Raw genomic sequence first — 57,671 nt, 5'->3', positions numbered from 1 at the left:
CCTGGCTGAAGACGGCGTCGGGGACCTCCGACAGCGGGACGATCTCGCCCTCCAGCGGGGACAGGACCTCGACGGTGCGGGGAGCCGACTCGCCCTCGCGGGCGGCGGAGGCGGCGATCACGTCCTCCGTGCTCTCTCCCTTCTTCGCCGTCTCCAGGTCGGCGACCGGAACCCGGGCCGCCTCGAATGCTGCCTGCTGCTCGGGGCTGCGGTAGCCGGAGAAGATGACGAGGAACATCGAGACGAGGAACGCCGCACCGACCGCGCCTGCGTAGAGCGGGATGTTGTCGAACGCCGGGATGGTGAGCAGTGACGTGAAGACGAACGCGCTCGTCTTCACGCCGCCGCCGATGCCGATGATGACCCCGCCGACGAGACAGCCCACGAGCATCCGCCCGTAGATGCGCTTGAAGCGCAGGTGGATGCCGTACAGCGACGGCTCTGAGATACCGCCGAGCAGGCCGGCCGCGAGGGCGCCCGTCGAGGTCTGGCGCATCTGCGTGTCCTTCTCGCGGATGGAGAGGTACAGCACGCCGGCGGTCGCACCGAAGCACGCGAAGTTCCATGCGCCCATCGGCCCCTGGATGTAGTCGTAGCCGAGCGTCTGGATGTTGAGCAGCATGATCGCGTTGATCGGCCAGTGCAGGCCGAGCGGCACCATGAAGGGGTAGGCGAGCGGGATCACGATGGCGAAGATGAGCGGCGAGAAGTCGTTGATGCCGCGGAGCAGGTTGGCGAGGCCGGCGCCCGTGTAGACGCCGATGGGGCCGATGAGGAACGCCGTGAGCGGGATCATGATCAGCATGCTCAGGAAGGGCACGAAGATGAGGTGCAGGTCTTCGGGGATGAGCTTCTTGAGGCCCTTGTACAGGGGGCCGAGCAGCGCGGCCATCAGCAGCGGCGGGAACACCTGCGAGCTGTAGTCGAAGACCGTGAGCGGGAGGCCGAAGATCGGCACGACGGAGACCTCGGAGCCGAAGACCTCGATGGGGTCGATGCCGTCGGCGAGCTTCGTGAAGCCGGGCAGCATGACGACGCCCATGATGGCGAAGCCGATCCACGGGTCGGCCCCCACGCGCTTGGACGCGTTGTACGCGATGTACAGGGGCAGGAAGACGAAGACCGCCTGCCAGCAGAGGTTGAGGAAGCGCCACGACGGCGGGAGGTCGGTGCGCGGGTCGGCCCAGTTGGGGATGACGCCGAGCGTGCTCATGAGCGCCATGAACGTGATGAAGAGGGACGCACCCAGCAAGGCGCCGAGGATCGGCCGGAACGAGTCGGACAGGAACTCGAAGACGCTGTCGAGCCATGCGAACTTGCCGCGCGGCCCCTTCGCGCGGGCCGCGGCCTTGATCGAGGCCGCGTCTTCCGGGTCGGCGGGGGAGCCACCGCCCGCCATCGAGGGGAGCGCCTGGATGTCGTTGTAGACGTTCTGCACGCCACCGCCGATGACAACCTGGTAGCGCTCGCCCGATTGCGGGACGACCCCCATGACGCCGGGGATCGCCTCGACGGCGGCCTGGTCGATACCGGATGCGTCGTGCAGCTGGAAGCGCAGCCGTGTCGCGCAGTGGGTGAGGTTCTCGATGTTCCCCGCGCCGCCGAGCTGGCTGACGATCTGGGCTGCTGGCCCCGAGTCTCCTGACGAATGTGCGGGCATGGTCGGACCTCCCTCGCGAGGCGTCCTCGTTGACGCCTGGATCGCGACGTTACGCCCGACCGTCGGCATTCACCAGATGCGAGCTGGCACCGTGTTCAATTCGTAGCCGGGCGCCGCTTCTGGCCTGCTGCTGAGGCCGCAGAGGGGCGCATCAGGCGCGGTTCCACAGCTCGGGCCACCCCACTCCGAAGCCGCGCACGAGTCGGCGCAGGGCGGGAAGCGAGAGTCCCACGACCGTCGACGGGTCGCCTTCGATGCGGTCGATGAAGGGAGCCCCGAGCGAGTCGATCGTGAACGCGCCGGCGACGTGCAGGGGCTCACCCGAGGCGACGTAGGCGTCGATCTCGACGTCGTCGAGATCGTCGGCGAAGGTCACGCTGGCGCTCGCGGTGCTGCCGACGCCGTCTCCGGAAGCATCCGAGCCATCACGGCGGTCGACGAGCCAGTGCCCAGACCACAGCGTGCCCGTCTGGCCCCGCTGCGCGAGCCAGCGCTCGCGCGCGACGTGCGGCTCGTGGGGCTTGCCGAGCATCCGGCCGCCGATCTCGAACATCGAGTCGCCCCCGAGGACGAGGCCGTCGAGCGGCTCCCCGGTTCGCGGGTCAGGCGCATCCGCGACCGCGAGTGCCTTGGCCCGAGCGAGCAGCTGCACGTACTCGCTCGGTTCGAGAGGACCCTCGGCGAGACGCGCCTCGATCACGGCGTCCTCGTCGACGCTCGACGGGATGACGACGGGCTCGATGCCCGCCTGGCGCAGCAGCATGAGGCGGGCGGGCGACGTCGAGGCGAGGTACAGGCGCATGAGGCGAGGGTACCGGGACGGTGCCCTCGCTGCGCGGAGCAGGCCTTCCGGGGCGGTGGGGCCGCTACGGTCAGGGCGCGGTCAGCCAACGCGCGACCTCCTGCCAGAGTGCGCCAAGGCCGTTTGCATACGATCTCTCGCATGCTCATCAGGCTCCACAGTTCGGCCCAGCGCCCAGATTCCGAAGGGGAGGGCGTCGGGTGACCCGCATCGAGTCGAGGTACCGCGCGCCGAAGCAGACCAGGTTCTCCCGCTCGTCTGTGGTGTGGGATGCGCCGGGCGTCGAAGCCGCCTCGGCCCCCTCCGCACTCGCGTGGGTCGCCGAGGCGAGCGGTGACGTCGAGGCGGCGAGCGTCGTCGAGGACGCGGTCGGCGCGATCACCGCGAACTCGCGCATCTCCGCGCCGGTCTCGGCCGAGCAGGGCGAGGGCGGGGGCCCACACCTCGAGTACCTGCTCGAGACCGACCCGGTCCTGCGGACGCGGCTCGTCTCGCTGCGCCGCCCGAAGACCGGTGAGCACCTCACCGTCACCTCCAACGGCCGCGGCGACTGGCGCGTCGGCGACCGCCCAGCCCCCGAGCTCAGCGGTGCGCTCGACGTGGACATCCGGGCGACTCCCCTCACCAACACGCTGCCCATGCGCAGGCTGGGACTCGAGGTCGGCGAAGAACGCGAGATCGAGGTCGCCTACATCGACACGGAGACGTTCGCCGTGTTCCTGGACCGTCAGCGGTACCGCCGCCTGAGCCGCACCCGCTACCTCTTCCAGGCGGCCGACGGCTCGTTCGAACGCGAGATCGCGACCGACGAGCAGAGCTTCGTGCTCAGCTACCCCGGCCTCTTCACGCGGCTCTGAGCCGAGGCCGCCAGGCTCGGTGGGCGCGCACGGCTAGGCTCGAGCGCATGACCCACGACGGCACGACCCCAGACCTTTCAGCGGAGATCACTCCAGGAGACGTGATCGAGCTCGAGGTCGGCGACATCGCGCACGGCGGCATCTTCGTCGCCCGTCACCAGGGCAGAGTCGTGTTCGTCGCGGATGCCGTGCCCGGCGAGCTCGTACAGGCTCGGGTGACCGAGGTGCGGAAGTCCTTCGCGCGTGCCGTCGCCACCGACGTGCTCCGCGCATCCGACGACCGCCAGGCGCACGTGTGGCAGGAAGCCGGGATCGAGCGGACGCCGGAGGAACGCGCCGGGGGAGCCGAGCTCGGACACATCCGCCTGGCCCGACAGCGTGAGCTGAAGGCCCAGGTCCTGCGAGAATCCATGGCGCGCTTCGCTGGCCACGACTGGCAGGGTGTCGTCGAGCCCCTTCTCGGCGACGACGAGAACGGCGGAACGCGCTGGCGCACCCGCGTCACGCTCCACGTCGACAAGGAAGGGCGCGTCGGCCCGTACGCCGCACGCTCGCACCGCGTCATCGAGACCGAGACCCTGCCGCTCGCGCACGGCGACATCGAGGAGCTCGCTCCGCTCGGTCAACGCCTCGCCGGTTCCGGCCGCATCGAGCTCGTGGCACCCGCGGAGCTCGACACCCGCATGCGGACCATCCTCGACGGCGCCCACGGACGCAAGCCGGCCGTGGTCACCGAGGTCGTCAACGGGCGCGAGTACCGGGTCGACGAGGACGGGTTCTGGCAGGTGCACAGGCTCGCCGCCGAGACGCTCTCGAACGCCGTCGCCGACGCCCTCGATCCCACCCTCGTCGACGCCGAGGCCGTCAACCTCGACCTGTACGGCGGAGTCGGCCTGCTCGCGGCGGCGTTCGCGCAGGAAGCCGGACCAGGGGCCTTCATCGAGACCGTCGAGTCGAACGCGGCTGCAACCGGCCACGCCACCGCGAACCTCGCGGAGTGGCGCGGCGCGAGCGCCGTCACGGCACGCGTCGACCAGTACCTCGCGAATCTCGAGCGCGACGCGACGCACCTTGACCGCGATGGGATCCGCCGCGGAAGCGTCATCCTCGACCCGCCGCGCTCCGGCGCCGGCAAGGACGTCATCGACCGTCTCGCGGGCTTCGGGCCGGCTCAGCTCGTCTACGTCGCCTGCGACCCGGTCGCGCTCGCCCGCGACACCGGTCTCCTCCTCGGCCACGGCTACACGCTCGACTGGATGCGCGCCTACGACCTCTTCCCGAACACGCACCACTTCGAGACGGTCGCCCGCTTCGTGCGCGCCTGACCGGAACGACCGCCTCGGACGCGACGAACGCCGGGCACTCGCAGGAGCGAGGGGCCCGGCGTTCGTCGCACGGTCTCCGTCGAGCAGAGAGACCAGGGCGTCCTAGCGAGCGGCGCCGGCGAGGCTGCCCGTCGTCTGCGCAGCATCGTCGATGATGATGCACTGGATGAGACGGTCATCGGCGCCATCCCAGCTCTGCTGGGTGGGAGTGAGGTAGCTGAAGTTCAGCGAGCTCTCCTCGTAGGAAAGCCCGACGAAGGTCGCGAACTGCGCCGTGCAGTCGGTGTCCGCCTGCGCGCTGATGGCTTCGTCTCCGGGGTACTCGCCCGCGGCCATCTCGACCTCGAAGTACACCTCGTAGTCGTGTGGGTCGGAGCACGGCACGACCGGGATCTCGCTGACCGTGGTGCTGCCGGCGTCGTTGAAGCAGTCACCCACGGCGAGCTTGAAGACGTCGAGGTCACCCGACTCGGTGACCTCCTGTGTCTCGCCGTCGCGGACCTCGCTCTCGCCGCCGGACATCTCGCCCTCGACCGATTCCGCGATCTCCTGGGCAGCGGAGCAGCCGGTGAGGCCGAACCCGAGGAGCACGAGGGCTCCGATCGCGAACGCTGATGTGACGCTGGTCTTCGCCATGATCTCTCCTGGAAGTTCGGTGGTTTTCGCTCACTGTAGCGACAAAGTGGGCGATTCAGGACCGCTTCTCGAGCAGCAGCGCGACGGCGCGCTCCTTGCGATCGACTGGGCAGTCTGCGAAATACGCTGAGCTGGCGATGAGCGCCTGCGTGTAGCACTCAGCATGCCCCTCGACCGCGCGGACCGCGTTGCCGTCCCAGCCGGAGAACTGCCCGTAGCCCTCCTCCTCCAGCACGCGGACCATCTCATCCGGGTTCGGGAAGACGTAGGCCTGCTGCGCGTGGCCCAGCTCGTGGATCAGGACCGACGCGCCCGCATCGGTGATCGTCGGGAACAGCGTCGCATCGTCCGCCCGCAGATGGATGCTGGCGGTCGGCGGCTCGGCCGGGCAACCGCCGCCCTCGCACCAGGACTGCTTCGTGCAGGCCTGCGCGTCCTCAGGGCAGGCCGTCTGGCCGTCGGCAGCCCAGGTCGCAGGAACACCGGATGCCGCGATGAAGGCGTCGATGCCAGCCTCTCCCTCTGGCCACGGGCCGATGGGGGCCGTGACGAGTGGCGGGTAGCTCAGCGAGGCGCTCTGCGCATCCTCCGGCGGGACGACGACCGGCTCGAAACGGCTCTGCGTGCCGAAGATGTTGACCTCGAACCACTCGCGGACGCCGTCAGCGCTCCACGGCTCTGCCGCAGGCGCGCCACCCTCGTCGTTCGAGGGCACACCAGCGGGGGTCGCGAACACCAGCGCCACTGCAAGCAGGGCGATGAGGGCGAACATGAACCCGCCAGAGGATCGCTCGGTTCGCATGCGGCTGCGATCAGCTCCGGTAGGAGCCGCCGAACGGATCGCTCGCGGAGCCGCCGCCGCGCATGCTGCGCTGCGAGAGCTGCCACGCCGTGCGGCGCTTGACGATGTCGCGGGGCCGGTCGAGGTCCTGTGCTGACTCGATCATCGAGGCGAGCACAAGCGTGGCCGCCGCGAGCTCGTCCTCGGTGGGGTTGCCGCTGACGGTGCGCACGATGTGCTCGAGGCCGACGTGCGAGGGGATCTGCTCCTGGCTCACAGTGGGATGTTCCCGTGCTTCTTGGGGGGCAGCGATGCGCGCTTCGTGCGCAGCGTGCGCAGCGCCTTCGCGACGATGACTCGGGTCGACGCGGGTTCGATGACCGAGTCGAGCTCGCCGCGCTCGGCAGCCAGGAAGGGAGACGCGACGTTGTACGTGTACTCGTTCGCGAGGCGCGTGCGCACCGCGGCGACGTCCTCGCCCGCCTCCTCGGCGCGCTTGATCTCGCCGCGGTACAGGATGTTCACGGCACCCTGGCCGCCCATGACGGCGATCTCGGCGGTCGGCCACGCGAAGTTCAGGTCGGCGCCGAGCTGCTTCGAGCCCATGACGATGTACGCGCCGCCGTACGCCTTGCGCAGGATGACGGTCACGAGCGGCACTGTGGCCTCCGCGTACGCGTACAGCAGCTTCGCGCCGCGGCGGATGACCCCGGACCACTCCTGGTCGGTGCCGGGCAGGTAGCCAGGCACGTCCACGAGCGTGAGGATCGGGATCGAGAACGCGTCGCAGAAGCGCACGAAGCGGGACGCCTTCTCGCCGGCCTCGATGTTCAACGTGCCCGCCATCGCGCTCGGCTGGTTCGCGACGATGCCGACGGAGGTGCCGTCGACGCGCGCGAAGCCGATGATGATGTTGGGGGCGAAGAGCGGCTGGACCTCGAGGAAGTCGCCGTCGTCGACGATGAGCTCGATGACCTGCTTCACGTCGTACGGCTGGTTCGGGGAGTCGGGGATGACCGTGTTGAGCTTCTTGTCGAGATCCGTGATCTCGAGCTCCGTCTCGATGTCGTAGCTCGGCAGCTCGGCCTGGTTGTTGTCCGGCAGGAACGAGAGGAGCTGGCGCGCGTAGTCGAGGGCATCGTCCTCATCCGCGGCCAGGTAGTGGGAGACGCCAGAGGTGCGGTTGTGCGCGAGCGCGCCGCCGAGCTCCTCGAAGCCCACCTCCTCGCCGGTGACCGTCTTGATGACGTCAGGTCCCGTCACGAACATGTGGCTCGTCTTGTCGACCATGATGACGAAGTCGGTGAGCGCAGGGGAGTACACGGCGCCGCCGGCTGCGGGGCCCATGACGATGGAGATCTGCGGGATCACACCGGAGGCCTGCGTGTTGCGCCGGAAGATCTCGCCGTACTTCCCGAGCGCGACGACACCCTCCTGGATGCGCGCGCCGCCCGAGTCGAGCATGCCGATGATCGGCACCCCCACCTTCATGGCGTGGTCCATGATCTTGATGATCTTCTCGCCCGCGACCTCGCCGAGCGAGCCGCCGAACGTCGTGAAGTCCTGCGAGTAGACGGCGACACCGCGGCCGTGGATCGTGCCCGTTCCCGTGATGACCGCGTCGCCGTACGGGCGGCGGGCATCCATGCCGAACGCCGTCGTCCGGTGCCGGACGTACTCGTCGAGCTCCACGAAGGAGCCCGGGTCGAGCAGCTCGAGGATGCGCTCCCGTGCGGTCTTCTTGCCCTTCGCGTGCTGCTTCTTCGCAGAGACCTCCTCCGCCTGCGTCACTGCTTCCGCATGGCGGGCCCTAAGGTCGGCGATCTTGTCAGCCGTGCTCGTAGGGGTCGGACCGGACGCTGAGGAGTCAAGTGGTGCGGAGTTCACCCGCGTCACTTTACCGGGCGGCGGCTCATATTCGGCCGCACGGGTTAGCCTGATTCCCCGGTGAAGTGCAAGAGAGACGCACGACGCACGACATTTGAGAGGTTGGCGGCATGACTCAGGGGACTGGCGCACCGAACGGGGCCGCGCCCAGGGCAGGCGCCGAGGTCGTACCGCTGGCACCGGATGCCCAGGCGCAGCAGTGCCTGCTGCCGTCGAGCGCGCCCATGGCGCCGTACGACGCGAGCATCCGAGGCGAGGCGAGCGCCGCGCCCGAACTCTCCCGACGGAGCCTCTGGGGCAGGTGGGCGCTCGGCGTCGCGGCGCTCTCCCTCGTCCTCGCGTTCATCCCGGTTCCCGTGCTCAACATCGCGCTCGCGCTCTCCATCGCGGCCGTCGCCTTCGTGCTCGCGATCGTCGCGCTCTGGCAGAAGCGTCGCTCGAAGGTGCTCGCGATCATCGCCCTCGTCACCCTCTTCGTCGCCGTCCTCGCCTCGGTCGTGATGACCTTCGTGTACCTGTCGTTCATCGGCTCGGCGATCGCGGGCGCCCAGTGAGCACCCCTGCCATCACCCAGCTCCTCCTCGGAGGGCGAGCCGCTGGCACCGAGCTGCGCCTCATCTCCGTCCCGGAGGCGACCTCGACCAACGACGTGCTCGCCGACATCTGGGAGCGCACCGGGGGAGAGGCCAGCCAGAACCCGGCCCTCAGCACCCTCGTCACCTACGCCCAGACCGCCGGCGTCGGCCGCCACGGCCGTGAATGGATCTCCCCGCGCGGAAAATGCCTCGCAGCCTCGACCCTCGTGCGCCTCGCCGACGACGAGGCAGCCCCCCGCATCCTGGGCTGGCTGCCCCTCATCGCGGGACTCGCACTCCGCAGTGCCATCCTCGAGCTGTCGCCACCGGCCCCCGGCTTCCGACCGGACGAGCACTCCGGTCGCGTCGAGATCAAGTGGCCGAACGATGTCCAGATCGACGGACGCAAGGTCGCCGGCATCCTGGGGCGTGTCCTCGGAACGCGCGACGGTGAGCTGTCCTGCGTCGTCGGCACCGGCGTCAACATCACCCTGCAGGCCGAAGAGCTGCCCACACCTCACGCCACCTCGCTCGCGCTGGCGGGAATGCTCCCGCCGCACCCGGCGGAGCTCCTCCCCGCGTACCTCTCCGAGTTCGTGGCGAGGCTCGAAGCGCTGCGCGAGACTCGCGGCGATGCCATCGCGAGCGGAGCCCACGGCGAGCTGAGCGACGTCTGCTCGACCCTCCGCGCCCGCGTCGCAGCCACGCTGCCGTCCGGCGAGATCCTGCACGGCTTCGCGACCGAGCTCACGCCGGAAGGGCACCTCGTGATCAGAGGCGATGACGGCGAGACCAGGTCCGTCGCGGCCGGGGACGTCGAGCGGGTCCGCCCAGAGAACGGGGCCTGATGCGCGGCCGTCCACCGCATCCGAGCGAGCAGTCCTGGGACCAGATCTTCGGCGCTCCGGACGCGCAGCAATCCGGCGCGCAGCAGTACGGCGCACCGCCGCAGGGTGCGCAGCATCCCGTCAACCACGCGCCTCGACAGCAGGCGGCACCGCCGCACCACGAGTACGCGCAGGTCCAGCAGCGAGCCGCGCCAGACCGGCACCAGTTCCACTCCGGACAGCAGTACGGTCAGCAGTTCCCCGCTCAGCAGGAGAGCCCCCAGCAGCGGCACTACGAGCCGCTCGGCATGCGGCTGCCGGAGCGGACGATCATGCGAGTGCGCAGGCACGGACGCCGTCTGCTGCTGCCCTCGATCGTCCTTATCATCGGCTTCGCGGCCGCCGGCTACAACCTCGGTGCCCTGCAGGAGACGACGATCGGGGCCCGCCACGCGTGGCTGCTCATCTCGCTCGCCGCGATCGTCCTCCTCGGCATCGTGCCCATCGTGGTCTGGCTCCAGGCACGCAACAGGATCACCACGCACCGCATCGTGCTCTCGCAGGGCACCCTGACGAGCGAGACCCGCGAGATCTACATGAACGCGATCGTCGACGTCACGGTCCGGCGCAACCTCTGGCAGGCGATGTTCCGCTCGGGGACGATCGTCATCACCTCGGTCTCCGGCCACCGCCTCAGACTCATCGACGTGCCGAGCGCCAACACCGTTGCCGCGTGCATCCGGGAGCTCAGCGGGCCGTAGCCGCCCGAGCGCCGGGACCCGTCGCTCCTCCCCGACACGGGCTCGCCGAGGGCCGCAGACGCGAAGAGCCGCGGGCAGGAGTGCCCGCGGCTCTTGGCAGCCCGCCGATCGCTCGGCAGACGAGGTTAGCTGGCCTCTACTGCGGTGCCGTCCTTCTGCTGCATCTCCGCGACGCGCTTGGGGGAGAACACCCAGAAGCGGTACAGGATGAACCGGAAGATCGCGCCGAGGCCGATTCCGACGAGGTTCGCGATGTTGTAGGCGATCCACGAGTGGTTGTCGAGCACGGCATTCGTGAACCAGATCGGGAGCAGGCCGATGCCGAGCCCCACGAGGCTCACGCCGAAGAACTCGATCGCCTCCCGGAAGTTGTCCTGGCGCTTGTGCTGGCGGAACGTCCAGATGCGGTTGCCGATCCAATTCGTCACGATCGCCGCGCACGTCGAGATGACCTTCGCCCACAGCGCGCCATGCGCGACCTCGGTGGGGTTGAGCACCGTCAGCATGAGGACGTTGAACAGGCCGGTGTCGACGACGAAGCCGACCCCGCCGACGAGGCCGAAGTTGATGAGCTGCGCCATCATGCCCTTCGACGCCGCGATGCGTCGGAACACGTTGACGATGCGGCCCCAGAGGCTCCGCGAGGTCCGCTGCGCAGGCAGATCGAACTCGGCAGTCTCCGCGGCGACGAAGCCGACGAAATCCTCAGGCTCAGAGTGATGCGGCTCTGCGTGCTTGCGGGAGCGATTGGTCAAGCGCTCGACCTCCATCGTGGGGCACTTGCGTGGATGATGCCGCCGCAAGCAGGATAAACTGTTGGGGAGTTGTGACCCTCGTCGGAGTATAGACACGTCAGAGCAAAAGGCACGTCACTGCCACTGCAACGCAGGCGGGGAGAACTCCCCGGCCGTCGAATTCGATGCGAGCGCACAGACTCCCTCACGGCAGGACTGCCAGCAGCACTCTCGAACGGAGCGAACCATGGGTCAGGTCGTCGGCGTCATCGGAGCCGGGCAGCTCGCACGAATGATGCTCCCACCCGCCATCGAGCTCGACGTCGACCTGCGGGTCTTCGCGGCAGGCCGCGGCGAGAGCGCAGACCGCGCCGTCACCGCCGTCGGCGACATGCACGTCCTCGCTGAGGTGCTCGACTTCGCGCGCGGAGTGGATGTGGTCACCTTCGACCACGAGCACGTTCCGCAGGACGTGCTCAGGGGCCTCGTCGACGCTGGCGTCGCCGTGCGCCCAGGGCCGCACGCGCTGCAGTACGCCCAGGACAAGCTCCTCATGCGCCGCCGCCTCGCGGAGCTCGGCATCCCGATTCCCAACTGGGCCGAAGTGCGCGACGAGGCGGAGCTGCAGGCCTTCATCGACGCCAACGGCGGCGTCGCCGTGCTCAAGACGCCACGAGGCGGCTACGACGGCAAGGGCGTCCGCATCGTCCGCGCCGGCGCCGACGGCGCCGACTGGTTCGCTGCGGGGGAGCCTCTGCTCGTCGAGGAACGCGTCGACTTCCGCCGCGAGCTCGCGCAGCTCGTCGCTCGTCGCCCCTCCGGTGAGATCGCCCTCTGGCCGATCGTCGAGACCGTGCAGCGCGACGGCGTCTGCGCCGAGGTGCTCGCCCCCGCCCCCGGCGCCGAAGGAGCGGACGACCGTCTCGGCTACGTCGCCGCCACCATCGCCCAGTCGGTCGCCCTCGGGCTCGACGTCACCGGCGTGCTGGCCGTCGAGCTCTTCGAGACCACCGATCAGCGCATCCTCGTCAACGAGCTCGCGATGCGCCCGCACAACTCAGGGCACTGGACCATCGACGGCTCCACCACGAGCCAGTTCGAGCAGCACCTCCGCGCCGTCCTCGACCTCCCCCTCGGCGACACCGGCATGACGGCACCCCACGCCGTCATGGTCAACGTGCTCGGCGGCCCGCAGGAGGGCAGCTACGGCGACCGGTACGAGAAGGCCATGCACGAGCATCCCGACGCGAAGATCCACAGCTACGGCAAGTCCGCGCGCCCCGGGCGGAAGGTGGGGCACGTGACCGTCGCCGGGCCAGAGCTCGACGAGGTCGCCTACCGGGCCAGGGCTGCGGCAGCCGCGTTCGACGACGACGCCGCATCCTGACGCGAGGCCGTGAGGCTGCGCTCGGCCTGAGGCGAGCCGTCACCGGCCAGCCTCAGCGGAGCCGCGCGCACCCGCGTCTACGCTTGCACGCATGAGCGACCACCCCACCGCATCGTCCGCGCCCGCAGACGACACCCCGCAGCAGGCTCCCCTCGTCGGCATCATCATGGGAAGCGACAGCGACTGGCGTGTCATGCACGAAGCTCGCGACGTGCTCGCCGAGTTCGGCATCCCCACCGAGGTCGAGGTCGTCTCCGCCCACCGCACCCCCGAGAAGCTCGTCAGCTACAGCCGCGGAGCGAGCGAACGCGGCATCCGCGTCATCATCGCCGGAGCGGGAGGCGCGGCCCACCTCCCCGGCATGGTCGCCTCGCTCACGACGCTCCCCGTCGTCGGCGTGCCGGTCCCGCTCAAGTACCTCGACGGCATGGACTCCCTGCTCTCGATCGTGCAGATGCCTGCAGGCATCCCCGTCGCGACGGTCTCCATCGGCGGAGCCAAGAACGCCGGAATCCTCGCCGCCCGCATCCTCGGCACAGCTGACGAAGCGCTGGCAGCCAGACTCGCCGACTACAGTGACGGACTGCGCGACGCCGTAGAAGCCAAGAACGACGCCCTCAAGCAGTCGCTCTAGCCCACCCCCTCGGCCGCCGTCGCCGCCCCTTGCTCCTCGACCGCAGGACCACATGACACTCACCCTCCCGCTCCGGTACCCGGACGCCAGCTCGCCGCAGCTCATGACCAGGCGCGCCTGGTGGCTGCTCCTCGCGAACTTCTTCCTCCCGGGAACCGCGCAGATCCTCGCCGGGAATCGGAAGTTCGGGCGCTTCATGCTCTCGATCTGGCTCGGCGGCATCGCGGCCGTGCTCGTGGTCCTGCTCATGGCGCTCGTGCTGCGCGGGCCACTGCTGTTCGTGTTCTCCACCACGCTCGGCATCACCGCGGTGCACCTCGTGCTCATGCTCTACGTGGCCATGTGGGTCGTGAGCGGACTGGATGCGCTCCGCCTCGTGCGCATCATCAAGCTCGAGCAGGTCGCTCGGCCGCTCATCGCCATCGTCGGCGTCGTCCTCGTCACCGTGCCGCTCGTCTTCGCCGCCGTCACGTCGCAGGTCGCGAACCAGGGGAAGTCCGCCATCGAGGGGCTCTTCGGCGGCGCGTCGAACGGCCTGCAGCTGCCGGCCGACGGCCAGATCAACATCATGATGCTCGGCGGCGACCGCGGCGCCGACCGCGAGGGCCTCCGCCCCGACTCGATCAGTGTCATGAGCTTCAACGCCTTCACTGGCAAGCTCACCACGATCGGCCTCCCGCGGGCGATGGAGAGCTTCCCCTTCTCCGAGGGGCACATGCACGACCTGTACCCGGACCTCTACGAGGGCTGCGCGGTCGACGTCTGCTACCTCAACTCCGTCTACACCGAGGCGACGATCGCCGAGGACGGCGGCTACGCCGACGCCGCCGAGCATGGCTCGGAGCCCGGCATCGAGGCGATGCGGGACGCGGTCGAGGGCATCACGGGGCTGAGCATCCAGTACTACGTGCTCGTCGACATGGCCGGCTTCACGGAGCTCATCGACGCCCTCGGAGGCGTCGACATCAACGTCACCGAGCGCGTGGGCATCGGCATCAACAACGACGGGTCACCAGGCTGGGCGCCCGCCACCGAGTTCATCGAGGTCGGGCAGCAGCACATGGACGGCTCGACGGCCCTCTGGTACGCCCGCTCCCGCTACGAGACGACCGACTTCGCCCGCATGGAGCGCCAGCGGCAGCTCCAGGAGGCGATGGTGGCGACGATGACACCCACCAACCTGCTCGGCAAGATCGGGCCGGTGACGGATGCGCTCGAGAAGGTCGTGCAGACCGACATCCCGGAGGGCATGATCGGCTACGTGGGCGATCTTCTCCTGAAGTCGCGCAGCGGCAACAGCGTGCGACTCGACATCGTGCCGCCCAACTTCGACCAGGGCAACCCCGACATCCCCGCGATCCACGCCGCCGTCCAGGACGCGATCGCCTCGGATCCGCCCGAGGCGACGCCTCCACCCGAGGAGAACGCACCCACCGAGTAGCGCCGGCCTTCTCGGCCTTGTGCTCGTGCTTGCCTTCGCCGCGCTCTCGGGCTCGTGCTTGCCTTCGCCGCGCTCTCGGGCTCGTGCTTGCCTTCGCCGCGCTCTCGGGATGGCTTTCGCGCTTCCGGATGGTGTGCATTCCATCCCGAAGTGCGCGTCCCATCTGGAGTCCGTGGGTGTTCTGCGGGCGCCGTGTGGTTGTTTCGGGATGGCTTTGCGCTTCCGGTTGTTTCGGGATGGCTGTCGCGCTTGCGGATGGTGTGCATCCCATCCGGAAGCGCGAAGGCCATCTGGAGTCGACGCTGGGAACGACTCAACGGGATGCAGCGAGATCGATCGTGGTGCCCCTCGAGCGTGTGCCGCGACGGAGCGCCGCGCGCAGCTGCGACAAGAAGGCCGTCGGCGTCGCGAGATCCCGATTCGTGACCCGGATCACGACCCACCCGGCTTCCTGGAGGCGGTTGATCCTGCGCAGGTCGTTCATCGCCTGCTTCTTCTCCCAGTGGTACTCGCCGTCGTACTCGACGGCGACCTTCGCGTCTGGATAGGCAAGATCGACGCGCCCCACGAAGGTTCCCCTGCTGAGCACTCGGTGCCCCACGAGCGGTTCGTCGAACCCTGCATCGAGCAGCAAGAGCCGGGTGAGGGACTCCATAGGGGATTCGACGCCGGGGCGGATCACGGCGAGGGCGGCGCGCATCCGCGTTGCGCCTATCGTGCGCCCCCAGGAATCCGTGAGGGCTTGGAGCTCTGACAGCTCCGCGAGTGCGGGAACAGGAGCACGGGGATCCTCGGAGACCGATGGATCGAATGGGCGGTTGATCCCACGGTAGCTCCGGGAGGTCGTGACGAGAGCATCGCCAAGAGTGATCAGCTCTCTGGACGTCAGGACGCGTGCGGCGAGCGCCCAGGTGAGCGTCGGAGTCGCGAGGGAGACGCCGAACTCCTGCGTTCGCGTCCAGTTCGACAGCTGGATGCTCCTCGCCCGGATGCCCGATCCCCGTGGCTTGTTTCTGCCAGACGGGACGACGATGTGCACGGTCTTCTCGGAATCGAATCGCCGGGGAACCGGAAGGCCCCAGAAGCGGGCCGCGGTGAGGTCTCCCAGGGCGTGCCAGTCGCGCATCCTCGGCGCGAAGGCACGAGCGTAGTCGACTGGGGTTTCGACCGGATGCGTCGTGAACACGCCTCGGTGTGGCCGGCCATAATCGCCGCCGTACAGTTCGCGAGCACTGATGCCCTCGAGCTGAGCTTGACGTGTGGAGAAGGCACGGGCGGGGCTTTCGAAGAACTGCGATTCCATGTTCGCGAGAGTAGGGTCCCGTCGCGTTTCGCTTTCCGTCTCTCCACAGGCCGGGACCTCGGGGCGATGTCGCCCGACCGCTCCCTGCCGGCGGCGATCGCGTCGCGCGCGCGATCGCCGGTCGTCGCCGTTGCAGGCTCGGGATGGGTTTCACGCCCGCGGATGGCTTGCAAGCCATCCGCGGGCGTGAAACCCATCCCGAGACGTTGCTGTGCCGAGATGCTGGCGCGCGCGATCGCCGGTCGTCACCGCTGCAGACTCGGGATGGGTTTGACGCCTCCCGATGGCTTACAAGCCATCCGCGGGCGTGAAACCCATCCCGAGACGTTGTCATCCGGAGACGTTGCTGTGCCGAGGGGTGCTGGCGCGAGAGACCTACCGTGCCGAGGGAGCGGCGTCGCGCCTAGAGGTCTGCGTGGAAGTTCCAGACCTGGTCGGCGGCGATCTCCCACGAGAACATCCCGCCGCGGTCCTTGCCGGCGAGGCGGAGTCGTCGTTCGAGGTCGCTGTCGCCGAGCACTCCCGCGATGGCACCGGCGAGGCGCTCGGGGTAGCCGCTGTCGGCGAGTCCGTCGCCGCGTTCCACGACGAGGGTGGCGTCGAGGCCGACCTCGACGAGTGCTGGGTCGTCGGAGGTGATGACGGGGGTGCCAAACTTGAAGGCCTCGATGATGGGCAGTCCGAACCCGGCGCTGAGACTGGGCACGGCCAGGGCGCTGGCGCGCTGGAGGGCGACGGCGAGCTGCTCGTCGCTGATGACGCCGACGGAGACGACGCGCTCGCGGGCGACGCCGGAGGCGCTGACGAGGCCGTCGAGCGTGACCTCTCCGCGCTCTGTCGGACCGACGACGACAAGCGTGACGCCGGCGAGTTCCTTGTCGTCCAGCGCCTTGATGAGCTGGGCGAGGCCGTGGCGCTTGTGCAGCGATGCCAGGGTCAGCACGTACTCGTCCGGCAATCCGAGCGTGTCGGCGATCGCGTCCCCAGCTCCCTCGGACTCGGGGAGGCGGATGCTCGCAGCTGCGGCCGGGCTCATGACGCGCACGCGGTCACCGAAGTCGAAGTGCTCGATGACCTGGTCGGCGACGGCGTTCGTCGGCACGACGATGCCGCTGGCGTAGCGGAACGCACGACGCAGGAGCGCCTTGTGGTGCTTCACGGTGTGCGAGCTGATGAGCTCCGGATGGGTGAACGCGGTCATGTCGTGCCAGGTGACGACCGTCTGGTCGATGCCCTGGCTGAGCGAGATGTCGCGCATGGGCGCGAGGGGAGTGAAGCTGTGGATGAAGCCGCCGCCGACGGTGTTCGTCAGGAGCCCGCGTGACCAGGAGGACTCGAGGCGTTCCGGGCGCAGAGGGGCCTGGACGACGCTCGTCAGGCCGGGGACCCGCTCCTCGAGGAGCGCGACCTCGTCGCGGGTGCGCCGGGGAATGATCGCCTCGACGTCGCAGCCGCGGGGCGCACGCGTGATGAGCTGGCGTCCGAGCTCTTCGCTGTAGCGGCGGGTGCCGCCTGGACGCTCATCGGCGGCGCGGTCGAGGAGAACACGAAGGGTAACCATCAGGCTCTGAGGACTCCTTGCGCGGCAGCGTCCTCGAGCGCGTCGAGCCAGGGCCGCATGGGTGGAACTCCCGCGTTCGCCCAGGCGTCATGGCCGAGGACGGAGTACGCGGGGCGAGGGGCGGGACGGACGAACGCACTGCTGTCCGTCTCCTTGACGTTCTCGGGGTCGAAGCCCGCGAGGCGGAAGATCTCCTTCGCGAAGTCGTACCAGGAGGCGATGCCGGCGTTTGTCCCGTGGTAGGTGCCGGCAGGAGCGCCCGAGTCGACGAGCGCGACGATCTGCGCCGCGAGGTCCGCCGAGTACGTGGGCTGTCCGAGCTGGTCGGAGACGACGGAGACCTCGGGCTTGGTCGCCGCGAGGCGGGCCATCGTCTTCGCGAAGTTCGGGCCGTCTGCCCCGTAGAGCCAGGCCGTGCGCACGATGTAGGAGGCGTCCGGCAGTGCGTCCCGGACGGCCTTCTCTCCGGCGGCCTTGGTGCGACCGTAGGCGGAGATCGGGTCGTGTTCGGCGCCTTCCGCATACGGGGACGCGGCGTCGCCGCGGAAGACGTAGTCGGTGGAGACGTGCACGAGCCGCGCGCCGTGCTTCGCGGCGGCAGCCGCGAGCACACCGGGGCCCGTCGCGTTGACCGCGAAGGCAGTCGCCTCGTCGGTCTCCGCTCCGTCCACGTTCGTGTAGGCGGCGGCGTTGATGACGACGTCATGCCCCGCCACAGCGGCCTCGACCGCTGCGGGGTCGGTGATGTCGAGCGCGGCGCGATCCAGAGCCGTGACCTCGCGGCCCGCGAGGGCGCGCTGGAGGTCACGGCCGAGCATCCCGGATGCACCCGTGATCAGGAACCGTGCGGCAACCGCAGGTGCGGATGCCGTGGCGGGGACAGACGTCGAATCGGTCACAGGGCAGCGCGCTCCTTCAGCGGCTCCCACCAGGTGCGGTTGTCGCGGTACCACTGCACCACGTCAGCCAGGCCCTGCTCGAACGGAACCTTGGGCTCGTAACCCAGCTCGCGCTGGATCTTGGAAATGTCGACCGAGTAGCGCAGGTCGTGGCCGAGGCGGTCCTGCACGCGGTCCACGTAGGACCAGTCCTTGCCGGTCGCGTCGAGGAGGAGCTGCGTGAGCTCCTTGTTGGTGAGCTCGGTGCCGCCGCCGATGTTGTAGATCTCGCCGGCCTTTCCGCCGACGAGCACCATCGCGATACCGCGGCAGTGGTCGTCCACGTGCAGCCAGTCGCGGATGTTGTTGCCCTCGCCGTAGAGCGGAACGTGCTTGTCGTCGATGAGGTTCGTGACGAAGAGCGGGATGACCTTCTCGGGGAAGTGGTACGGGCCGTAGTTGTTCGAGCACCGCGTGATCGACACGTTCAGGCCGTGCGTGCGGTGGTACGAGCGCGCGATGAGGTCGGAGGACGCCTTGGATGCCGAGTAGGGCGAGTTGGGTTCGAGCGGGAACGTCTCGCTCCAGCTTCCCTCTTCGATGGAGCCGTAGACCTCGTCGGTGGAGACGTGCACGAAGCGGGGCAGCTCGTGGCGCAGGGCTGCGTCGAGCAGCTTCTGCGTGCCGACGACGTTGGTCTCGATGAACACTGAGGCGTCGCGCACGGAGCGGTCGACGTGCGACTCTGCGGCGAAGTGGACAACCGCATCCACCTTCGGGATCCACTCGTCGAGCACGACGTCGTCGGTGATGTCGCCCTCGACGAACGTGAACCGCTCGGAGTCGGAGACGGGTGCGAGATTCTCGAGGTTGCCGGAGTAGGTCAGCTTGTCCAGCACGACGACCTCGACACCCTCCAGACCCTCGTACTGGTCCTGCAGCGCGCGGCGCACGAAGTTCGAGCCGATGAAGCCGGCCCCGCCGGTCACGAGAAGTTTCATACCTGTCCTGTTCAATCGTCGGCCGGGCTGTGCCGATGGAAATTTGCCGATGGTTGTGCGGTTCGACTGGCGCAGTGCGACCCGCGCGCAGTCGGAGCTACTCTAGCGCGGCCCTTCGTCGAGCTACCACAGTCCCGTCGTGATGAGGGTGGCGAGTGCCGCGCGGTCCCGTGGCCGGCGTCGCAGCTGCCGCCAGCGTCGCACGAGCCGCACCGCGTCCCGATACGTGAACTCGGCGAGGATCTCGTGCAGCCATTGCAGTCTCGGCAGCTCCTCGGGGGAGGCGACGTGGATGCACGCCTCGACGGTCAGCTGCACCTGCCCGCGGTGCCAGCGGTTCGAGGTGAGTCTGAGGCGCTTCCACGCCTGCGAGAGGCCGGTGTTGGCGCCGACCGCGTTGGCGACGTGCTGGCGGTAGTCGACGGTCGACTCGCCGTCGATGATCCAGCGGAGCCCGGCCGATCGGGCGAGCGCGTAGATGAGCCAGTCGTGGGCGAAGGCCGTGCGTGCTGGGGAGTCCGCGTTGTCGAGCTGGTCTGCGACGAGCCGCGCGAATCGCTCGGTGAGGAGGAACGTCGATCCGGGGCCGGGCGTCTCGAAGAGGTGGTCCGCGAGGCGCTGCGGGTAGTCCTTCTTGATCAGGATGCGCGTGCCGTCCTCGGTGAACGCGGTGACGTTGGAGGAGATGCCGTCCGCGCGGCCCTCGCCGAGGAGCCGGATGTGGCGCTCGAGCTTGGCGGGCATCCACACGTCGTCCTGGTCCGCGAAGCCGACGTAGTCGTACTCCTCGATGGGGATCGTGGTGAGCAGGCGGAAGAAGTTGGGTGCGGGGGCGCCGAAGGTCTCGGGGGAGAGGATCGTGATGCGGGGGTCGGCGGCGGCGCGCTCGGCGAGGAGCTCGAGGGTGCCGTCCGTCGATCCGTCGTCGGACACGTACACGTGGAGGTCGGCGCCGGCCTGGTCGAGGATCGAGTCGAGCTGCTCGTCGAGGTAGGGCTTCCCCATGTGGGTCGCGAGGAGGACGGCGACGCGCGGCGGCGTGCGCGGCTCGGCGTTGGTGTGCATCCCGTATTCCTCTTCTCTATACGCGTTCTACCGCGGCGGTTCTCCAGCGTTCAAGTATGGCCGAGTGGGTCGGCGAGCATTCGCATTCCGTGCCGCACTAGACTCCTCGGCATGGAGATTCGCGAACTCAGCATCCCAGACAGCTACGAGATCACGCCGAAGCAGTTCGGCGACGACCGCGGCGTGTTCCTGGAGTGGTACCGCTTCGACAAGCTCGCAGAAGCTGTCGGGCACTCGATCGACCTCAAGCAGGCGAACACCTCGGTGTCGACGCGGGGTGTGGTCCGTGGCATCCACTTCGCGGACATTCCGCCGAGCCAGTCCAAGTACGTGACGTGCACGCGCGGAGCCGTGCTCGACTTCGTCATCGACATCCGCACGGGCTCGCCGAAGTTCGGCGAGTGGGACTCGGTGCGTCTCGACGACGTCGACCGCAAGGCCATCTACCTGTCCGAGGGTCTCGGCCACGCGTTCGTGGCACTCACGGATGACGCGACGGTCAGCTACCTCGTCACCGACACCTACCACGCGGAGCGCGAGCACGGCATCAACCCGCTCGACAAGGACGTCGACCTCCGCTTCCCGGAGGAGGCCGGCGAGCTGCTGCTCTCCCCGAAGGACACGGATGCCCCCTCGCTTGCCGAGGCGGCTGCGTCCGGTCTCCTCCCCAGCTGGGAAGAGGCCCGCGCCTACTACGCGGAGCTCAGCGCGAAGGCGGGTGCGTAGCCATGAAGGGAATCATCCTGGCCGGCGGCTCCGGCACGCGTCTGTGGCCGATCACCAAGGGCATCTCGAAGCAGCTCATGCCCATCTACGACAAGCCGATGATCTACTACCCGCTGTCGACGCTCATGATGGCGGACATCCGCGAGGTGCTGATCATCACGACGCCCGAGTACAACGAGCAGTTCCGCGCCCTGCTGGGTGACGGCTCGCAGCTCGGGATGCGCATCGAGTACGCCGTGCAGCCGTCGCCGGATGGGCTCGCGCAGGCGTTCATCATCGGCGAGGAGTTCATCGGCGACGACTCGGTCGCGCTGGTGCTCGGCGACAACATCTTCCACGGCTCTGGGCTCGGCTCGTCGCTGCGCGGCAACAACGTGCTCGACGGCGGCTTGATCTTCGCCTATCACGTGTCGAACCCGGTCGCGTATGGCGTCGTCGAGTTCGATGAGCACAACAAGGCCGTGTCGATCGAGGAGAAGCCGGAGGTGCCGAAGTCGAACTACGCGGTGCCCGGCCTCTACTTCTACGACAACGACGTTGTCGAGATCGCGAAGAACGTGGAGCCTTCCGCGCGGGGCGAGCTCGAGATCTCGAGCGTCAACTCGGCGTACCTGGATGCGGGCAAGCTGCAGGTGCAGGTGCTCGACCGTGGCACGGCGTGGCTGGACACCGGCACGTTCGAGTCGATGATGCAGGCGAGCGAGTACGTTCGCGTGATCGAGGACCGTCAGGGCTTCAAGATCGGCTGCATCGAGGAGATCGCGTGGCGCGCCGGGTGGATCGACGACGCGGAGTTCGCGGAGCTCGCGAAGCCGCTGCAGAAGAGCGGATACGGACGTTACATGCAGGGGCTCCTCGCGTAGCGAGCCCCGCTTGCCGGTGAAGGCCGTGGCCCCTCGGGGTCACGGCCTTCGTCGTTGGCGCCACGCTCGGCATTTGCGCGACGCTCGCGGTCAGCGCTCGTCGCGCTCCCGCAACGACTGGAAGAGGTCGCGGGCGATGTCGTAGCTCCCGCGCGAGTAGTTCGCGTAGCGACCCCGCAGGGTCCACCTGAGGACGCGGGGGAGCCGACGGATGCGCGAAGCCGGCAGCTCGAGCCGCTGTCGTTCGTGCGCGACCTTGCGCCGCACGTGGGCCTCCTGCTCCGGGGTGCCGCCGAGCTCGCTGACGCGACGCAGCAGCGCCACGGCGCGGCGGTAGCGGCGCAGCTGGTCGGCGGAGCCGTCCTTGGTGGCCTGCGAGATCTTCACCCGCAGGGTGGGTGCGGTCTGCCCGATCTGGTTGCCGGTGTGCTGCCGGTAGTCGATGAGGGGCTCTCGCACGACGCGGAGTCCGTTCACGAGCGCTGCCGTCGTCGCGAGCCACTCGTCGTGGATCCACGGCTCTGGCGCGTTGCCGGCTCGGAAGACGAGGGATGCGCGCAGCATCATGGTGGCGCCGGTCACGAAATTGCGGGCGGTGAGCGCCTCGAGCTGCCGCCCGTTCTCGTAGTCGCGCCATTCGGCGTCGGTGATCTCCAGCGATTCGAGGAGAGTGCCGCCGATGGGCTCGCCGTCCTCGTCGACGAGGAGTGCGTCGGAGTGCGCGAGCAGGGCCTGGTCGTCGCCGACGAGGGCGGCGAGGAGGTGCTCGACCTTCTTGGGGTGCCACACGTCGTCCTGGTCGCTGGTGGCGAGGTACTCGGTGCGGGCCTCGCCGAGCGCGAATGCGAAGTTCGCACTCACCCGCAGCGGCTCGTCGCGGGTGTAGATGCGGAATGCGCGGTCGGAGGCTTCCAGCACGCGGCGCGCGAGCTCGAGCGTTCCGTCGCTCGAGGCGTCGTCGGAGACGATGACCTCGGCGACGGGGTGGCTCTGCGAGAGGATGCTCTGCAGCTGCTGCTCGAGGAACTGCTCGCCGTTGTGGGTGCACACGACCGCGGTGACGGGGGCGTCTCCGAGTCGCTGCTCGCGGGCATCCTCCTGGCGGCGTTCGGCGACGAGTCGCGAAGCTGGCATCTGCTCTCCTCTGTCTCGGTGCGCTGTGGTGCTAGCTTGGCACGAGTCTGCACGCGCTCAGGGGAGGAGTCGGCCGCAGCGGCCGCCCGAGACTATGAATCGACTTGTCATCTACCTGCTCTTCGACCGGGCTGGTCTCGCCGACGCCGGTGTGCTCCGGGCGCTGCGGGGCCTGCGCGGGCACGCCAGCGAGCTCTTCGTCGTCGTGAACGGCTCGGTGACCGACGCTTCGCGCGAGTCGCTGGCCTCCGTCGCCGACAGGGTCTTCGAGCGGCCGAACGAGGGCTTCGATGTCGGCGGCTATCGCGCTGCGCTCGAGGAGATCGGTCTGGAGCGGCTCGCGGCGTTCGACGAAGTCGTGCTCGCGAACTACACCTTCTTCGGGCCCGTCGTCGACTTCGCCGAGACGTTCGCGTGGGCGGATGCCGCGGGGCACGACGTGTGGGGTGTGACGGAGCACGGGGAGCTCAGCCCGGACCCGTACACGCGACGCGGCACCCTGCCATCGCACCTGCAGTCCCATTGGATCGCCGTGCGGAGGGACGTCGTGGTGAGCGACGCGTGGGCCGAGTACTGGGCGTCGATGCCCGAGATCCGGTCGTACGACGACTCGGTGCGGCACCACGAGGCGCGCTTCTCCCCGTTCTTCGCGGAGCGCGGCTTCTCGGTCGGCGCGCAGTTCCCGGCAGGCAACTTCCGGGTGGACGGGACACCCGTCGCCAACGCCAGCCTCGAGACCCCGCTGCTGCTGCTCGAGGCGGGGGCGCCCCTCGTGAAGCGCCGCGTGTTCTTCCACGACCCCGTCGAGCTCGACCACCGCGGGGTCTCGGCTCGGGACGTCGCCCTCGATCTCGAGCGACGGGGCTTCCCCGTCGACGTGCTCGTCGAGGGGACGGCGCGGTTCGCGCCGAGTCGGGTGCTCGCCGGCGGCGTCGGGGCTGGCCCTCGGGTGCTGCGGCGCGCATCGACCGCGCTCACGCACGAGTGGCTTCGAGACGCGGCGAGCGGCGACGAGTCGGCGACGATCTCGGGTCTGCACGTGCGCATCGTCCGCGGCGACTTCTGGCGCAGGCTCGCCGGCGGCGACGAGCGGCTGCTGGACGCCGACCTGCTGCTGGTCGAGTCGGCGGCCGCGGACTCGGTGCGCTCGGCTCCGGCGAGCGCCTCGATGCTGGCCCGCCAGCGGGGCAGGAGGGTCATCTTCGAGCGAGCGGAACCGCTCGCGTGGGAGTTCGCCGACCATGCCAGCCTGGGGATGGTGGTGCCGGTGGCGCCGCCCATCGGGACCGGACTGCTCGGTGACGGCTGGCGCGGCACCCGCACGAGGGCCGCTCTGCTCGCCGCGACGCTCGGTGCGGATGCACCGCTCGATCCGAACGCTCCGATCGCTCCGTACGCGGGGTTCGCGGCGTATCGGGTGGATGCGCTCCGACCGCTCGCGGGAGCCCTCGGCTCGCTCGGCTACGCGCCGCTCGAGGCGCGCTTCCCGGAGGGGGAGCTCGCGACGCTCCTCGACCTGGTCGCGAGCCGCCTCGTGTTCGACGCCGGGTTCGCGGTCTCCGAGGCTGAGACCGCCGATGGCCTCGCGAGCGACTACGCGCTGCTCGCCGCGAAGTACGAGGATCTCGTGGCCGAGTTCGGCTCGGACGTGCGAGCACCGCACCGTCTTGCGCGCGCTCGCCGGCCCGGCGGCAGCGGCCTCACGCGGGTCGCCGCAGCCGTGATCCGTCGTCTGCCCGCGCTCGAGGAGCCGCTCCGGCGTCTCGCCGCTGACGCCGAGGGTCTGCTGGCGCGCCTGCGCTGACCGCGCCCCGCGGCGCGGCATCAGGAGGCCCCGGCCTCCGGCGGGGTACCGTGTCTGCGACTGGAGGTGGCAGATGAGCAACGGCGAGACGCCGCTCGGCGGGCAGTACGACCCTGACGAGCTCGAAGAGCTGGAGAGCCAGGCCGAGCGCCGTGGCACCGGGCGAGGGCTGATCATCGGCCTCCTCATCGCGGCGGCCGTGGCGATCGCCGCGATCGTGTTCGTGCTCATGAACCCGCTCGGGCAGCAGGCCCCACCAGACAACACGGCCCCGGTCACGACGTTGCCCCAGGCGACCGAGGTGGCGGTCCCGGAGACGCTCATCGTCACGGCCACCCCTGGACCGACGGTCACGGTGACCGAGACCGCGGCCCCAGACCCGGACGCCGAGGCGTCCGCGGTTCAGGTGTCGCTGAGTCGTGCCTACTGGGTCCCGGACCAGCGCGTGATCTCAGCTGCAGCGCTCGTGTCCGCCACGGAACCGGGCGGGACCTGCACGCTCGTCTTGAAGAACGGGCCGGTGACGTTCGTCGCGACGGCGTCGGCGGCCGCTCCGACCTCGGCCGGCACCGATGCCTCGAGCTGCATCGTGAACCTCCGCGACGAGTCGATCACCCCCGGTGATTGGGAAGCGGTCATGCAGTACGAGGGTCCAGCTGGGAGTGGCGTGAGCGCTCCGATGACGGTCACCGTCACCTGACCCCGAGCTCGTGGTGCGGCGGGCTCCCGGTCGGCCATCGGATCGGCGAGCTGCAGCTAATCTGATCGGTGGCCGCTACCAAAGGGGAATGCTCATGACAGCTCGCGTCACCGTCGCCACCCGCACGAAGAACCGTCCGCTCCTGCTGCGTCGGGCCCTCGACAGCGTGCTCTCGCAGACGTTCGCTGACTTCGAGCTCGTCGTCGTCAACGATGCCGGCGATGCTGAGGCGCTCGATGCGCTGCTCGAGCCGTTCCTGGAGCGCGCGGCGGGACGTCTTCGCGTGGTCACCAACGTCGTCTCGAACGGTCGCGAGGCGGCCATGAACGACGGGTTCCGGGACTCGGATGCCGACTACCTGGTGCTGCACGACGACGACGACAGCTGGGCTCCCGACTTCCTGCAGAAGACGGTGGACTACCTCGACGCGCACGCCGAGGACGCCGGAGTCGCGACGCGCACTGAGGTCGTCTTCGAGCGTGTCGAGGGCGACACGGTCATCGAGGAGTCGCGCGAGGTGCTCGCCGACGACGCTCACGCGGTCACGCTCATCGGCACCATGCGACGCAGCACGGTGCCGCCGATCTCGTTCCTGTTCCGGAGGAGCGCCTACCTCGAGGTCGGCGAGTTCGACGGTTCGCTGCCCGTGCTCGCGGACTGGGATTTCCTGCTCAGGCTTCTGACCAGGCACACCGTCGGCTTCATCAGCGGCGAGCCGCTCGCGTTCTGGCATCAGCGGCTCGCGTCGCTCGGCCCTGACGGGAACAGCGTCGTCATCGCTGCCGACGAGCACTCCGACTACGGCACGATCATCCGAGACCGCTACCTGCGCAAGGCGCTCGACGGGGGCGGGGGGATCGGCCCTTCGCTGCTCGTGACGAGCCTCTTCGAGGACATGGAGCGCTCGTCTGCGGAGTCGAGGCGACAGGCGAGCGAGTTCTCGCAGGTCTCTCAACTCAAGCAGGCCGAGGCACTGGAGGTGACGAAGGTCGCTCTCCTCCTCGAGATCGCGAAGCTCGAGCAGCAGCAGCGGGACGTGCTCCAGTCCCTCGACGTGCTGCACACGGTCGCCGAGGTCGCGCTGCCCGTCGTCAATGGTGCGCGGCGAGCAGCGCGCCCAGTCGCCAAGACCGTCCGCGCCGGGAAGAAGGTCGCCTCGGGCATCGGCTCCCTCGTGAGGGCCGGCGCAAGGGTCGCGCTCAAGAGTCGTCGGGGCGCAGGCGCAGGCGCCGGGGACGGGGCAGCCGTGCACGAGGCTGGGGTTGTCAGCATTCGTCCGGAGATCGTGAACACGCCCATGCCGCTCGTCGCCGCCGGTCGGCCTCGCGAAGATGCGCGGCTGAAGGGCAAGACGCCGAGGCGCGTGGCGTTCTACCTCTTCTTCGACCCGGAGGGGCAGGTCGATGACTACGTCCTCCACAAGCTGACGGCGCTTCGTGAGCACGTCGAGCACATCTTCGTCGTCTCGAACTCGCCCATCTCGGATGAGGGCAAGGCGCGGCTCGCCACGGTCGCGGACACGGTTCTCGAGCGTGAGAACAAGGGCTTCGACGTGTGGGGGTACAAGGAGGCGCAGGAGCACTTCGGATGGGATCGACTCGCGGAGTACGACGAGCTCATCCTCCTCAACTACACGTTCTTCGGGCCCATCTTCCCGTTCGGTGAGATGTTCGACCGAATGGATGCCCAGGACGTCGACTTCTGGGGTATCACGAGCCACGAGGCCGTGACCCCCCACCCGCACCACGGCGTCGGCAGCATGGCCGGGCACATCCAGTCGCACTGGATCGCCGTGCGACGAGACATGTTCCTGTCGGACGAGTACCGCGAGTACTGGGCGGACATGCCGATGATCACGTCGTACTTCGACTCCATCGACCGTCACGAGGGCCGGTTCACGAGCTATTTCGCGAGCCTGGGCTTCGTCTACGAGCTGGCCTTCCCCTCGGAGGACTACCCGTCTCAGCACCCGATCTTCGACAACATCTCGCTCATGCTCGACGACCGTCTGCCGATCCTGAAGCGACGCATCTTCTTCCACGACCCGGACTACCTGGACAGGCAGGCGATCATCGGTCGCGACGTCACGGATCGTCTGGAGCGCGCGGGTTTCCCGATGGACCTCATCTGGTCGAACGTGGTGCGCAGCGCGAAGCCGCGCGTGCTGCACACGAACTTCTCCCTGCTTGAGATCCTCCCCGATCTGGAGGAGCGCGACGCCACGGGGCGGGAGCTCCTCGAGCGCACGCAGCTCGGGCGGACCGCCGTGGTCGCGCACCTCTACTACGACGAGCTCATCGACGAGATCGTCGATCACGCCGCTCGTGTGCCCGGGGAGGTCGACCTGTACGTGACGACCACGGACGAGACGAAGCGGGCCGCCATCCGCGAGGCCGTCGCGCGTCGCGGCTGGGGGGACCGGAGCGACGTCCGCCTCGTCGAGTCGAACCGGGGCCGCGACATCTCGGCGTTCTTCGTCGGCTGCGCGGATGTGCTGCGCGACGAGCGGTACGAGTTCATCGTCAAGATCCACGGCAAGAAGAGCGTCCAGGACGGATGGAATGCCGGGCAGTGGTTCAAGCGCCACCTGCTGGAGAACCTCCTTCCGAGCGAGGGCTACGCTGCGAACCTCTTCGCGCTGTTCCAGAAGCACGGCACGCTCGGAATGGTCTTCCCCCCGGTCATCCACATGGGCTATCCGACGCTCGGACACGCCTGGTTCCTCAACAAGGGCCCCGCCGGGAAGCTGCTCAGGCAGTTGGGCGTCTCGACGCCACTCGACGACTCCACCCCCGTCTCGCCGTACGGCTCGATGTTCATCGCGCGCCGAGAAGCACTGCGGCCCATCGTGGACGCGGGCTTCACCTGGGATGACTTCCCCGGTGAGAGCGGGTACCAGGACGGCACCCTCGCGCATGTGCTCGAGCGCATCGTGAGCTACGCCGCGCACGGTGAGGGCTTCCACACGCGGACCGTCATGAACACCAGGATGGCGGCCATCAGCCACACGTTCCTCGAGTACAAGCTGCAGGAGCTCGCGTCGTTCGTGCCGTACGGTCACGCGATCGAGCAGGTCCCGTATCTTGCTGACGTGCTCGGTGGCGGTCCAGGTGTCGCGCCCTCTCCGCTCGGCGCGTTGAAGCGATACGTGGCTGAGCAGAACCCGGCTTCGGCGCGAGCGCTGCGCCCTGCGTACGCTGTGGCCCGGAAGGTGTACGCGCAGGTGCGCTCGGCGGGCGGTGGACGCCCCTCCTGATGCGGTGCTGGTTGGTGCCGTCCAGAATGCGGGCCAGCTACTATCAATGTCATCATCCGTAGCACCCGTCCTGGGATCTGACCTCGAAAGCACTTATGCCGCTCACGCTTCAACAGGCGTTCGACCCGCGCGCGAACAGCATCGGCTTCCTCCGTTGGTTCCTGGCCTTCGCCGTCATCTTCGCTCACGCTGGTCCCCTGGGGGGCTTCTACGGTGGTCACGACCTCGGGTCCCAGCTCTCCACAGAGCAGTCGCTGGGTGGTGTGGCTGTCGCGGGTTTCTTCTTCTTCTCCGGATTCCTGATCACGAAGAGCCGTCAGGGAAAGTCGACGATCTTCCGCTTCTTCTGGCGCCGCGTCCTGCGCATCTTCCCCGCCTTCTGGCTCGCCCTGCTGACGACGGCGTTCATTCTCGCCCCGATCGCGTGGCACCGGGAGACCGGGAGCATGGCCGGCTTCTGGGACGCATCGACGGAGTCGCCGTTCACGTACTTCATCAACAACATGTGGTTGAACCTCGGTCAGCGCAACATCGCGGAAATGGGTGGAAGCCTGCCGTTCGCGACGCTCGGGGGCTACGACTGGAACGGGTCGGCGTGGACCCTCATGTACGAATTCCGGGCGTACATCATGATCGGCTTCCTCGGCCTGTTCGGGGTCCTGTCGAACCGCATCGTCGGCGGGCTGATCGCCCTGGCCCTCATCCTCGTGAACGCGCTGACCTGGAGCGGGTGGGTCGACATGCTGTCGATCAGCCCGTTCATGACGAACCCCTTCAACGCGATGTTCTTCGCGCCGTTCGCCTTCGGGATGCTCTTCGCCTTCTTCGGCGACAAGATCGTGATCGACGATCGGCTCGCGGTCTTCGCGATCGGAGTCGCGTTCTTCGCCTACAACTACGGCGGGTGGAACATGTGGGGGCAGTACTTCCTCATGTACTTCCTCATGTGGTTCGCGATCCGCACCCCGAAGCTCAACAACTGGGAGAAGCACGGCGACTTCTCGTACGGGATCTACATCTTCGCCTGGCCGCTCATGCAGTTCGGCGCCTACTTCGGCCTGCAGAATGCGGGCTGGCTCGTCTATCACCTCGTCATCGCGATCGGCGCCCACGTCTGCGCGTACATCTCCTGGCACGTCATCGAGAGCCCGGCGATGAGCCTCAAGAACTGGACTCCTCGCTGGCTCACGTGGGTCATGGATCGTTGCAGGCCCCCGCTCGACCGGGTCAAGGCGCGACTCGTGAACGTCGACTACTCGTCGAGCAACTTCGCCAAGCGCGTGCGCGCTGAGCGCGCAGAGCAGATCAGGAGCGAAGCATGACGAGCACGGGGCCCGGGAGTCTGAGGCCGGAGAGCGGCTTCGAGGAGCCGCCGTCGAAGCAGGGGCGCGTCACCTGGGCCCAGCGGTGGCACAGGGTTCGGCTGATTCCCTTCATCCTCCTCCTCGTCTGCGCGTTGATCGCCGTCATCAGCGGACGCATCACCCAGCAGACGCTTGCTGCGGCGGATGCCCTGCCGCCCGAGCAGGGGCCGGGGTCGGCCGCGTTCGCGCTGCCCCAGGAGACCTGCGCGCCCACCCTGGCGAACCCCGTCACGGGGGATCCATGGTCTGCGGAGAACGCGGATGCGAGCGAGGCGGCATTCGAAGAGAACATGGGCGCCCTGCCGGCCGGCGGTCACTCCTATGTCGAGGGCAACGACGATTGGGTGTTCTGGGGAGACGAGCAGGCCAACAACTTCTCCCAGGCTCTCGGGCGCAGCTACCTGGGGCAGGAGGAGGCCGAGGAGTGGGCGAGCTACTTCCGGACCGTGCAGGCTCAGCTGGCCCAGCAGGGAACGGACCTCATCATCCAGGTCGTGCCAGCTGACTGGGCCGTCCTGCCGGAGGAGCTGCCGGGCTGGGCGCAAGAGCTGCGCGGCCCGACGAACCTCGACCACCTGCATGACGCCTACCCCGATCTGCCGATCATGGACACGCGTCAGCCGCTACGGGACGCGGCCGTCGATGGAGACGTCTACGCGAAGCGCAACAGCCACTGGACCCCGTTCGGCGGCGCCGTCGGGTGGGCGACGCTCGCCGACTGCCTCGGCTCCGTGGACGCCAAGTACGAGCCGCTTGCGCCTCTCGACTTCTCCGAGCTCGAGCCAGTGGTCGTCTCGAGCGAATTCGAGGCGTTCGGTCTTCCCTCGCTCGACGTGCCGACGATGATCCCGTCGCTCGAGGCCTCTGCCTCTCCCATGAGCGTGTCGTTCGCCGATGGCTCGACCGAGGAGATGACGACGAATGTGGGGCTCGATATGCTCCTGCTTCCGGCCACCACGGTGACGGAGAGTCCACAGAGCGATCTGAAGGCCCTCGTGCTCAGGGACAGTCAGGGGAGCAACATCGCTGCCGGCTGGCAGGCGGGGTTCGCGAGCACGAAGCAGATCCGCCATTCCTTCGACGACCCGAACGCGAGAGTCGACGTGCTCGGCGAGGCGGCTGAGTTCCAACCCGACGTGGTCATCTACGAGATCACGGAGCGGCACCTGAACTTCGTTCCCGTGCTTCCCGAGTAGGCGGTCCGCTCAGGGCGGGGCGCGGCCCTGTCGTTATCCTTGGTCCCGGACTGCGGCCAGCTAGGCTGGCGCTTCAGCGACAGAAAGAGACGTGAAAATGGGCACTTGCCTGGTCACGGGAGGTGCAGGCTTCATCGGCACGGCGCTCTCGGCGCTCCTGCCGGCGCACTTCGAGCGCGTGATCGCGGTCGACAGCCTCCACCCGCAGGTGCATCCGCACCCGACTCGTCCCGCCGCACTCGACGAACGGGTCGAGTTCGTGCACGGGGATGTCACGGACGCCGCGATGTGGGATGCGCTCCTCGCAGACGCGGCACCCGACGTGGTCATCCACCTCGCCGCCGAGACCGGCACGGGCCAGTCCCTCACCGAGGCGACAAGGCACGCGGCGACGAACGTCGTCGGCACCACGGAGATGCTCGACGCGTTCGTTCGCGCCGACAAGCTCCCCGAGCGAATCGTCCTCACCTCCAGTCGCGCCGTATACGGAGAAGGCGCGTGGAGCGACGCGGCAGGTGAGATCTCCTACCCCGGGCAGCGCAGCGACGCGATGCTCGCCGCCGGTCAGTGGGACTTCCCGGGGCTCACGCCGCTTCCGTTCGTCTCGTCTCGGGTGACGCCGAACCCGACCAGCGTCTATGGGGCGACAAAGCTGGCGCAGGAGCACATCCTGACCTCGTGGTGCCTTGCCATGGGGGTCGCTCCGGTGCTCTTCCGCCTGCAGAACGTCTACGGTCCGGGGCAGTCGCTCATCAACCCGTACACCGGCATCGTCTCGTTCTTCGCGCAGCGCGCGAAGGCGCACGAGGTGATCCCCGTGTATGAGGACGGTGAGATCGTCAGGGACTTCGTGTTCATCGACGACGTGGCGAGCGCGCTCGTGCGTGGCGTCCTCGTGCCCGCCGAGCAGGCGAGCGCCTCGGCTTCGGCGCCGTACGACATCGGGTCGGGGGAGGGCACGTCGATCCTGCGCCTCGCCGAGCTCATCGCAGCGCACTACGGAGCCCCCTCTCCTGTCATCAACGGCAGGTACCGGAACGGGGACGTGCGGCACGCGTCGTGCGAGATCGACTCGGCGAAGGCCGCCCTCGACTGGGCGCCGTCGACCATGGTGGATGCTGGAGTTGTCGAGTTATGTCAGTGGATCGATCAAGAGGTGCAGAAATAGCAGAGACCCAGCTCAGAGAGCGACCGAACCTGGTCGCTCGCTTCGGCGCAAGGTACCCCACTATGGGGCTGCTGCTGAACCTCACCCTGCGCGAGATCCGCTCGCAGTACAACCGGACGGCGCTCGGGCGCATCTGGTCGCTGGTGAACCCGCTCGCGCAGATCGCGATCTTCTCTGTCGTGTTCGGGTTGCTCTTCGTCGCCGAGCCGCACGTCGGGACCAACTCCGGCCTGCAGAACTACGCGCTCTGGGTGGCCTGCGGCATCATCCCGTGGACCTTCATCTCGGGCGGCATCATGGGCGCGATGAGCGCGCTCATGGCCAACATCGGGCTGCTCACCAAGGTCTACTTCCCGCGGCACGTGCTCGTCACCTCGAGCGTGCTCTCGCTCACGACGACGTTCGCGATCGAACTCCTGGTGCTTGCACTGCTGATGGGCATCGCGGGTGGCCCGAAGCTGCTCATCGTCGTGCTCCTGCTCATCCCCATCGTGGCGCTCACGGCCATGTTCGTGCTGGGCATCGGCCTGATGCTGTCCGTCGCGGTCGTCTACTTCCGCGACGTGCAGTACCTCTGGACGATCTTCAACCAGGTGTGGTTCTACGCAAGCGGTGTCGTCTTCCCGGCGTCGCTGGTCCAGCAGGCGCAGGACAAGCTCACGACAGATGGCTGGAACATCTTCGGGCAGCCGGTCCCGCTCATGGCGGTCTTCGAGCTCAACCCGGCCCACCAGTTCCTCGAGGCGTATCGCTCCGTGCTGTACGACTTCGCGGTGCCGTCTGTCGGCACATGGCTGACCATCACCGCATGGGCGGCGATCATGCTGCTCGCGGGCATCTTCGTCTTCCGAGCGAAGCAGAACCGAATCGTGGAGGAGCTCTGATGACCGGACTTCCGGCAGTGCGCGTCGACAACGTCTCGAAGACGTTCCGCGTGCATCACGACCGCAACCAGTCGCTCAAGGCCACCGTGCTGCAGGGCTACCGTTCCAAGTACGAGGACTTCTGGGCTCTGCGCGATGTCTCACTCGAGATTCCCGAAGGCAAGACCTTCGGGCTGCTCGGGAACAACGGCTCAGGCAAGTCGACGCTGCTGAAGTGCATCGCCAAGATCCTCGCGCCGAACCAGGGCAAGATCGAGACGCGCGGCCGTCTCGCTGCGATGCTCGAGGTGGGGTCTGGATTCCACCCGGAGCTCTCCGGACGCGAGAACGTGTATCTGAACGGATCGATCCTCGGCATGAACAAGCAGGAGATCGATCGGAAGTTCGATTCCATCGTCGACTTCTCCGGGGTCGAGCAGTTCATCGATCAGCCGGTGAAGAACTACTCCTCCGGCATGTACGTGCGTCTCGGCTTCGCCGTCTCGATCCACGTCGAGCCGGATGTGCTGCTCGTGGACGAGGTGCTCGCCGTCGGCGACATGCAGTTCCAGGAGAAGTGCATGGAGAAGTTCGCGGAGCTCAAGCGCGAGGGACGCACGGTTGTCGTCGTCTCGCACGGGCTCGAGCAGATGCGCACGTTCTGTGACGAGGCCGCCTGGCTGAGCCATGGCGAGTTGCAGGCGGTCGGGGTCGCGCGCGACATCATCGACGAGTACTCGAACCGCGAGCACGGGGCCGTCGACGTCGAGCAGGGCGGCACTCGCTTCGGGACGGGTGAGGCGCAGATCACGAAGATGGAGATGCTGTCGGACGATCGGGGTGACACTCGGAGCTTCCGCACGGGTGACCGGGCGGTGATCCGCCTGCACTACAAGGCCGAGGAGCGCATCCCCCGGCCAGTGTTCGGAGCTTCCATCGACCACGTCGAGGGCGTCTTCGTCTGGGGCAACCACGGCCTCGACGGCGGCTTCGTGCCTGACTCGATCGGGCCTGGCACCGGGTCGATCGATATCGAGATCCCACGCATCACGATGAGGCCTGGTGCCTTTCAGCTGAGTGCATCCATTCAGGACTACGACTGCGTGCAGACCTTCGACGCGTGGCAGCGTGCGGTCACGTTCAACGTCGGGCCCGGGACCCCGTTCGAATCCGGTGGGCTGATGACGCTCGACTCGAAGTTCGGCGCGCATGTGGTCGACTCCGGCGAGGTCTCCGGACCCCCCGAAACGCTCGCCGCGCATCGTGTGGCGGACGACCGGACGTAGGTCGAAGCCCGGGTGCTCGGACGCGGCCCCGCTTGCTCGGATTCATCCGGGGGAGCGGGGCCGCGTCTCGCTGTTCGGTCCTGTCGGCCTTCGGGGAAGGCCGCCATAGTGCATGTTGCAGAAATTGCCCGGATTTCTTATTCGGCGTGTCGCCGCGGGCGTGGCGACCTCATGCGCGGCGAGTTCCGCGGATTGCCGGGCTTCGCGTCCTGTTTTCCTGGGTCAGGTGTGACATATGTGACTCATGTGAAAGGAGCGACGGCTGTGGTCTTTTGTGGCCCATGTGTGCATACTTGGAAACTGCTGAGCGTGTCGTCTCACTACGACCCGACCGGCTCCTCGGTTTTCGACGCGTAGGGAACTCATGTTTCGCAGAACAATTGCCATTGTGGCCACGGCGGCAGCAGCCGCTGCGGGCCTGCTTGCCTTCCAAGCGGTAGCACCTCAGGAGTTCGGCGCTGAGACGGCGTCCGCCGCTGGGTCGTCGTTCGACCCCGGCAACATCATCAGCGATGAGAACTTCTACGACGGTTCCGCGATGACCGCAGCCGAGGTGCAGCAGTTCCTCGTCTCGAAGAACGGCTCGAGCTCCTCGACCGCCCTGCGCAACTACACGCAGTCGACGCCGTCGATGCCAGCCACCTCCTATTGCAGCGCGTACCCGGGCGCCCCCGGGGGAGAGTCGGCGGCGAACATCATCGCCAAGGTCGGCCAGGCGTGCAACTTCAGCGCCAAGGCCATGCTCGTCCTCCTGGAGAAGGAGCAGAGCCTGGTCTCGATGTCGAGCCCGACGCTGGGGCGCCTCGCGGCTGCCACAGGCTTCGGCTGCCCGGACACGGCGCCGTGCGACGCCAGCTACGGCGGGTTCTTCTACCAGGTCTACAACGCGGCACGACAGTTCCAGTACTACAAGGCCAACCCGTACAGCTTCAACCACATCCCGTTCGCCACGAACAATGTGCTCTACAACCCCAACTTCGCGTGTGGCTCGTCCGCCGTCTACATCTCCAACTACGCGACGGCCGGCCTCTACAACTACACGCCGTACCAGCCGAACCAGGCAGCGCTCTCGAACATGTACGGCGAGGGCGATGGATGCTCCGCGTACGGCAACCGCAACTTCTGGCGCATGTACACCGACTGGTTCGGAGACGCCCAGGGCACCGCGGAGCGGCCATCGCTGATCCAGGCTGAGGGGACGAGCGACGTCTACTTCCTCTCCGACGGAACCCGGTACCACCTGACGGCCGACCGTGTGGCGGGCTTCACCGAGGCGCTCGGCGCAGTCGAGACGATTCCTGCCCAGGAGATGTCCTGGATCCCGTGGGGAACCTGGGTCGGCGAGATCCTCGAGGGCCCAGACGGCCCGGTCTACATCAGTGACGGCAAGTGGTGGAAGCTCCGCGGCTGGGCGACCGCTGCCAGCTACGGCTTCCAGCAGGGCCAGGTTGCCAAGATCACCAAGGAGCAGCTCGAGAAGTTCGAGGGCGGCTGGACGCTCGAGTCGTTCGTGAAGACCGACAACGGCCAGGTGTTCCTCGTGCAGAACCAGACCAAGCGCGAGGTCTCGAGCCTCACAGCGCTGCGCGACTTCGGTCTGTACACCGCCGTGACCAACCTCAAGGACGGCGCGCTCGACTTCCTCCCCACCGGTGAGCCGGTCCTCTCCCGTGGCGCCGTCGTGACGCCGCTTGACGGGTCGCAGACCATGCTCCTCGGCGACGAGGGCCGCGGCTACGCGGTGTCGTCTGAGCTCCGCAAGCTCAGCGAATTCAACGTGACGGGCAAGCTCGGCGACGCCTTCGCGCAGGTGACGAACTCGGGTTCCCTCGACTCGTCGCTCGTCTCGGACGGCAGCAAGTCCTACCTGATCACGGACGCTGGCCTCTTGCAGGTCGCGACGTCGGCCTACGGCGTCGGTCGATTCACGCCGGTCCCAGCGGATGCCCTCTCCGGTCTCAGCAAGCTCGGCTCGACGCCGGGGGCGCACCTGGTCAAGGAAGTCGACGGATCCAAGGTCAACCTGGTCGTCGGCGGCGAGCGTGTCGAGTTCGGCAGCGAGGACGACGCGAAGAAGGAAGCCGCGAGGCGTGGAAGCGACGAGGTCGTCTACACCGTCGCGAACGGGACCCTCTCGGACATCCCGACCGGGAACGGCATCACCAACGGCGCACTGCTCAAGACGCCGAGCAGTGACGACCTCTACGTGCTCGACGGCGCTCACCTGGTCAAGATCGCGAATGCGCAGCTCGCTGAGGCCTATGGCTTCGGTGGCACCGCGCAGGTCATGACGCAGGCGTCGTTCGACGGCATCCCCAAGCGCGACTACACCATCGACAGCGCCCAGTTCGTCTGCAACGATCAGACGCTGCTCGCCGCCGAGGGACAGGCGCATCCCTACCGCAGCGCTGAGCTCCAGGCCGCCTATGGTCTCGAGAGCGAGACCTTGAGCCCGCAGCTGTGCGGTGTCATCCCGATCTCGCAGCAGCCTGCAACCGAGTTCATCACGACGGCCAAGGGTGCCTGGTACGCCATCATCAACGGCGAGAAGCGCCTCATCGGCTGGCCTGAGATCGGCGTGGCCATGGGCATGCCCGAGCGCGGCTCGCTTCAGGTCGTCGACAGCGTCGCGGACTCGTTCCCGACGGGATCGACCCTCCTCGGGGCTCCGGCCGGCTGGCCTCTGCCCGACGACACCGCGACGCCCGAGCCCACGGCGACACCCGAGCCGACCGCAACGCCCGAGCCGACCGAGTCGGCGACGCCGGAGCCCACGGCGACGGTCACGCCTCAGCCGAGCGGGACCGCCACACCTGAGCCGACCGCGACATCGACCTCCGCGCCGACCGAGACGCCGTCAGCGACGGCCACGGCGACGCCGAGCGAGACCGCGACTCCGACGCCCACGGAGACCGCAGAGCCTGCGGTTCCACTCGAGTCCGGTGATGTCATCACCAACAAGGCGGGCACCGGCGTGTGGATCGTCAACGGTGAGAAGCTGCTGCAGCTCGGCTCACGCGATGTCGCAGCTCAGATCGGCCTCGACATCGAGAACGCACAGGTCGTCCCAGCCGCGAACTTCGATGCCTTCACCGGCGCCACAGCTCCGCTGTACACGTCTGCGGTTCTGCTCGGAGACGTTCCCTACATCGGCGTCGACGGACAGCTCGTGCCGTTCGCGAGCCCTGCCGATGCGGAGGCCTTCGGCCTCGTGTTCACACCCCTCGCGCCGGAAGTCGGGGTGAAGCTGAGCGTGGCAACCGACGCTGAGCCCATCGGCTCGGTGGTGCAGGGTCCTGACGACAGCTTCTACCGCGTGATCGACGGCAAGCTCTCGCTCATCGACCCGAGTCTCGCGGAGCCGACGGCTACGCCGTCCGAGACGGCGCCAGCCGAGACCACCCCGGCCGAGGCAACCGAGACCGCGACCACGGACCCGGACGCAACACCGACGGAGACGGCGACGGCTGCCCCGACCGAGTCTGCAGCGCCGACCGAGACGGCTTCGGAGGCGCCGGCCGCTGAGTCGCCCGCTCCGACCGTCGACGAGGCGCCGACCACGGAGGGCACGCCGGAGGCCACACCGCCGACGACGTTCCGCCTCTCGGTCGAGTTGTTCTCGATCATGGGCCTCGGAGCACCAGTCGCCGAGTAGCCCAGGGCGCGCGCGTCCGAGAGCCCGCTCCTCCACCCCAACCGGGTGAGGGGGCGGGCTCTTCGCCTTTCCCCCGAGCGCCGAGTCAGACGAGGACGAGCTGAGGCCTCGGCTAGACTGGCCGTTCTTGTGAAGGGACGAAGATGACGCAAAGCGAACGGGTTCTCGTGACCGGGGCCGGTGGTTACATCGGCAGGCACGTGGTCGACGCACTGGTTGCACGGGGCCAAGAGGTGACCGCCGTTGTCCGTCCAGGGAGCGCCGCCACGATCAACAGCGAGGCTCGAGTCGTCGAGTTCGATCTGCTGGCACCATCCGCAGATTTCTCCGTCCTGCTCGAGCCAGCTCCGACGGCCGTCGTGCACCTTGCCTGGGAAGCGGGATTCGCGCACAACGCCCCGGTCCACATGCAGAAGCTCTCCGACCACTTCAGGTTCCTGGAAGCGGCGACCGAGGCTGGCGTGCAGCGGCTTGCGGTCCTCGGGTCCATGCACGAGATCGGCTTCTACGAGGGCATGGTCTCGGCTGAGACGCCCACGAACCCGCTCTCGCTGTACGGCATCGCGAAGGACGCGCTCCGGAAGTCCTCGACCCTCGCTTTCGGCGACCGGGTGGCCCTGCAGTGGCTGCGTGCGTACTACATCTTCGGAGACGACCGCAACAACAAGTCGATCTTCACGAAGCTTCTCGAAGCCGCCGCAGATGGCAAGAGAGAGTTCCCCTTCACCTCGGGGGCAGCGCGCTTCGACTTCATCCATGTCGCCGAACTCGGGCGCCAGATCGCAGCCGTCGCCTCGCAGGAAGAGGTCACGGGGATCATCAACGTGGGCTCTGGAACGTCCGTGTCGCTTGGCGAGCAGGTCGAGCAGTTCATCCGAGACAATGATCTCGGCATCGCACTGCAGTACGGCGCTTTCCCCGACCGACCGTACGACTCTCGCGAGATCTACGGTGACGCCACGGTGATTCGGGAGCTCATGGCCAAGGACGCTGCCGGAGTCCAGGGCACAGATCAGCGCTGACAGGCTCTCCGGGCCCTGACGGGCTCTCCGGGCTGACGGGGCTCGAACCCGCTGCCCGCACTGACGTGATCCTGCCGCGCGCGGCGGGGACGCGTGCGCTGCGTGCACACGCGCTCCATTCGTCCAGAGCGGAGTGCGCACGTGCCCCGGCACGTCCTCGTGAGTGCGGCCACGCGCACCAGTAGGCTCGGTGCTCGAACGGGCCTGCCGTCGGACGGGTGCGCGCGATAATTGGGGGGTCCGTTGGCTGTAGAGACAGTAGAGGCTGTGAAGCTGAGCAGGGTCGAGCAGGGGCTGAGTCGCCTACCGAGCTGGACCAGGAACGAGCTGCTCTGGACCGCCGTCGTCTTCGTCGTCGTCACCATCACGACCTGGCTTCGCATCGCCCCGGCCGAGCAGCAGGCGCTGTGGGCCGAGGACGGACCGGTCTTCCTGCGGCAGCAGCTCGAGAACGGGACGTTCGCGTCCCTCCTGCAGCCCTACGCCGGCTACCAGCACTTCCTGCCGCGCCTCTTCGCGGCGGGCCTCGTCGAATTCGTGCCGATCGAGCACTTCGACAGGGGCGTCTTCATCCTCTGCGTGCTGTTCGCCGGCTTCGTGGGCGCCGCCACCTTCCGGCTCACGCGCGGGATCCTGCGCTGGCTGCCGGCGAGATTCCTCATGGCGATCGTCCCGGTGATGGTCCCCCTCCTGAGCCGCGAGATCATCGGCGACCTCGCGAACATCCACACCTACTGCCTCTGGCTCGTCGCGTGGATCGCGGTAACCCAGATCAACTCGAGGCGCGAGGGCATCTTCTGGGCCGTCATCGCGCTAACGTGCGCGCTGTCGGAGTTCCAGGCGGTCGTCGTGGTGCCCTTCATGCTGCTGAGGCTCATCTGGAACAGGACGTTCTCCCACGTCATCGTCTCCGTGGGCGCCCTCGTGGGCGCCGGCGCGCAGGTCTTCACCTGGCTGAACTACCCGAGAGGGACAGAGTCTGACGAGGTCGTGGAGATCGCGGACGTCATCATCGGCTGGCTCGCCAACGCGATTCTCCCCATCTGGAACGGGGACGTCGAGGCCAACGCCGTGTACCTCGCAGAGAACGGCACCTGGTTCCTGTGGCTCGGGCTCATCCCCTTCGCGCTCGCAGCGGTCATCGCCCTGGTGTGCGGCAAGAATCCGGAGCGCTTCGCGCTGGTCACGCTCCTGCTGGTCTCCGGCGCGACGTTCGGCGGGTCCCTGATCGTCAACCCGTTCTGGTTCTTCAGGTTCGCGGACATCGAAGGGGAGGTCTGGCTCCTGGTGCTGCTCAACCTCCGCTACGGCGCATCAGCCGGCATGTTCGCGCTTGCGTGCCTTCCCTTCGCAGCCTCGGCGTTCGTCTCGAGAGTGAGTCCGAAGCTGCCCGTCTTCAGTCGCGTCGCAGCCCTCGGGGTCACCCTGCTGTTCTTCGCCTACATCGCCATGCAGTGGCCGGAGGTCGACAACGCTCGCGACGAAGGCGCGGCGTGGACCCCGCAATGGCGCCAGGCGCTCACCGTCTGCGAGGCGAACCCGGCCGCGATCTACCAGTTCGAGACGGCGCCCGAGTTCCGCAAATTCGATATCCGCTGCTCCGACGTTCTGCAGCAGCCAGGCACCTAGGAGCTGCTGGTCACCCTGGCCTGCTGAGCAGGTGTGGTGCTGCGAAGCTTCGGGAAGACGAAGAACGCATCGAAGAGTCGGAAGCGGCGCAGCCAGCAGGCGAGGTAGCTCATCCCGAGCGCGCCGAGCGTGCACGCCCAGAAGGTCGTGTTCGAGTCGACGACGCCGGCCTCACCCATTCGGAAGGTGATCCAGATCTGCGTCGGGTAGTGGACGACGTAGAACACCACGGAGTTGCGGCCGATGTACTGCAGCCACTTGGCGGCGTCAGCGCCGCGCCCCTCGAGAGCACCCGTGACGCGGCGAACCCACATGATGATGCCAGCGATGCCCGCGAGGACGACCGGGATCCACAGCACGGAAAGCCGATCGATCACGGTGCCGTTGTCGGCGCCTGCGACCTCGCCGGTCGGGTTGTCTATGGTGGGGCCGTCGAGCGCGTCGACGAGCTCGCCAGGGCCCCCAGGGGAGACGCCGAGGTGGCTGCCGAGGCCGAAGTAGTAGGCGTGGTCCTGAGCCACGAGCAGCAGGCTGAAGGTCACGGCGATGGCGAGGAGGCCGAGCATCCACGGAATCGTCTCGAATCGCGTGAAGGTGGCCCGCCACGTCGCGACGAAGTGCCCCGCGAAGAAGAACCCGCCGTAGTAGGCGAGGTTCGTCAGGTCCCCGTCGGGGAGCAGCACGCTCAAGCTCCACAGCACGACGGGGACGACCGCGAACAGGGGCCCGCGGACGCGTGCGAGGAGGGGAGCTGCCGCGTAGTAGATCGCAAGGAAGAACAGGAACCAGAGCCAGCTCGTCGCGATCCAGGCGCTCGGATCCATCCACTCTTCCTGCCCGGAGACAAGCCAGTAGATCACGGCCCACACGAGGTACGGCCACACGATGGTCCGCACCTTGCTGACGTAGTAGACGCCTGCCGGCTTCGAGAGCGACCGCCCGAGCAGCATGCCGGAGAGCACGAGCAGCATGCTCATGCGGTACGGGCCGAAGAACGTGTTGAGGTCGGCGACGAACTCAGTGGGCGGCACGAAGATCAGGATCACCGGCAGCGCCGAGGCGTGGAACAGGATCACGAGCAGGATCGCAGACCCCCGCAGGAGGTCCATCCACGTCTTGCGTCCGCGCATGGGTTCCGTCGTGTGGTGAAGAGAAGTCACAGCGTCAGTCAATGCCCTCGAGTCGATTGCGTTCGATGATCGGCAGCGGCCCGGTCTTGGTCGAGATGGTGCGCCTCGGCAGCGCCGGGAGGTCCTGGATGCGCAGCTTCGAGTAGATCGCCAGATAGCAGAGCAGCAGCCAGTTGCCCTCGACGAGCAGCCTCGACTCGGTCAGCGACTGCACGGTGAGCGCCACCATGAGGAGGAACGCGAGCATGGCCGTCGGCGGGAAGTCGCGCGGGCCGCTTGCGTCGGTCTGCGGCCGATCGACGGCGAGCCACCAGGTGCGGATGAGGGTCGAGAGCACGATGCCGACGAAGAAGAACGCTCCGATGAGGCCCGTCTGCATCCAGACGTCGAGGTAGGCGTTATGGGCTTGCAGGAAGTGCACTCCGTCGACGACGAGGAGCCCCTTGAAGGGTTCGACCCATGGTGCCCAGTAGCTGATCCAGCCCATGCCCGTCAGCCAATGCTCGCTGCCGAGGCGTCCGACCTCCGCCCAGATGTCGCCACGTCCCGACATGTCGCTCGAGCGGTTGATGAGGCCGAACAGCTGCGTGTTGAACTGCAGCACGACCCAGCCGATGATGAGCATGATCGCGAAGACGGCGCCGTACATGCCCCACCGCTGCGCGTTGCTCAGCGGTCTCGCCACGAAGACGAGCGCGACGGCGAGCAGCACGACGGCGCAGCCGACGAAGACGGTCGCCGATTTGCACAGCAGGATGGCGATGAGGCCGAGGGCGATCCAGGTGAGGGCGGGCCAGCGCCGCATCTGCTTCGCGTACCACTGCACGGCGACGGCGATGACGCAGAGGAGGGCGGCCATGGCGAGCAGGTTGCGATTGCCGAGGATGCCCTGGATGGCGCTTCCGGCGAAGATGTGGCCCTGGCTCCAGAGGAAGGCGGCCGGGACGGTCTCGGCGGTTGCCCCCGGGATGCCGGTCACGCGTTCGAGCTCGCCGGGGATGAGCAGCGCCAGGGGGAGCACCCCGCCGGGGAAGAAGAGGGCGACGACGACCTCGAAGGCCAGGGAGAGGCCGAGGATCCACCGCATCGCCGCGCTGAACGCCCGCAGGAACTGCGGCTTCGTGAGGGAGACGGCCATGGCAAGTGCCACGATGACGGTCACGAGCTGGATGCCGAAGCCGAGGAGCGACTCGGGGCGGTAGATCGACCAGATGATGGACAGCGCGCACCAGGCGACGAAGGCGATGAGCGCCGAGGGCAAGTGCATGATCTTCGGCAGCGGCTTCTTGCTCGCGAGCAGCCAGATGGAGATTCCGATGATGACGAGGACGATGACCCCGAAGCCGTACCAGGTCACGAGGTTCCGCCAGAAGTCACCCGCGAACGCTGTGAAGAACGTGAAGGTCGCGAACGCGGTGAGGCCGGGGCTGCCCGGGACCTGCGCGAAGAATCGGCGCCAGGGGGCGCGCTCAGTCGCGGCAGATTCAGCGGGGGTTCGGGTGGAGCTCACCGGCCTATTCTCGCGCACTTGCGGACGCCCCGGGTCCTCTGCCCCGCATGCAGCCCCCGATGCGTGCAGGAGGGGTGCTCACACGAAGGCTGCGTGGCCGGTGATCGACCTGCCCACGATGAGGGTGTTCATCTCCCTGGTCCCCTCGTACGAGTAGATGGCTTCAGCATCGGCGAAGAACCGGCCGACCCCGTAGTCGGCGACGATGCCGTTGCCGCCGCACACCTCGCGGGCCAGGGCGACGACCTTGCGCATGTTGCCCGTCGCGACGGCCTTCGCGAGCGCCGAGTGCTCGTCCTTCTGCGCGTCGGCATCGCCGAGCTGCGAGATGCGCACGCAGAGCGTGATGCTGGACGTGATGAGGCCGAGCGCGTCGACGAGTCGCTCTTGGATGAGCTGCCTGGCGGCGATGGGAGCGCCGAACTGGATCCGCTCCTTCGCGTACGCGAGCGCGGCCTCGTAGGCGCCGACCGCGATGCCGGTCGCGAGCCAGGCGACCTCGGCCCGGGTCTGACGCAGCACGGTGGCGGTGTCCTTGAACGAGTTGGCGTGCTCCAGCTTCGCGTCGGCCGGGACCCGGACGCCGTCGAGCGTGATGTCGGCGTTCTGCACGATGCGCAGCGACACCTTGCGCTCGATCTTGGTGGCGGTGAACCCGGGGAGCGAGGTGTCGACGACGAAGCCCTTGACCTGACCGTCTGCGACGTCCTTGGCCCAGATGACGACGATGTCGGCGAACGTCGCGTTCCCGATCCATCGCTTCGCGCCGTTCAGCACCCACTCGTCGCCGACTCGCTCCGCCGTGGTGGTGAGGCCCCTGGCCGAGTCGCTGCCTGAGCCCGGCTCGGTCAGGCCGAAGGCTCCGATGAGCTCGCCGGAGGCGAGTGCCGGAAGCCATCGCTCACGCTGGGCGTCGGAACCGCACAGTCCGATGGCCCCGAGCGCGAGGCCGTTCTGCACGCCAACATAGGTGGCGACGCTGGCGTCGACCCGGGCGAGCTCGAGGGCCGTCCACCCGCGGAAGACGGCGGAGTTCGGGAACGGGCGCGTCTCCTCGAAGGCGAGGCCGACCACGCCGGCCTCAGCGAGACCCTTGACGATCTCGGTGGGGAACGTCGCGGCCTCCCAGTGCTCGTCGATGACGGGTCGCACGTCACGCTCGAGGTACTCGCGAAGCTTGGCGATGAGACCCCTCTCCTCGGCCGAGAGCTCGGCCTCGAGCCCCGTGAAGTCGCCAGGCAGAAGTTGCAGTTCGTTGTCGTCCATGACCGTCCTGTTCCGAGTCGCGCGGGTGGAAGGCGCTCCGCGATCGTCGGACCGGCGGCACCGGCTGCGGCGGCGAAGCGAGCGCTCCGCGAGCCTACGAAGCGTCACCATGCTCACGCCAGCGCCTTGGCGGAATCCGCGAAGTCGGTCGCGATTCGGGGCCGGGCTCTTGTGTCTGCCCTGCAGTTCGCCGCACCGCTCCCACAGAGGCGGTGAGATTCGGTAGCCTTCGCGTGATGTTTCTGCCACTGAAGAATGCCCCCCGTGATTACGCCTGGGGTGCGCCAGGATCGATCTCGCAGCTGCTCGGCACGACCGGCGCCTGCACCCTCGACGACGCCGATTGGGAGGGAGTGCCCCAGGCCGAGCTGTGGTTGGGGGCCCATCCCGGTGCCCCGAGCCGAATCGTCGACCCCGAGCTCGCGGGCGGCGCCGCCACCCTCGACGCCTGGATCGAGCAGGCTCCGGTGGCCGCGCTCGGCCGCTACGCCATGGGGCTGCGCGAGGGTGACGGCCCACGGTTGCCGTACCTCTTGAAAGTGCTCTCTGCCGCGACCCCGCTCTCGCTGCAGGTGCACCCGACGCTCACGGACGCGCGTCTCGGGTTCGAGCGCGAGAACCAGGCCGGCATTCCCCTCAGCGCGCCGGAGCGCAACTACAAGGATCCGCTGCACAAGCCCGAGATGCTCCTCGCACTCAGCGAGACGATGGATGCGCTTGCCGGGTTCCGCGACTTCGCCGAGGTCGCCGCGGTTGTCGGCGACTTCGCGCGCCGCGCGGAGTCGGACGCCGAGCAGCCGCCCGCAGGACGCGCCGCGCTCGCGGACTTCGAGGCTCGGGTCGTGTCGCTCTCCACGGGGGAGGAGCTGCAGTCCCTCGTGACCTGGCTCCTCGAGGGTGGCGACGCCGTCGGCGATCTCGTGGCGGCGGTCTCCGGAGTAGCGCTCGCGGGCGACGAGTCCGGAGACCAGTCCGAGCGCTTCGCTCGGGAGCGGGGCATCATCGCCACGCTGGCGCGCATGTACCCGCGTGACCCCGGCATCGCGCTGGCGCTGCTGCTCAACCACATCACGATCAGGAGGGGAGAGGCGATCTTCCTCCCCGCCGGCAACATGCACGCCTACGTCCGGGGCCTCGGCATCGAGATCATGGCGGCGTCCGACAACGTGCTGCGTGGCGGGCTCACGCCGAAGCACATCGACATCCCGGAGCTGCTCGCGCGGCTCGACTTCGCCCCGGTGCCGCCGCCGTACATCGCCGCGACGCGCATCCAGGAGGGCGTCGAGGAGTACCGGCCCGAGATTCCCGACTTCCGGCTCGTTCGGGTCGTTCCCGGCCCGGATGAAGCGGTGAAGACCATCCACCTCGACGGCCCGACGATGCTCTTGTGCCTCGAGGGGGAGGCCCGTCTCGAGGGAGCGAAGTCCACGGCGAAGATCAGCGCTGGCGAGTCCGTGTTCGTGACGCCCGATGAGCTGCCCGTGCGCGTCATCGGCTCCGTCGACCTCTTCGCGGCCGGGCCGGGGCTCGACCGTCGCGACACGGTGCCGATGCGACACGCCGACTAGCTGAGAATCTTCGTCGCGGGGGTCTGCGAGCCCCCGGGGTGGTCCAGCCCGCCACCTCGCGGGGGATCCTCGGCGACACGCCGCCGCGAATCGCGCGCGGCTTCTCCGAAAAGTCTCAAGACCGGGCTTAGTGTTGAGGGCTTTCGACTTGACGCGGGGTGAATTACAACGATGTAATGATTCCGACGCGCGGGCAGGTGCCCGCAAGTAACGTGGGGAGAACGTGATATGGCAATTCCAGGGAGGAACCCCTCGGTTCCGGAGGACTGGTATGTCGACCCGGTCAACCTCGGCGTCCCAGGAGTTCGAAGGAATGTCGGCGACGACAACCCGCTCGCATGGCAGGCCGACGCGCTGTGCGCGCAGGTCGACCCAGAGGCCTTCTTCCCGGAGAAGGGTGGGTCGACGCGTGACGCGAAGCGGATCTGCGACTCCTGCGAGGTCCGGAGCGACTGCCTCGAGTACGCGCTGTCCAACGACGAGCGCTTCGGCATTTGGGGTGGGCTGAGCGAGCGCGAGCGGCGCAAGCTGCGCAAGCTCGCGTAACCGCCGAGAGCTCGGTCCGCGTGACCGAGCAGGCCACGTTGATGGGCCCCGTGACGACTTCGGTCGTGCGGGGCCCTTCGTGCGTCCGCTGGCGGTGACACCGGGGTGCGCGTGTTCGCGGCTTGCCGCTCGCAATGCGGCATCGCTCGGGGGAGCCGAATACCATTCGTTCAATGCGTCCCGGAGTCACCGCAATCCTTGTCGCGCGAGATGCGTCGCGCTCGCTCGAGCGCACCATCGCCGCGCTCGAGGGATCGTCGCGCATCCCGGACCGCGTCGTGATGGTGAATCTCGCGTCGACGGACTCGACGCTCGAGGTCATGCGCGCGGCCGAACCCGACATCCTGCTGACGCTGGAGACCGAGACGACGTTCGGTGCCGCGCTCGCCGAGGCGGTGGCCGTCCTCGAGGAGCAGGGGCTGCAGTCGGAGGGCGACTGGCTCTGGCTGCTCAGCGCCGACAACGCTCCAGAGCACGACGCGCTCGAGCAGCTCCTCGACACCGCCGAGCGGAACCCCTCGCTCGAGGTGACCGGCCCGAAGCTCGTCCGCAGTGACGACGCCGCGACGCTCGTCGAGTTCGGCCAGTCGATGCTGCAGAACGGCGAGAGCCTGCGACTCCGCGAAGACGAGCTGGACCAGGGGCAGTTCGACCAGGACTCCGACGTCCTCGGCGTCGCGGCCGGCGGCATGCTGGTTCGTCGCGAGCCGTGGCTCGCGCTCGAGGGCTTCGATCCTGGCCTTCCCGCCGTCGATGACGCGCTCGACTTCTGCACGCGGGTGTGGCTTGCCGGCGGCCGCGTGCTGCTGACCCCCTCAGCGCGAGTCGCCTGCGACCCCGAAGCGCCGGGGACGGCCGCGATGAACCCCGGGATGAGCGCCTCGGCGGTGGAAGCTGCCAGAGACACCGCCAGGGTGCACCGCAGTCTGACGAAGACCCCAGCAGCGGCGTTCGGCGTCCTGCGGCTGGTGCTCATCCCGATCGCTCTGCTCAAGGGCATCTGGCACCTCGTGCGGAAGCGTCCGCGCCGTATCCTCGCCGAGCTCCGCTCCGCGTCGCGCGTGACGTTCGGCAAGACCGGGGCCGCCCGCTCAAGGGCGCAGTTCGCGAAGACGCGCACCGAGCCGTGGACCGTCATCGAGCCGCTGCTCGTGAGCGCCGAGGAGAACCAGAAGACGCTCGGTCTGCAGCGCGAGGAGCTGCGTGCCCTCACGCACGAGGAGCGTGAGCGGTACTCGCTCGTCGGCTCCGGAGGACTCTGGGTGCTGCTCGTCTCGACCGTCCTGGGCCTGGGCCTGGGTCTGTCCCTCATCGGCCAGTCGACGCTCTCCGGCGGTGGCCTCCTGCCGCTGGCCGATTCCATCGGCACGCTCTGGGGGCGCACCGGGTACGGGGTCCGAGATGTCGGGGACGGCGCGTTCGGCGTCGCCGATCCCTTCACCTACGTGCTCGCGGTGCTCGGCACCCTCACCTTCTGGCACCCGAGCCTCAGCATCGTGCTGCTGTGGCTGTTCGCGCTCCCGCTCGCCGCGATGGGGGCATGGCTCCTCGTGGCGCGCCTCACCAACCGGGCCGGGCTGCGGGCGTTCGCCGCCTTCGCCTGGATGCTCGCGCCACCGCTCGTCGTCGCGCTCGCGGAAGGGCGCATCGCCGCCGTCATCGCGCACCTCGTGCTCCCATGGCTTATCTTCTCCGCGCTGAGCGCGTCGAGGAACTGGTCGCGCGCGGCTGCGACGGGGCTGCTCGCGGCGATCGCGATCGCGGCCGCCCCGATCCTGGCACTGCCCATCGCCATCGTGTGGCTCGTATGGCTCGTCATCGGCGGGCGGGGCTTCGTCCAGCGCCTGCTGACCGCGGTGCCGACCCTGGTGCTGTTCGCGCCACTCGCCGTCGCGCAGTGGAACCGGGGGCGCCCGCTCGCGCTGTTCGCGGACCCTGGAGTCCCGCTCGCGAGCACTGCTCCTGATGCGTGGCAGATGCTCCTCGGCTTCCCCGGGTCCCTGCTCGAGGACCCGAGCTGGGCTGGCGGGCTGCTCGAGGGTTCCCCTGCGGTCCCCACCGTCGCCGCGGCCCTGGTGGCTCCGCTCTTCCTCCTGGCGCTGCTCGCCCCCGGCAGCCGAAACTGGCGCGCGTCGCTCTTCGGCCTGCAGCTGCTGCTGCTCGGCTTCGTGACCGCGGCGGCGGCGAGCCGCTTCGGCTTCTCGCACGTCGGGGTCGAGAGCATCTCGCTGTGGCCCGGCAGCGCGCAGTCGCTCATGTGGCTGGGTGCCCTGATCTCGGCCGCGGCAACGCTCGGCGCGCTCCGCCCCCGGCTTTCGCAGGTCTTCGCGGGTGTCGCGCTGGTCGGCATCGTGCTCCTGGCTGCTCTTCCCGCGACGGCACTGCTGCGCGGCGACGCGCTGGTCGGTGCCGGCGACGGCCGATCGCTGCCCGCCATCGTGGATGCTCAGGGCCGTGCCTCTGACGAGGTCGGCACCCTCGTGATCGCGCCGCTCGCGAGCGGCGCCGTCGAGGTGCGTCTCGAGCGCGGCACCGGCGACAGCCTGGACTCGCAGTCGACGCTGCGCACCACGAGCGTCGGCTTCTCCGCGGGCGACCAGCGCCTGGCGGAGCTGGCCGTGAACTTCGCCTCGGATTCCTCGTACCGCCCGACCGAGGAGCTGCACGCGCTCGGCATCAGCTACCTGCTCGTCCCGGAGGGCGGGAGCGACGCCGCGACCATGGAGGGGCGCCTCGTCTCCTCCCTCGACGCGAACTTCGGGCTGCGCCCGGCCGGGGCAACGGAGTTCGGCACCCTCTGGCAGGTCGTCGGCCCCACGCTGGAGCCGACCGACCCGAGTGTCTCCGGTCCGCTCGATACCGCGAACACCGGAACCACGCTCGGTCGGTCGATGCTCATCGTGCAGGGTGTGCTCCTTGCCCTGACGCTCCTCGCCGCCCTCCCGACCGGAGGGCTCAGCGCCCGCGCCGCCGATGTGCGCCGCCGGGAGAAGACCAGCGGGCGCCCGTGGTACGACCTCGACGGTGACACGGACGGCGACGAGCGGATGCTGCGGCGCGATGTCACCGCGCTGACGGTCGACGACTTCGACGACGACGATGACGTGCTCGGCACAGGTGCACGGGGAGGCGACCATGACGCTCGATGAGTCGAAGGTGATCGCCGAGGCGCGTGCCGCAGACGACGCAGCCCGCAAGGCGCCCGGAAAGCGGCACGCACGGCGGCCGGTCTGGCGCGCCCTGAGCGTCGGCGCCGCCATCGTCGCGGTCGGGGGCGTCGTCGCGGCCGTGCAGCTCGCGCCGGAGGGCGTCGTCGTCGCCTCCGCGAACTCCGTCCTCGTGAGCCCTGTCGCGAGCGCGCAGGATCGCGTGTGCCCCGGCCCCCTCACGCTGCTCGGGCTCGCGACCGACGACCCGACGCTCCCCGCGACGCTCGGCACCACGAGCATCCGACTCGCGGGCGACGAAGGCGGGCTCGAGGTCGAGCCGGTCGTCGCCTCCACGCCTGCGGCCGACCAGCAGCAGGCGCTCGCGCCCGTGCGCTTCACGGTGCCCGGCCTGACCGAGGACGGGTCGCCGACGGCGTTCGCTGCGGCCCAGACGCTCGAGCTCGCGCAGCCCTCAGCCGGGGGCTTCGCAGCCACGGCCTGCCGGATGCCATCCGCAGAGCAGTGGCTGGTCGGTGGCAGCACGGCGGAGGGCAGCAGCACGCAGCTCGTGATGGTGAACTCCGCAGACCAGGCCGCCGACGTGCGCGTCACGGTCTCGACGGCAGACGGCGTCGTGCAGGCTCCGACGATCCGCGAGATCGTCGTGCCCGCGAGCAGCAGGGAGGTCGTGAGCCTCGAGGGGGTCGCGCCCGATCGAGGCGATCTGGTCGTGCACGTGGAAGCCGTCTCCGGAAGCATCATCTCGACGCTGCACCAGACCCGCACCTCAGGCGCGACGCCGAGCGGCATCGAGATCATCGGGGCCCAGGATGCGCCGAGCACCTCGCTCGCGATCGTCGGCGTCCCCTCGACGAGCACTGCGTCGGAAGCCGAGGGCACGCTGGTGCTCGAGCGCGGCGCGACGCTGCGAGTCCTCGCGCCCGGAGACGAGCAGACGGAGCTCACCGTCGACGTGCGCGACGCGGCCGGCACCGCCCTGGAGCCGATCTCGCTCACCATCGAGGGCGGACGGACCACGGAGATCCCGCTGACGGGGTATCCGATCGGCCAGTACACGCTCGGGATCGAAGCGAGCAACCCCGTCGTCGCCGCCGTGCAGACCACCGCCACCGCCACAGCATCGGACCTGGCCTGGTACCTGCCGGTCCCCGTCCTGAGCGACAGCCAGGTCGTCGCCGTGCCGAACGGCCCGTCTCCCAAGCTGCAGCTCGCCGACGCCGACGGGGTCGAGAAGACCGCGACGCTCATCGCGGAGGACGGCACGGAGACAGCCGTCACGATCCCGGCCAACGGCACCACGTCCATCGACGTCGAGGCCTCGCGCGAGTACCGGCTCGAGGGGCTCGACCGGGTCTCGGTCCAGCTCGCCTACGCGGGCGACGGTCAGCTCGCGGCCATCCCGAGCTACGCGGGAAACCCGCTCGCCGAGGTCATCACCGTCTACCGCTGAGGCAGGCAGGCGGCGGGGAGCTACTCGTCGCCGAAGCGCTCCGGCGCGATGTCCCACGGGTCGGAGCCGAGCAGCTCGGCGACGGCCTGCAGCACGCACCGCTCCACGAGCATCCGGTAGTGGACCGGGTCCTCGCAGTGCAGTCGTGCGAGGCGATCTATCGCGACCCGGTACAGGATGATGCGGTTCGGTGACTCGACGTGCCAACGATCCATGCCATCCGCATGCTGCAGCGTCTTCGGCACGTTCGCGATGTCCACCTGCACATTCGCGAGCCGCTCGGGGTTGGCTGCGCGCAGGTAGTTCATCGCATCGGCCACGTGGTTCTCGAACCGGACCACCCGACCCGTGAGCATCGGCAGGTACGGTCCGGCGACACTCGAGCGGATGCCCCTGCCGTGCCTGCCGCGGGCAAGGCCCCGCTCAGGGCGGGCCTGCCTCCTGGCGTTCTCGGACTTCTTCTCCCGGCGGCGACGTGGCATGCCTGCGAGTTTACGCCCGGCGTAGACTTGCGCCGATGTCCAATCGACCATGCTCACGAGTCGCGTGCACCCGCAAGGCGGAGTACACGCTGACCTTCGACTACGAGGACAAGCTCGCCGTCATCGGCCCGCTTGCGCTCGCCGCCGAACCCCACAGCTACGACCTGTGCGCGCGCCACGCGGAGCGCTCGACGCCACCGCAGGGCTGGAGCATGATGCGTCCGGTAGTTTTGGGTTCATGACTTCTGTGGCAATCGCACCCGCGTCGAGTGACGAGCGGGGTTCTCTCTCTGGTGTCGTGAAGAGCTACGACGTTCGGGGGCTCGTCGGCAGCGAGCTCACCGAGACGCTCGTGACGGCGCTCGGCGCCGGCTTCGTCGACGAATTCGCGCTGTCCGGCCAGACGGTCGTCGTCGGCCACGACATGCGCGACTCCTCTCCGGGCTTCGCGACGGCCTTCGCTCGCGGCGCGACCGCGAGGGGCGCGAACGTCACGCATATCGGGCTCTGCTCGACCGACGAGGACTACTTCGCGTCCGGCCGGTACGACGCGGCCGCCGCGATGTTCACCGCCAGCCACAACCCTGCCGCCTACAACGGCATCAAGCTGTCGCTCGCCGGCGCGAAGGCGCTGAGCTTCGACACGGGCCTCTCCGCGATCCGCGATCGCGCGGCAGCCTTCCTCGATGAGGGCATCGCCGCCGTCGAGCAGCCGGGCGAGGAGCAGCGCATCGACGTGCTCGCCGACTACGCGGCCTACCTGCGCGAACTGGTCGACCTCTCGGGCATCCGCCAGCTCAAGATCGTCGTCGACGCCGGCAACGGGATGGGCGGCCTCACGGTTCCCGCCGTGCTCGGCGAGGCGGCCGGCCTCGGAGCCCTGCCACTCGAGATCATCCCCATGTACTTCGAGCTCGACGGCACGTTCCCGAACCACGAGGCCAACCCGCTCGACCCCAAGAACCTCGTCGACCTGCAGGCGGCCGTCATCGAGCATGGCGCCGATCTCGGCCTCGCCTTCGACGGCGATGCGGACCGCTGCTTCCTCATCGATGAGCTGGGTGAGCCCGTCTCGCCGAGCGCCGTGACCGCCATCGTCGCGCGCCGCGAGATCGCGCGTGTCCGTGCAGCCGGCGAGACCGAGCCGACCATCCTGCACAACCTCATCGTCTCGCGTCACGTTCCGGAGGCAATCAGGCAGGAGGGCGCGAAGGCCGTCCAGACGAAGGTCGGCCACTCGCTCATCAAGGCGCAGATGGCTGCCACGAATGCGGTCTTCGGCGGAGAGCACTCCGCGCACTACTACTTCCGCGACTTCTGGAGTGCCGACAACGGCATGCTCGCGGCGATGCACGTGCTCGCAGCCGTGGGCGGCTCCGACAAGCAGCTCTCGGAGATCGGCGGGCTCGAGAACCCCTACTTCGCCTCCGGTGAGATCAACTCGACGGTCGCCGACGTGCCTGCGGCGCTCGCGCGCATCGTCGACACCTTCGCGAGCACCGCGGAGTTCGAGGAATTCGACGGCCTCACGGTCCGCGGCTCCGACGAGACCGGCTTCTGGTGGTTCAACGTGCGAGCCTCCAACACCGAGCCGCTCCTGCGCCTGAACGCCGAGGCGAAGGACGAGGCGCGCCTGCAGTCGCTGCGCGACCAGGTGCTCGGCCTCATCCGGGCCGAGTAGCAGGCCCGCAGCATCCACCACACCCGTAGCAAGGAAGCAGCAGTCATGGCACCAACGTCAGGTATCGAGCTCTCCACCGAACGTCCGTTCGTCGTCGCAGATCTGGCGCTCGCGCCGGCGGGGCGCCACCAGATCCGTCTGGCAGAGATCGAGATGCCTGGGCTCATGGCGCTGCGGGCCCAGTACGCGGGACAGAACCCGCTCGCCGGCGCACGCATCGCCGGCTCGCTGCACATGACGGTGCAGACCGCGGTGCTCATCGAGACCCTCACCGACCTCGGTGCCGAGGTGCGCTGGGCCAGCTGCAACATCTTCTCCACGCAGGATGAAGCCGCTGCTGCCGTCGCTGTCGGACCCGACGGCACGGTCGAGGAGCCGAAGGGCATCCCCGTGTTCGCCTGGAAGGGCGAGACGCTCGAGGAGTACTGGTGGTGCACCTCGCGCATCTTCGACTGGAGCGCCGAGGGCGCCGTCGGCCCCAACCTCATCCTCGATGACGGCGGCGACGCGACGATGCTCGTGCACCTCGGCCGGGAGGCCGAGATCGCGGGAGCCGTCCGTGACGCGAGCGACGCCGACAGCGTCGAGATGCGGGTTGTCCTCGACACCATCCGTGCCTCGCTCGCCGTCGACGCCGGCCACTTCAGCCGCATCGCGGACGAGGTGCGCGGCGTCACGGAGGAGACGACGACGGGCGTGCACCGCCTGTACGAGCTCGCCGAGCGGGGCGAGCTGCAGTTCACGGCCATCAACGTCAACGACTCGGTGACGAAGTCGAAGTTCGACAACACGTACGGCATCCGCCACTCGCTGCCCGACGGGCTGAACCGCGCGACCGATGTCCTCATCGGCGGCAAGACCGCCTTCGTGGTCGGCTACGGGGATGTCGGCAAGGGTGCGGCCGAAGCCCTTCGCGGCCAGGGCGCTCGGGTCATCGTCAGCGAGGTCGACCCGATCTGCGCGTGGCAGGCCGCGATGGACGGCTTCCAGGTCGCCAAGGTCGAGGACGTCCTCGACCAGGTGGACATCTGGATCACGTGCACGGGCAACAAGAGCGTGCTGACGCTCGAGCACATGCTCGGCATGAAGCACATGGCGATCGTCGGCAACGTCGGACACTTCGACAACGAGATCGACATGGCCGGGCTCGAGGGCCTCGCCGGTGCGACTCGCGTGGAGATCAAGGCGCAGGTGCACGAGTGGCGCCTCCCGAACTCGCGCTCGCTGCTGGTGCTGTCCGAGGGGCGGCTGCTGAACCTCGGCAACGCGACCGGTCACCCCTCCTTCGTCATGAGCAGTTCCTTCACGAACCAGGTGCTGGCGCAGCTCGAGCTCTGGCAGCGCCTCGACGCCTACCCGCTCGGTGTTCACGTGCTGCCGAAGCACCTGGACGAGCAGGTCGCGCGTCTTCACCTGGATGCCCTCGGCGTGAAGCTCACCGAGCTGACCCCCGAGCAGGCCGACTACATCGGCGTCGCCGTCGACGGCCCGTACAAGGTCGACCACTACCGGTACTGAATCTCGCCCGCCGCGCATCGGCAGGCACGCGACAATCCGCAGCCCGACAGGGGAGAACCCTGGCGGGCTGCGGCTGTTCGCGCTGCAGTGCGCCGTCGGGTCCCGACACGGCCCGCCCGGGAACCGAGCTCTGACCCGCGGCTCAGCCTCGGTCCGGGAACGAGTGGGGCATGCCGTTGAGCGTCGGGGCCAGCGCCGTCTCCCGCCGGCCGATGGCGGAGAGCGCGGCGAGCTCTCGATCGCGGCGCAGCACGGCGAGGCCTCGCAGGTAGGTGTCGGCGTCGACGTCGGGGATCGGGTGCACGTGAGGGAGTGTCTCGCGCGCGATCTCGCCGGCGGCTCGGTCCCGGTGCGCGGGCGTGAGGTGCTCAGCCTGGTCGAGGTAGTCCAGGATGCGGCGAGCGGTTCGGTCCGGCAGCCTCCCGGCGTCGGCGATCCCGGCCCAGGCGATGAGCTGCTGGGGCATCGGCCCGAGGTGGCTTCTGAGCTTCGGGGCACGTTCGCGCTGGCAGGTGGTGCCCGCCAGGATGTCGCCGAGCCGCTTGGCCCTGCCGTTGACGAGGCCGGTGATGATGGCGATGCCGCCGAAGGTGCCGTACAGCTCGATGAATCCGAGCAGGGAGCGGATGAGCGCCTGCCGGAACCCTGACGCGCCCCCGTCGTCGCGAACGATGCGCAGCCCGGTGGCGAGCTTCCCCACCGATCGGCCGTGCGAGAGGGTCTCGACGACGCACGGAGCGATGACGAGGCAGACGACGAGAAGCGAGAGGGCGATGGCGCTCATGAGCGCCTCGTCGATGGCGAACGGGAAGTCGTCGCTCGAGAGGACCGTCATGGTCAGGATGAGGAGGCCGACGTATCCGACCATGTAGACCAGCGCATCGAGGGCGGCCGATGCCGCGCGGAGCGCGAACCCCGCTGGCCGGACGTCGAGATGCACGCCTTCGCCGGCGACAAGCTGTTCGTCGCTGACGCTCAGGCGTTCCCGTGGTCTCGTCTGAGTGGCCATGGCAGTATTGAAACAGATGGATCTTGAAGCTCTCACAACCGCCCGTTCGGCGGATTGGCGGCGCCTGGGGGCGCTGGCTCGGCACCGGAATCTGACCGGCGCCGAGATCGACGAGCTCATCACGCGATACCAGGACTCATCGACCGAGCTCTCGGCCCTCCGAACGAGCTACGGCGAGACCCGCGAGGGAGAGTTCCTCTCCGTGCAGCTGTCGCGGGCGCGCGGCAGGTTCACTGGGGCAGGGCGCAACATCCTGCTGGTCCTCGGCACGTTCTTCACTCTTGCCCTGCCCGCTGCGCTCTACCGCGTTCGCTGGTGGACGCTCGGTGCAGCGGTATTCACGTTGCTCGTGGGCGTGCTCAGCTACTGGTGGATCACGGCGAACCCGGAGATCCTCGGATTCCTCGGCTCCGAGGCCGCGCTGGAGCAGTACGCGGAAGAGGACTTCGTCGGCTACTACTCGCAGTTCTCGGAATCCAGCTTCGCGGCGAGGGTCTTCACGAACAACGCTTGGATCGCCGCGCAGTGCATCGCATTCGGCATCACCGGCCTGTGGGTGCCGGTCGTTCTCGTGCAGAATGCGCTCGGGCTCGGCCAGAGCGCCGCGGTGCTCGGCGCGCACGGGCACCTCGATGTGTTCTTCCTCTGGATCGCGCCTCACGGACTGCTTGAACTGACGATGGTGTTCGTCGCGGCGGGCGCTGGGCTTCGCATCTTCTGGGCGTGGGTCGCCCCTGGCGCGAAGACGCGCATGCAGTCTCTGGCTGACGATGGACGTGCGCTCGTCGTCGTGGCGATCGGCACGACGATCTTCCTGTTCATCTCCGGCTTGGTCGAGGGGTTCGTGACGAGGCAGGACTGGCCGTGGCCGGTGAAGATCGGGATCGGGGCTGCCGCGCTTGCGCTCTACCTCGTCTACGCGCTCTGGCTCGGCGGTCGCGCGGTCCGGGCCGGCGAGACAGGCGCACTCGAGAAGTTCGACGGCGGCGCGCGGCGGGTCTACGCAGGGTGACGCCAGTGCCGGTGGCCCGCCAGGCAGCGGGCCGGAGAGGTCGACACGCCCGGGATGTACCCCGAGTTGTGTGCCGCCGGGTCTCTGCGTAATGTAATCACTCGTCAGGCCAACGGAGCGAAACGCGAGAGCGGGTCGCACGGGCCGGACAGTCCGAAAGAAAGATCAGCATCTGCCACTTGTTCTTGCAAGTTGGAGCAACATGATCTACACTCGGAACTCCTGCCTCACCGGGTAGCAAGATCGTCAGCCTCTGGTTCTTCCAGTTGGTTGTGCGGAGGATGAGCTTCATGCTCACGGTCCGTGGTTCTTGTCCGGGGTTTGCAGTGCAAGCGATTGCTCCTTAGAGATGGCCGTGAGGCTTGAAGAGGGAAGCGCTCGATTCTTGAGAACTCAACAGCGTGCACTATGTCAAATGCCAATTTGATCCCGTGCCTCTTCCTTTGGAGGGGGTAAGGATTCCTTTTGGAAACATATTTGGACAATACAAGTCAGTACTGAACTTTCGGGTTTGGTGTTGTTTTGTTTTTTGTCAGTTTCAAACTTGT

Annotated in this window: 46 protein-coding genes and 2 pseudogenes (1 of these 48 running past the window's edge); 30 read left to right on the top strand and 18 right to left on the bottom strand. The window is 68.3% G+C overall.

Annotated features, from left to right (window positions below):
* A protein-coding gene (locus C5B99_RS13725) for a glucose PTS transporter subunit IIA (RefSeq protein WP_104243015.1) crosses the window boundary here: on the bottom strand, positions 1–1,660 show its 5' portion. Its footprint begins 401 nt before the window's first position; only the first 1,660 of its 2,061 coding nucleotides appear in the window; the start codon lies at positions 1,658–1,660; the stop codon falls past the left edge of the window.
* A gap of 151 nt (positions 1,661–1,811) precedes the next feature.
* Positions 1,812–2,462 carry a nucleoside triphosphate pyrophosphatase gene (locus tag C5B99_RS13720; RefSeq protein WP_104243013.1) on the bottom strand — a complete coding sequence of 217 codons (651 nt, stop codon included), beginning with the start codon at positions 2,460–2,462 and terminating at the stop codon, positions 1,812–1,814.
* A 20-nt stretch (positions 2,463–2,482) separates the two neighbouring features.
* Here C5B99_RS13720 and C5B99_RS13715 point away from each other — a divergent pair, with 20 nt between their 5' ends.
* The 3 genes and pseudogenes from C5B99_RS13715 to C5B99_RS13710 all read left to right on the top strand — a co-directional run bounded on the left by C5B99_RS13715 (position 2,483) and on the right by C5B99_RS13710 (position 4,644).
* Positions 2,483–3,319 carry a putative glycolipid-binding domain-containing protein gene (locus C5B99_RS13715; protein ID WP_146082012.1) on the top strand — a complete coding sequence of 279 codons (837 nt, stop codon included), beginning with the start codon at positions 2,483–2,485 and terminating at the stop codon, positions 3,317–3,319.
* A pseudogene (locus C5B99_RS19780) lies at positions 3,307–3,381 on the top strand (hypothetical protein); the annotation flags it as partial. The gene C5B99_RS13715 and the pseudogene C5B99_RS19780, both read left to right, overlap by 13 nt.
* Complete coding sequence (locus C5B99_RS13710; RefSeq protein ID WP_146081294.1) at positions 3,367–4,644, top strand: class I SAM-dependent RNA methyltransferase; 1,278 nt, start codon at positions 3,367–3,369, stop codon at positions 4,642–4,644. The pseudogene C5B99_RS19780 and the gene C5B99_RS13710, both read left to right, overlap by 15 nt.
* 102 nt (positions 4,645–4,746) lie before the next feature.
* Here the strand turns inward: C5B99_RS13710 and C5B99_RS13705 are convergent, their stop codons facing one another.
* From C5B99_RS13705 to C5B99_RS13690, 4 genes are read right to left on the bottom strand one after another with little or no spacing between them, the layout of a single operon-like run.
* Positions 4,747–5,280: a septum formation family protein gene (locus C5B99_RS13705; protein ID WP_104243011.1), complete on the bottom strand. Its 534-nt coding sequence runs from the start codon at positions 5,278–5,280 to the stop codon at positions 4,747–4,749.
* 55 nt (positions 5,281–5,335) lie between these two features.
* Positions 5,336–6,082: a hypothetical protein gene (locus C5B99_RS13700; RefSeq protein ID WP_104243009.1), complete on the bottom strand. Its 747-nt coding sequence runs from the start codon at positions 6,080–6,082 to the stop codon at positions 5,336–5,338.
* A gap of 10 nt (positions 6,083–6,092) precedes the next feature.
* A complete protein-coding gene (locus tag C5B99_RS19055) occupies positions 6,093–6,338 on the bottom strand; it encodes an acyl-CoA carboxylase subunit epsilon (RefSeq protein ID WP_181059498.1) in 246 nt (81 codons plus the stop codon).
* Positions 6,335–7,948 (bottom strand): acyl-CoA carboxylase subunit beta, encoded by a 1,614-nt coding sequence (locus tag C5B99_RS13690; protein WP_104243005.1) that lies wholly within the window; start codon positions 7,946–7,948, stop codon positions 6,335–6,337. Before C5B99_RS13690 ends, C5B99_RS19055 begins: the two co-directional genes overlap by 4 nt.
* 110 nt (positions 7,949–8,058) lie before the next feature.
* On the opposite strand from C5B99_RS13690, the gene C5B99_RS19360 reads away from it, so the two are divergent.
* Genes C5B99_RS19360 through C5B99_RS13680 form a run of 3 tightly spaced genes read left to right on the top strand, consistent with a single transcriptional unit; the run spans position 8,059 to position 10,111 of the window.
* The gene (locus C5B99_RS19360; RefSeq protein ID WP_181058000.1) at positions 8,059–8,502 is read left to right on the top strand and encodes a hypothetical protein; all 444 of its coding nucleotides are present in this window, start codon (positions 8,059–8,061) and stop codon (positions 8,500–8,502) included.
* Positions 8,499–9,371, top strand: a complete 873-nt coding sequence (locus C5B99_RS13685; RefSeq protein WP_181062881.1) for a biotin--[acetyl-CoA-carboxylase] ligase — start codon at positions 8,499–8,501, stop codon at positions 9,369–9,371. Before C5B99_RS19360 ends, C5B99_RS13685 begins: the two co-directional genes overlap by 4 nt.
* Positions 9,371–10,111, top strand: coding sequence for a PH domain-containing protein (locus C5B99_RS13680; RefSeq protein ID WP_104243001.1), 741 nt, complete (start codon positions 9,371–9,373; stop codon positions 10,109–10,111). Before C5B99_RS13685 ends, C5B99_RS13680 begins: the two co-directional genes overlap by 1 nt.
* Before the next feature lie 125 nt (positions 10,112–10,236).
* On the opposite strand, the gene C5B99_RS13675 is transcribed toward C5B99_RS13680, so the two are convergent.
* Complete coding sequence (locus C5B99_RS13675) at positions 10,237–10,866, bottom strand: GtrA family protein (protein WP_181065023.1); 630 nt, start codon at positions 10,864–10,866, stop codon at positions 10,237–10,239.
* A 172-nt stretch (positions 10,867–11,038) separates the two neighbouring features.
* On the opposite strand from C5B99_RS13675, the pseudogene C5B99_RS13670 reads away from it, so the two are divergent.
* The 3 genes and pseudogenes from C5B99_RS13670 to C5B99_RS13660 form a co-directional block, all read left to right on the top strand.
* Positions 11,039–12,232 (top strand): annotated as a pseudogene (locus C5B99_RS13670) (5-(carboxyamino)imidazole ribonucleotide synthase); the annotation flags it as partial.
* Between the two features lie 91 nt (positions 12,233–12,323).
* The gene (purE, locus tag C5B99_RS13665; protein WP_104242995.1) at positions 12,324–12,866 is read left to right on the top strand and encodes a 5-(carboxyamino)imidazole ribonucleotide mutase; all 543 of its coding nucleotides are present in this window, start codon (positions 12,324–12,326) and stop codon (positions 12,864–12,866) included.
* A gap of 52 nt (positions 12,867–12,918) precedes the next feature.
* Positions 12,919–14,307 carry an LCP family protein gene (locus tag C5B99_RS13660; protein ID WP_104242993.1) on the top strand — a complete coding sequence of 463 codons (1,389 nt, stop codon included), beginning with the start codon at positions 12,919–12,921 and terminating at the stop codon, positions 14,305–14,307.
* 313 nt (positions 14,308–14,620) lie between these two features.
* Here the strand turns inward: C5B99_RS13660 and C5B99_RS13655 are convergent, their stop codons facing one another.
* The 5 genes from C5B99_RS13655 to C5B99_RS13635 all read right to left on the bottom strand — a co-directional run bounded on the left by C5B99_RS13655 (position 14,621) and on the right by C5B99_RS13635 (position 20,115).
* A complete protein-coding gene (locus C5B99_RS13655; RefSeq protein ID WP_104242991.1) occupies positions 14,621–15,610 on the bottom strand; it encodes a DUF559 domain-containing protein in 990 nt (329 codons plus the stop codon).
* A 403-nt stretch (positions 15,611–16,013) separates the two neighbouring features.
* Positions 16,014–17,171 carry a glycosyltransferase family 1 protein gene (locus C5B99_RS13650; protein WP_104242989.1) on the bottom strand — a complete coding sequence of 386 codons (1,158 nt, stop codon included), beginning with the start codon at positions 17,169–17,171 and terminating at the stop codon, positions 16,014–16,016.
* Complete coding sequence (gene rfbD, locus C5B99_RS13645) at positions 17,171–18,070, bottom strand: dTDP-4-dehydrorhamnose reductase (protein ID WP_258063366.1); 900 nt, start codon at positions 18,068–18,070, stop codon at positions 17,171–17,173. Before rfbD ends, C5B99_RS13650 begins: the two co-directional genes overlap by 1 nt.
* Positions 18,067–19,050 (bottom strand): dTDP-glucose 4,6-dehydratase, encoded by a 984-nt coding sequence (gene rfbB / locus C5B99_RS13640; RefSeq protein ID WP_068484209.1) that lies wholly within the window; start codon positions 19,048–19,050, stop codon positions 18,067–18,069. Before rfbB ends, rfbD begins: the two co-directional genes overlap by 4 nt.
* A gap of 123 nt (positions 19,051–19,173) precedes the next feature.
* Positions 19,174–20,115, bottom strand: a complete 942-nt coding sequence (locus tag C5B99_RS13635; protein ID WP_104242987.1) for a glycosyltransferase — start codon at positions 20,113–20,115, stop codon at positions 19,174–19,176.
* A gap of 111 nt (positions 20,116–20,226) precedes the next feature.
* Between C5B99_RS13635 and C5B99_RS13630 the strand changes: the two genes are divergently transcribed.
* Positions 20,227–20,841, top strand: a complete 615-nt coding sequence (locus C5B99_RS13630; protein ID WP_068479667.1) for a dTDP-4-dehydrorhamnose 3,5-epimerase family protein — start codon at positions 20,227–20,229, stop codon at positions 20,839–20,841.
* A 2-nt stretch (positions 20,842–20,843) separates the two neighbouring features.
* Positions 20,844–21,704, top strand: coding sequence for a glucose-1-phosphate thymidylyltransferase RfbA (rfbA, locus tag C5B99_RS13625; protein WP_104242985.1), 861 nt, complete (start codon positions 20,844–20,846; stop codon positions 21,702–21,704).
* A 90-nt stretch (positions 21,705–21,794) separates the two neighbouring features.
* Here rfbA and C5B99_RS13620 read toward each other — a convergent pair whose 3' ends face one another.
* Positions 21,795–22,838 carry a glycosyltransferase gene (locus C5B99_RS13620; protein ID WP_104242983.1) on the bottom strand — a complete coding sequence of 348 codons (1,044 nt, stop codon included), beginning with the start codon at positions 22,836–22,838 and terminating at the stop codon, positions 21,795–21,797.
* A 94-nt stretch (positions 22,839–22,932) separates the two neighbouring features.
* Here C5B99_RS13620 and C5B99_RS19050 point away from each other — a divergent pair, with 94 nt between their 5' ends.
* The 11 genes from C5B99_RS19050 (at position 22,933) to C5B99_RS13565 (ending at position 40,781) form a co-directional block, all read left to right on the top strand.
* Positions 22,933–24,642 carry a rhamnan synthesis F family protein gene (locus C5B99_RS19050; RefSeq protein WP_181059492.1) on the top strand — a complete coding sequence of 570 codons (1,710 nt, stop codon included), beginning with the start codon at positions 22,933–22,935 and terminating at the stop codon, positions 24,640–24,642.
* Positions 24,643–24,715: 73 nt separating this feature from the next.
* The gene (locus C5B99_RS13610; RefSeq protein WP_104242981.1) at positions 24,716–25,342 is read left to right on the top strand and encodes a hypothetical protein; all 627 of its coding nucleotides are present in this window, start codon (positions 24,716–24,718) and stop codon (positions 25,340–25,342) included.
* A gap of 94 nt (positions 25,343–25,436) precedes the next feature.
* Positions 25,437–28,598: a rhamnan synthesis F family protein gene (locus tag C5B99_RS13605; RefSeq protein ID WP_181059490.1), complete on the top strand. Its 3,162-nt coding sequence runs from the start codon at positions 25,437–25,439 to the stop codon at positions 28,596–28,598.
* A gap of 95 nt (positions 28,599–28,693) precedes the next feature.
* Positions 28,694–29,920 carry an acyltransferase gene (locus tag C5B99_RS13600; protein WP_104242977.1) on the top strand — a complete coding sequence of 409 codons (1,227 nt, stop codon included), beginning with the start codon at positions 28,694–28,696 and terminating at the stop codon, positions 29,918–29,920.
* Positions 29,917–31,158, top strand: coding sequence for a hypothetical protein (locus tag C5B99_RS13595; RefSeq protein ID WP_104242975.1), 1,242 nt, complete (start codon positions 29,917–29,919; stop codon positions 31,156–31,158). Before C5B99_RS13600 ends, C5B99_RS13595 begins: the two co-directional genes overlap by 4 nt.
* 97 nt (positions 31,159–31,255) lie before the next feature.
* A complete protein-coding gene (locus C5B99_RS13590) occupies positions 31,256–32,326 on the top strand; it encodes an NAD(P)-dependent oxidoreductase (protein ID WP_104242973.1) in 1,071 nt (356 codons plus the stop codon).
* A gap of 62 nt (positions 32,327–32,388) precedes the next feature.
* On the top strand, positions 32,389–33,210 hold the full coding sequence (locus C5B99_RS13585) for an ABC transporter permease (RefSeq protein WP_104242971.1): 822 nt from the start codon (positions 32,389–32,391) through the stop codon (positions 33,208–33,210).
* A complete protein-coding gene (locus C5B99_RS13580) occupies positions 33,210–34,475 on the top strand; it encodes an ABC transporter ATP-binding protein (RefSeq protein ID WP_104242969.1) in 1,266 nt (421 codons plus the stop codon). The genes C5B99_RS13585 and C5B99_RS13580 overlap by 1 nt, the downstream gene beginning before the upstream one ends.
* A gap of 388 nt (positions 34,476–34,863) precedes the next feature.
* Positions 34,864–38,130 carry a hypothetical protein gene (locus C5B99_RS13575; protein WP_104242967.1) on the top strand — a complete coding sequence of 1,089 codons (3,267 nt, stop codon included), beginning with the start codon at positions 34,864–34,866 and terminating at the stop codon, positions 38,128–38,130.
* Between the two features lie 143 nt (positions 38,131–38,273).
* On the top strand, positions 38,274–39,152 hold the full coding sequence (locus C5B99_RS13570; protein WP_104242966.1) for an NAD(P)-dependent oxidoreductase: 879 nt from the start codon (positions 38,274–38,276) through the stop codon (positions 39,150–39,152).
* Positions 39,153–39,419: 267 nt separating this feature from the next.
* A complete protein-coding gene (locus C5B99_RS13565) occupies positions 39,420–40,781 on the top strand; it encodes a hypothetical protein (RefSeq protein ID WP_104242963.1) in 1,362 nt (453 codons plus the stop codon).
* Here the strand turns inward: C5B99_RS13565 and C5B99_RS13560 are convergent.
* The 3 genes from C5B99_RS13560 to C5B99_RS13550 all read right to left on the bottom strand — a co-directional run bounded on the left by C5B99_RS13560 (position 40,778) and on the right by C5B99_RS13550 (position 44,687).
* Positions 40,778–41,941: an acyltransferase gene (locus C5B99_RS13560; protein ID WP_146081082.1), complete on the bottom strand. Its 1,164-nt coding sequence runs from the start codon at positions 41,939–41,941 to the stop codon at positions 40,778–40,780. The two genes, C5B99_RS13565 and C5B99_RS13560, sit on opposite strands and share 4 nt — an antisense overlap.
* Positions 41,942–41,945: 4 nt before the next feature.
* On the bottom strand, positions 41,946–43,421 hold the full coding sequence (locus C5B99_RS13555) for an O-antigen ligase (protein ID WP_104242959.1): 1,476 nt from the start codon (positions 43,419–43,421) through the stop codon (positions 41,946–41,948).
* Positions 43,422–43,499: 78 nt separating this feature from the next.
* Positions 43,500–44,687: an acyl-CoA dehydrogenase family protein gene (locus C5B99_RS13550; RefSeq protein ID WP_104242957.1), complete on the bottom strand. Its 1,188-nt coding sequence runs from the start codon at positions 44,685–44,687 to the stop codon at positions 43,500–43,502.
* Between the two features lie 236 nt (positions 44,688–44,923).
* On the opposite strand from C5B99_RS13550, the gene manA reads away from it, so the two are divergent.
* The 4 genes from manA (at position 44,924) to C5B99_RS13530 (ending at position 51,421) form a co-directional block, all read left to right on the top strand.
* A complete protein-coding gene (gene manA / locus C5B99_RS13545) occupies positions 44,924–46,255 on the top strand; it encodes a mannose-6-phosphate isomerase, class I (RefSeq protein WP_258063361.1) in 1,332 nt (443 codons plus the stop codon).
* 228 nt (positions 46,256–46,483) lie between these two features.
* A complete protein-coding gene (locus C5B99_RS13540; RefSeq protein WP_104242955.1) occupies positions 46,484–46,801 on the top strand; it encodes a WhiB family transcriptional regulator in 318 nt (105 codons plus the stop codon).
* A 173-nt stretch (positions 46,802–46,974) separates the two neighbouring features.
* Positions 46,975–49,950 carry a glycosyltransferase family 2 protein gene (locus C5B99_RS13535; RefSeq protein WP_181059488.1) on the top strand — a complete coding sequence of 992 codons (2,976 nt, stop codon included), beginning with the start codon at positions 46,975–46,977 and terminating at the stop codon, positions 49,948–49,950.
* Positions 49,937–51,421: a DUF5719 family protein gene (locus tag C5B99_RS13530; RefSeq protein ID WP_146082010.1), complete on the top strand. Its 1,485-nt coding sequence runs from the start codon at positions 49,937–49,939 to the stop codon at positions 51,419–51,421. The genes C5B99_RS13535 and C5B99_RS13530 overlap by 14 nt, the downstream gene beginning before the upstream one ends.
* Before the next feature lie 20 nt (positions 51,422–51,441).
* Here the strand turns inward: C5B99_RS13530 and C5B99_RS13525 are convergent, their stop codons facing one another.
* Positions 51,442–51,903, bottom strand: a complete 462-nt coding sequence (locus C5B99_RS13525; protein ID WP_181057986.1) for a hypothetical protein — start codon at positions 51,901–51,903, stop codon at positions 51,442–51,444.
* A 35-nt stretch (positions 51,904–51,938) separates the two neighbouring features.
* Between C5B99_RS13525 and C5B99_RS13520 the strand changes: the two genes are divergently transcribed.
* The 3 genes from C5B99_RS13520 to ahcY are packed head-to-tail and all read left to right on the top strand — an operon-like array spanning position 51,939 to position 55,102.
* A complete protein-coding gene (locus tag C5B99_RS13520) occupies positions 51,939–52,145 on the top strand; it encodes a DUF3499 family protein (RefSeq protein ID WP_104242949.1) in 207 nt (68 codons plus the stop codon).
* Complete coding sequence (locus tag C5B99_RS13515) at positions 52,142–53,584, top strand: phosphomannomutase/phosphoglucomutase (protein ID WP_104242947.1); 1,443 nt, start codon at positions 52,142–52,144, stop codon at positions 53,582–53,584. Before C5B99_RS13520 ends, C5B99_RS13515 begins: the two co-directional genes overlap by 4 nt.
* 45 nt (positions 53,585–53,629) lie before the next feature.
* Positions 53,630–55,102, top strand: a complete 1,473-nt coding sequence (gene ahcY / locus C5B99_RS13510) for an adenosylhomocysteinase (protein ID WP_104242945.1) — start codon at positions 53,630–53,632, stop codon at positions 55,100–55,102.
* 142 nt (positions 55,103–55,244) lie between these two features.
* On the opposite strand, the gene C5B99_RS13505 is transcribed toward ahcY, so the two are convergent.
* Complete coding sequence (locus C5B99_RS13505; protein ID WP_104242943.1) at positions 55,245–56,111, bottom strand: RDD family protein; 867 nt, start codon at positions 56,109–56,111, stop codon at positions 55,245–55,247.
* 16 nt (positions 56,112–56,127) lie between these two features.
* Between C5B99_RS13505 and C5B99_RS13500 the strand changes: the two genes are divergently transcribed.
* Positions 56,128–57,123: a stage II sporulation protein M gene (locus tag C5B99_RS13500; RefSeq protein WP_104242941.1), complete on the top strand. Its 996-nt coding sequence runs from the start codon at positions 56,128–56,130 to the stop codon at positions 57,121–57,123.
* Positions 57,124–57,671: the final 548 nt, after the last annotated feature.

Origin of the sequence: Pseudoclavibacter sp. Z016 (assembly GCF_002931215.1) — a bacterium.
Taxonomy (GTDB): Bacteria; Actinomycetota; Actinomycetes; order Actinomycetales; family Microbacteriaceae; genus Pseudoclavibacter.
This window is presented reverse-complemented; position numbering and strand designations above follow the sequence as displayed.

Coding starts and splice junctions, on each gene's coding strand:
- rfbB (WP_068484209.1), bottom strand. CDS start 19,050: ATGAAACTTCTCGTGACCGGCGGGGCCGGCTTCATCGGCTCGAACTTC.
- C5B99_RS13680 (WP_104243001.1), top strand. CDS start 9,371: ATGCGCGGCCGTCCACCGCATCCGAGCGAGCAGTCCTGGGACCAGATC.
- C5B99_RS13610 (WP_104242981.1), top strand. CDS start 24,716: ATGAGCAACGGCGAGACGCCGCTCGGCGGGCAGTACGACCCTGACGAG.
- C5B99_RS13515 (WP_104242947.1), top strand. CDS start 52,142: ATGACTTCTGTGGCAATCGCACCCGCGTCGAGTGACGAGCGGGGTTCT.
- C5B99_RS13660 (WP_104242993.1), top strand. CDS start 12,919: ATGACACTCACCCTCCCGCTCCGGTACCCGGACGCCAGCTCGCCGCAG.
- C5B99_RS13700 (WP_104243009.1), bottom strand. CDS start 6,082: ATGCGAACCGAGCGATCCTCTGGCGGGTTCATGTTCGCCCTCATCGCC.
- C5B99_RS13620 (WP_104242983.1), bottom strand. CDS start 22,838: ATGCCAGCTTCGCGACTCGTCGCCGAACGCCGCCAGGAGGATGCCCGC.
- C5B99_RS13500 (WP_104242941.1), top strand. CDS start 56,128: ATGGATCTTGAAGCTCTCACAACCGCCCGTTCGGCGGATTGGCGGCGC.
- C5B99_RS13540 (WP_104242955.1), top strand. CDS start 46,484: ATGGCAATTCCAGGGAGGAACCCCTCGGTTCCGGAGGACTGGTATGTC.
- C5B99_RS13525 (WP_181057986.1), bottom strand. CDS start 51,903: ATGCCACGTCGCCGCCGGGAGAAGAAGTCCGAGAACGCCAGGAGGCAG.
- C5B99_RS13595 (WP_104242975.1), top strand. CDS start 29,917: ATGACGAGCACGGGGCCCGGGAGTCTGAGGCCGGAGAGCGGCTTCGAG.
- C5B99_RS19050 (WP_181059492.1), top strand. CDS start 22,933: ATGAATCGACTTGTCATCTACCTGCTCTTCGACCGGGCTGGTCTCGCC.
- C5B99_RS13600 (WP_104242977.1), top strand. CDS start 28,694: ATGCCGCTCACGCTTCAACAGGCGTTCGACCCGCGCGCGAACAGCATC.
- C5B99_RS13650 (WP_104242989.1), bottom strand. CDS start 17,171: ATGGTTACCCTTCGTGTTCTCCTCGACCGCGCCGCCGATGAGCGTCCA.
- C5B99_RS13710 (WP_146081294.1), top strand. CDS start 3,367: ATGACCCACGACGGCACGACCCCAGACCTTTCAGCGGAGATCACTCCA.
- C5B99_RS19360 (WP_181058000.1), top strand. CDS start 8,059: ATGACTCAGGGGACTGGCGCACCGAACGGGGCCGCGCCCAGGGCAGGC.
- C5B99_RS13535 (WP_181059488.1), top strand. CDS start 46,975: ATGCGTCCCGGAGTCACCGCAATCCTTGTCGCGCGAGATGCGTCGCGC.
- C5B99_RS13635 (WP_104242987.1), bottom strand. CDS start 20,115: ATGCACACCAACGCCGAGCCGCGCACGCCGCCGCGCGTCGCCGTCCTC.
- C5B99_RS13605 (WP_181059490.1), top strand. CDS start 25,437: ATGACAGCTCGCGTCACCGTCGCCACCCGCACGAAGAACCGTCCGCTC.
- C5B99_RS13505 (WP_104242943.1), bottom strand. CDS start 56,111: ATGGCCACTCAGACGAGACCACGGGAACGCCTGAGCGTCAGCGACGAA.
- C5B99_RS13585 (WP_104242971.1), top strand. CDS start 32,389: ATGGGGCTGCTGCTGAACCTCACCCTGCGCGAGATCCGCTCGCAGTAC.
- C5B99_RS13590 (WP_104242973.1), top strand. CDS start 31,256: ATGGGCACTTGCCTGGTCACGGGAGGTGCAGGCTTCATCGGCACGGCG.
- C5B99_RS13580 (WP_104242969.1), top strand. CDS start 33,210: ATGACCGGACTTCCGGCAGTGCGCGTCGACAACGTCTCGAAGACGTTC.
- ahcY (WP_104242945.1), top strand. CDS start 53,630: ATGGCACCAACGTCAGGTATCGAGCTCTCCACCGAACGTCCGTTCGTC.
- C5B99_RS13705 (WP_104243011.1), bottom strand. CDS start 5,280: ATGGCGAAGACCAGCGTCACATCAGCGTTCGCGATCGGAGCCCTCGTG.
- C5B99_RS13570 (WP_104242966.1), top strand. CDS start 38,274: ATGACGCAAAGCGAACGGGTTCTCGTGACCGGGGCCGGTGGTTACATC.
- C5B99_RS13630 (WP_068479667.1), top strand. CDS start 20,227: ATGGAGATTCGCGAACTCAGCATCCCAGACAGCTACGAGATCACGCCG.
- C5B99_RS13520 (WP_104242949.1), top strand. CDS start 51,939: ATGTCCAATCGACCATGCTCACGAGTCGCGTGCACCCGCAAGGCGGAG.
- rfbA (WP_104242985.1), top strand. CDS start 20,844: ATGAAGGGAATCATCCTGGCCGGCGGCTCCGGCACGCGTCTGTGGCCG.
- C5B99_RS13550 (WP_104242957.1), bottom strand. CDS start 44,687: ATGGACGACAACGAACTGCAACTTCTGCCTGGCGACTTCACGGGGCTC.
- purE (WP_104242995.1), top strand. CDS start 12,324: ATGAGCGACCACCCCACCGCATCGTCCGCGCCCGCAGACGACACCCCG.
- C5B99_RS13720 (WP_104243013.1), bottom strand. CDS start 2,462: ATGCGCCTGTACCTCGCCTCGACGTCGCCCGCCCGCCTCATGCTGCTG.
- C5B99_RS13530 (WP_146082010.1), top strand. CDS start 49,937: ATGACGCTCGATGAGTCGAAGGTGATCGCCGAGGCGCGTGCCGCAGAC.
- C5B99_RS13655 (WP_104242991.1), bottom strand. CDS start 15,610: ATGGAATCGCAGTTCTTCGAAAGCCCCGCCCGTGCCTTCTCCACACGT.
- manA (WP_258063361.1), top strand. CDS start 44,924: ATGTTTCTGCCACTGAAGAATGCCCCCCGTGATTACGCCTGGGGTGCG.